Source organism: Seonamhaeicola aphaedonensis (assembly GCF_003386195.1).
GTDB classification, from domain to species: domain Bacteria; phylum Bacteroidota; class Bacteroidia; order Flavobacteriales; family Flavobacteriaceae; genus Seonamhaeicola; species Seonamhaeicola aphaedonensis.
Window position 1 is genome coordinate 115,344 of the sequence record NZ_QRDX01000006.1, and the last position, 57,671, is coordinate 173,014.

Annotated in this window: 34 protein-coding genes (2 of these 34 cut by a window edge); 12 read left to right on the forward strand and 22 right to left on the reverse strand. The window is 37.5% G+C overall.

Going from position 1 to position 57,671, the window contains the following annotated elements; genetic code table 11:
- A protein-coding gene (locus tag DFQ02_RS10795; RefSeq protein WP_116524449.1) for a SusC/RagA family TonB-linked outer membrane protein crosses the window boundary here: on the reverse strand, nt 1–779 show its beginning. It extends 2,275 nt beyond the left edge of the window; only the first 779 of its 3,054 coding nucleotides appear in the window; it begins with the start codon at nt 777–779; its stop codon lies off the left edge, out of view.
- A gap of 343 nt (nt 780–1,122) precedes the next feature.
- Between DFQ02_RS10795 and DFQ02_RS10800 the strand changes: the two genes are divergently transcribed.
- A complete protein-coding gene (locus DFQ02_RS10800; RefSeq protein WP_116524603.1) occupies nt 1,123–1,980 on the forward strand; it encodes an inositol oxygenase family protein in 858 nt (285 codons plus the stop codon).
- Nucleotides 1,981–2,008: 28 nt separating this feature from the next.
- Nucleotides 2,009–3,583 carry a solute:sodium symporter family transporter gene (locus tag DFQ02_RS10805; protein ID WP_116524450.1) on the forward strand — a complete coding sequence of 525 codons (1,575 nt, stop codon included), beginning with the start codon at nt 2,009–2,011 and terminating at the stop codon, nt 3,581–3,583.
- Between the two features lie 6 nt (nt 3,584–3,589).
- On the opposite strand, the gene DFQ02_RS10810 is transcribed toward DFQ02_RS10805, so the two are convergent.
- From DFQ02_RS10810 to DFQ02_RS10910, 21 genes are all read right to left on the reverse strand, one after another.
- Nucleotides 3,590–5,215, reverse strand: a complete 1,626-nt coding sequence (locus DFQ02_RS10810) for a UxaA family hydrolase (RefSeq protein WP_116524451.1) — start codon at nt 5,213–5,215, stop codon at nt 3,590–3,592.
- Nucleotides 5,216–5,221: 6 nt separating this feature from the next.
- Entirely contained in the window at nt 5,222–6,673 is a 1,452-nt protein-coding gene (locus DFQ02_RS10815) for a tagaturonate reductase (protein WP_116524452.1), read from the reverse strand.
- Between the two features lie 5 nt (nt 6,674–6,678).
- On the reverse strand, nt 6,679–8,073 hold the full coding sequence (gene uxaC, locus DFQ02_RS10820) for a glucuronate isomerase (RefSeq protein WP_116524453.1): 1,395 nt from the start codon (nt 8,071–8,073) through the stop codon (nt 6,679–6,681).
- Between the two features lie 50 nt (nt 8,074–8,123).
- Nucleotides 8,124–10,424 carry a GH92 family glycosyl hydrolase gene (locus tag DFQ02_RS10825; RefSeq protein WP_116524454.1) on the reverse strand — a complete coding sequence of 767 codons (2,301 nt, stop codon included), beginning with the start codon at nt 10,422–10,424 and terminating at the stop codon, nt 8,124–8,126.
- Between the two features lie 237 nt (nt 10,425–10,661).
- A complete protein-coding gene (locus DFQ02_RS10830) occupies nt 10,662–11,075 on the reverse strand; it encodes a VOC family protein (protein WP_116524455.1) in 414 nt (137 codons plus the stop codon).
- A gap of 14 nt (nt 11,076–11,089) precedes the next feature.
- Entirely contained in the window at nt 11,090–13,720 is a 2,631-nt protein-coding gene (locus DFQ02_RS10835; RefSeq protein WP_116524456.1) for a GH92 family glycosyl hydrolase, read from the reverse strand.
- A 9-nt stretch (nt 13,721–13,729) separates the two neighbouring features.
- The gene (locus tag DFQ02_RS10840) at nt 13,730–16,420 is read right to left on the reverse strand and encodes a GH92 family glycosyl hydrolase (RefSeq protein WP_116524457.1); all 2,691 of its coding nucleotides are present in this window, start codon (nt 16,418–16,420) and stop codon (nt 13,730–13,732) included.
- Nucleotides 16,421–16,435: 15 nt separating this feature from the next.
- Nucleotides 16,436–19,510, reverse strand: a complete 3,075-nt coding sequence (locus DFQ02_RS10845; RefSeq protein ID WP_116524458.1) for a GH92 family glycosyl hydrolase — start codon at nt 19,508–19,510, stop codon at nt 16,436–16,438.
- Nucleotides 19,504–20,727 carry a CaiB/BaiF CoA transferase family protein gene (locus tag DFQ02_RS10850; protein WP_116524459.1) on the reverse strand — a complete coding sequence of 408 codons (1,224 nt, stop codon included), beginning with the start codon at nt 20,725–20,727 and terminating at the stop codon, nt 19,504–19,506. Before DFQ02_RS10850 ends, DFQ02_RS10845 begins: the two co-directional genes overlap by 7 nt.
- 11 nt (nt 20,728–20,738) lie before the next feature.
- Complete coding sequence (locus DFQ02_RS10855; RefSeq protein ID WP_116524460.1) at nt 20,739–21,515, reverse strand: SDR family NAD(P)-dependent oxidoreductase; 777 nt, start codon at nt 21,513–21,515, stop codon at nt 20,739–20,741.
- 2 nt (nt 21,516–21,517) lie between these two features.
- Nucleotides 21,518–22,897: a sugar porter family MFS transporter gene (locus tag DFQ02_RS10860; protein WP_116524461.1), complete on the reverse strand. Its 1,380-nt coding sequence runs from the start codon at nt 22,895–22,897 to the stop codon at nt 21,518–21,520.
- A gap of 465 nt (nt 22,898–23,362) precedes the next feature.
- A complete protein-coding gene (locus DFQ02_RS15390) occupies nt 23,363–23,563 on the reverse strand; it encodes a glycoside hydrolase domain-containing protein (protein WP_116524462.1) in 201 nt (66 codons plus the stop codon).
- Nucleotides 23,490–23,834 carry a glycoside hydrolase domain-containing protein gene (locus tag DFQ02_RS15395; protein ID WP_116524463.1) on the reverse strand — a complete coding sequence of 115 codons (345 nt, stop codon included), beginning with the start codon at nt 23,832–23,834 and terminating at the stop codon, nt 23,490–23,492. Before DFQ02_RS15395 ends, DFQ02_RS15390 begins: the two co-directional genes overlap by 74 nt.
- 268 nt (nt 23,835–24,102) lie before the next feature.
- Nucleotides 24,103–26,241 (reverse strand): GH92 family glycosyl hydrolase, encoded by a 2,139-nt coding sequence (locus DFQ02_RS10875; RefSeq protein ID WP_317124698.1) that lies wholly within the window; start codon nt 26,239–26,241, stop codon nt 24,103–24,105.
- A gap of 208 nt (nt 26,242–26,449) precedes the next feature.
- Nucleotides 26,450–27,865: a sugar porter family MFS transporter gene (locus DFQ02_RS10880; RefSeq protein WP_116524465.1), complete on the reverse strand. Its 1,416-nt coding sequence runs from the start codon at nt 27,863–27,865 to the stop codon at nt 26,450–26,452.
- Nucleotides 27,866–27,906: 41 nt separating this feature from the next.
- A complete protein-coding gene (locus tag DFQ02_RS10885) occupies nt 27,907–28,863 on the reverse strand; it encodes a phytanoyl-CoA dioxygenase family protein (protein WP_116524466.1) in 957 nt (318 codons plus the stop codon).
- 11 nt (nt 28,864–28,874) lie between these two features.
- Entirely contained in the window at nt 28,875–29,672 is a 798-nt protein-coding gene (locus DFQ02_RS10890) for an alpha/beta hydrolase (protein WP_116524467.1), read from the reverse strand.
- Between the two features lie 4 nt (nt 29,673–29,676).
- Complete coding sequence (locus DFQ02_RS10895) at nt 29,677–30,801, reverse strand: Zn-dependent alcohol dehydrogenase (RefSeq protein WP_116524468.1); 1,125 nt, start codon at nt 30,799–30,801, stop codon at nt 29,677–29,679.
- A 102-nt stretch (nt 30,802–30,903) separates the two neighbouring features.
- Entirely contained in the window at nt 30,904–34,308 is a 3,405-nt protein-coding gene (locus tag DFQ02_RS10900) for a glycoside hydrolase family 38 N-terminal domain-containing protein (protein WP_116524469.1), read from the reverse strand.
- 153 nt (nt 34,309–34,461) lie between these two features.
- Entirely contained in the window at nt 34,462–35,481 is a 1,020-nt protein-coding gene (locus DFQ02_RS10905; RefSeq protein WP_116524470.1) for a LacI family DNA-binding transcriptional regulator, read from the reverse strand.
- 116 nt (nt 35,482–35,597) lie between these two features.
- Nucleotides 35,598–36,542 (reverse strand): 3-keto-disaccharide hydrolase, encoded by a 945-nt coding sequence (locus DFQ02_RS10910; RefSeq protein ID WP_116524471.1) that lies wholly within the window; start codon nt 36,540–36,542, stop codon nt 35,598–35,600.
- A gap of 378 nt (nt 36,543–36,920) precedes the next feature.
- Here DFQ02_RS10910 and DFQ02_RS10915 point away from each other — a divergent pair, with 378 nt between their 5' ends.
- The 10 genes from DFQ02_RS10915 to DFQ02_RS10960 all read left to right on the forward strand — a co-directional run.
- Nucleotides 36,921–40,487, forward strand: a complete 3,567-nt coding sequence (locus tag DFQ02_RS10915; protein ID WP_116524472.1) for a glycoside hydrolase family 38 N-terminal domain-containing protein — start codon at nt 36,921–36,923, stop codon at nt 40,485–40,487.
- 2 nt (nt 40,488–40,489) lie between these two features.
- Nucleotides 40,490–44,071 carry a glycoside hydrolase family 38 N-terminal domain-containing protein gene (locus DFQ02_RS10920; RefSeq protein ID WP_116524473.1) on the forward strand — a complete coding sequence of 1,194 codons (3,582 nt, stop codon included), beginning with the start codon at nt 40,490–40,492 and terminating at the stop codon, nt 44,069–44,071.
- Between the two features lie 105 nt (nt 44,072–44,176).
- The gene (locus DFQ02_RS10925) at nt 44,177–45,064 is read left to right on the forward strand and encodes an AraC family transcriptional regulator (protein ID WP_181896406.1); all 888 of its coding nucleotides are present in this window, start codon (nt 44,177–44,179) and stop codon (nt 45,062–45,064) included.
- Between the two features lie 250 nt (nt 45,065–45,314).
- Nucleotides 45,315–49,658: a glycoside hydrolase family 38 N-terminal domain-containing protein gene (locus tag DFQ02_RS10930; RefSeq protein WP_116524475.1), complete on the forward strand. Its 4,344-nt coding sequence runs from the start codon at nt 45,315–45,317 to the stop codon at nt 49,656–49,658.
- A gap of 11 nt (nt 49,659–49,669) precedes the next feature.
- A complete protein-coding gene (locus DFQ02_RS10935) occupies nt 49,670–51,844 on the forward strand; it encodes a glucosidase family protein (protein ID WP_147297761.1) in 2,175 nt (724 codons plus the stop codon).
- A gap of 23 nt (nt 51,845–51,867) precedes the next feature.
- Nucleotides 51,868–52,914: a mannonate dehydratase gene (locus tag DFQ02_RS10940; RefSeq protein ID WP_116524477.1), complete on the forward strand. Its 1,047-nt coding sequence runs from the start codon at nt 51,868–51,870 to the stop codon at nt 52,912–52,914.
- A gap of 37 nt (nt 52,915–52,951) precedes the next feature.
- The gene (locus DFQ02_RS10945) at nt 52,952–54,277 is read left to right on the forward strand and encodes a glucosidase family protein (protein ID WP_116524478.1); all 1,326 of its coding nucleotides are present in this window, start codon (nt 52,952–52,954) and stop codon (nt 54,275–54,277) included.
- A gap of 6 nt (nt 54,278–54,283) precedes the next feature.
- Nucleotides 54,284–55,714 carry a glycoside hydrolase family 125 protein gene (locus DFQ02_RS10950; RefSeq protein ID WP_116524479.1) on the forward strand — a complete coding sequence of 477 codons (1,431 nt, stop codon included), beginning with the start codon at nt 54,284–54,286 and terminating at the stop codon, nt 55,712–55,714.
- Nucleotides 55,715–55,770: 56 nt separating this feature from the next.
- Nucleotides 55,771–57,111 (forward strand): GH36-type glycosyl hydrolase domain-containing protein, encoded by a 1,341-nt coding sequence (locus DFQ02_RS10955; RefSeq protein WP_116524480.1) that lies wholly within the window; start codon nt 55,771–55,773, stop codon nt 57,109–57,111.
- Nucleotides 57,104–57,671: the 5' portion of a glycoside hydrolase family 125 protein gene (locus DFQ02_RS10960; RefSeq protein WP_116524481.1), read on the forward strand. It continues 860 nt past the right edge of the window; the window shows 568 of its 1,428 coding nt (coding positions 1–568); it begins with the start codon at nt 57,104–57,106; its stop codon lies beyond the right edge, outside the window. Before DFQ02_RS10955 ends, DFQ02_RS10960 begins: the two co-directional genes overlap by 8 nt.

Here is a 57,671-nt window from a genome sequence, read left to right on the forward strand (position 1 = left end):
ACTACACTACGCACACCAAAAGTCGCATCATAATTGAAGCGTGTTCTTCCTTCAACACCACTCTTAGTAGTTATGATTACTACACCATTAGCACCTCTTGCTCCATATATAGCAGTAGAAGATGCATCTTTTAGGATATCTATTTGCTGAATGTCTGCAGGATTTAATGCATTGATATTATCAACAAAAATTCCATCAACAACATACAAAGGCGACCCTAGATCACTTCCCGGGCTATCACTAACACCGTCGTTACCTTGATTTGTATTTCTAATAGATCCATTACCTCTAATATTAATAGACAATGGTGCACCTGGCTTATTATTAAGCGTACGTACATCAACACCTGCTAAACGTCCTTGTAAAGCCTGAGCTACATCTGTTTTTCTTTGCTCAACAACATCGTCGCTTCCTATAGACGCCACAGAACCTGTTAAGTCTTTTCGTTTAACAGCTCCATAACCAATAACAACTACCTCATCTAACTGCGCGGTATCTTCTTCCATTTGAGCATTTAATGGCGACTGCCCCGTATACGTGATTTCTAATGTTTTGAAACCTAAATAAGAAAATACGATAACGTCTCCGTTAGTAGCTTGTATTTTATAGTTACCATCAAAATCAGTTGCTACACCTGTTGTCGTTCCCTTAACTAGAACATTTACACCTGGTATAGGCACATTCAACCCATCTGTAACCACACCAGAAACAGTATCCTGAGCAAATGCTACAGACGAGACCCCTATAAAGAGGATTAATAATAGTTTAAGTCTTTTCATTGTAATTCATTTAGTTAATTCGTTAAATTTTCTGTGAAATTAGATTAATACCCTAAATTCGATATGTAAAATTGACCCAAATACATGGATTTATTGCTTAATTAAAACTTCTTCATTGCAAAATATTAACGTTTTTTTGTTAATCTGAAAGCTACAAAAATTACTACATCTACACTTGATACATTGTATAATTTTCCATGTTTTTGAATTATTTGTCCTTTCCAAAAATTGTTTAAAACTATACTTTTGAGTTAGGTTATTCCTACCGACTAGGCGAAATAAGCATAGACGATTTGCTTAACAGAAAACTGTATTCCGTTTAATTACTTTGAAATTAGAATTTATGGAAAAATCCCCCTTAAAAAATATAGAACATTGGGAAGACGATTTGTTAAAGCGTTACCCGGACCCTGAACTCCCAAAAAAGGAGAAGGAGGAGTTTAGAAATTATGAAGATTCTGAACGGGCTGAAACCGTTAGAGAGTTTTACAGACTTAATCATACCTTTCAAACCTATGATTTTGTGTGCAAAAAAGAGGCTGATTTTTTACAATTTAACCGAAAAGAAATGTCACTATGGGAAGCTGTTGACTTCCTTAACACGTTAGTGGATGATAGTGACCCAGATATAGATTTAGACCAATTACAACATTTACTGCAAACATCTGAAGCTATAAGAGCTGATGGTCACCCAGATTGGTTTGTTTTAACAGGTTTTTTACATGATGTTGGTAAAGTTTTATGTTTGTTTGATGAACCGCAATGGGCTGTGGTAGGTGATACATTTCCTGTAGGATGTAAATTCTCTGATAAAATTGTACATCCTGAGTTTTTTTCAGAAAACCCAGATTCTACAAACCCAAACTATAATACTAAATATGGAATCTACAAACCCAATTGTGGTTTAGATAACGTTAAAATGAGTTGGGGGCATGACGAATATTTATATCAAATCATGAAGGATTATTTACCAGAACCAGCATTGTATATTATAAGATATCACTCATTTTACGCGCAACACCGTGAAAACGAATACAGTCATTTGATGAACGATAAAGACCATGAAATGTTTGAATGGGTGAAGAAATTCAATCCTTACGATTTATACACAAAAGCTCCTGTAAAACCTGATGCTGAAGCCTTAAAACCTTATTACCAAGAACTTGTTAAAAAATACTTACCAGAAACACTAAAGTTTTAAAAACTAAAACTAAACCAACTAAATAATAATGTTTTATACCTATTTAGGATTTTTTGGATTTACCTTATTTGTAATAATTTATACAACATATAAACTAAGAAAAGATAAATTCACAACCTCCAAGGGTTATTTTTTAGCTGGAAAAAGTTTAACTGGCCCTATCATAGCAGGTTCTATGATACTTACCAACATTTCAACCGAACATCTAATAGGAATGAATGGGAGCTCGTATAGAAATGGTATTATCATCATAGCTTGGGAAGTCACCTCGGCCATTGCTCTGGTAATTGCGGCTATTTATTTTATCCCTAAGTTTATTAAACTTGGAATTACTACCATTCCTGAATTTTTAGAAAAACGTTTTGATGGATCCATACGCTCTATTGTTGCTTTTCTATTAATGTCTTCATTCGTGATAACCTTATTACCTATTGTATTGTATTCAGGTGCTATAAACATTGAAAGCGTATTTGATTTTTCTGCCATATTTAACGTATCAAAGAGAGAATCGCTTATTTACACCATACTAACTATTGGTGTTGTGGGTTCTATGTATGCCATTTTTGGAGGTTTAAAAGCTGTAGCCTATTCAGATTCATTAAACGGTATTGGACTAATGTTGGGAGGGCTTCTTATACCTATTATTGCTTTGTATCAAATTGGAAACGGCAATATGTTTGAGGGTTTAAGCAGCGTTTATGACTTTGCTCCTGATAAATTTGATATTATTGGAAAGCCCGATTCTGTGCTGCCTTTTTCGGTCTTGTTTACTGGATTAATGATTAATCAATTATATTTCTGGGGGATGAATCAAGCCATTATTCAACGTGCCTTTGGGGCAAAGAATTTAGTAGAAGCTCAAAAAGGACTCATTTACACAGGTGCTTTAAAACTTTTTGTTCCTGCCATTATAGTCTTACCTGGGTTAATCGCATACTACTATTTTCAAGATACGTATTATGAAAATCCAGATTTGATATACCCCATGCTCGTAAAAAAGGTATTACCATCTTACCTTTTTGGCTTTTTTGCCGCTGTAATTTTAGGAGCTGTATTAAGTACTTTTAATAGTGTACTTAACTCTGCCAGTACTATTTTTTGCTTGGACATTTACCAAAAAATCATAGACAAAAATGCTTCTGATAAAAAACTAGTGAAGTATGGCAAGATATCATCTGTTGTTCTCGCTTTAATTGCAATTGCGGTGGCTCCAATGGTTTCTTATGCCCCTGATGGTTTATACCAACTATTACAAGAACTTAATGGTATATTCTTTATACCAATTTCTTCTATCATCATTGCTGGTATTTTCTTTAAGCAAATAAACACTACTGGTGCCAAAGCTGGACTGTTCTTCGGATTTACATTTTATATTCTAACGACTTTTATACTGAATCTAGATATTCACTTTGTACATTTATGGGGTATTGAATTTGTACTCAACTTTATAATCATGTTTTTGGTTTCTAGATTGTATCCGTCTCAAAAAACACCTGAATATTATCAAGAAACTGAACTTGATGAACCTTCATGGTCTAAAGTAAAAACGTATGGAACCGTATTAGTATTTTTGACGGTATTGATTTACGTTTTACTGTCTTAAACAACTTTAAACAGACCCACCTTTACGCCAAGGAATAAAGTCGTTTTGCCCTAATAGATGTGCTTTTGCCTTTATATTCCCACTAGCCACTTCAATAATATATTCAAGTAACTCAACTCCCATATCTTCAATTGTTTTTTCACCACGAATTACTGCTCCCGTTTCAAAATCAATTATATCGGGCATTTTTTGTTTTAACTCAGTATTTGAAGCCACTTTTATAACCGGAGCTATTGGGTTTCCCGTTGGCGTACCCAATCCGGTTGTAAACAAAACTATATTTGCGCCAGACCCCACAAGGCCCGTTGTACTTTCTACATCATTACCTGGTGTACACAATAAATGAAGCCCATGTTTAGATATATATTCACCATAATCTAAAACACCTTCTATTGGGCTATTACCTCCTTTTTTACAGGCTCCTGCAGATTTCATGGCATCTGTTAATAACCCATCTTTAATATTGCCAGGAGAGGGATTCATATCAAAACCAGAACCTACATTGATGAGGCTTTGTTCAAATGCCTTCATTAAATTCAAGAATTTAACAGCATCGTCATTATTTTTGCATCTGTTTACCAATTCTTGTTCAACTCCACAGAGTTCCGGAAATTCAGCAAGAATGGCTTTTCCCTTTAAGGTCACTAAAATATCTGAAACTATACCTAATGTAGGATTAGCAGAAATACCAGAAAACCCATCTGAACCACCACACTCCAATCCTAGAGTTAACTTGGAAAGCGGTGCTGGTTTACGTGTAATATTATTAGCCTTTTTAATTTCAGCAAAGGAATCTTTTATGATAATAGACAACATATCATTCACAGTCCCCATTTGTTGTTGCTCATAAACAAGCACCGGCTTTTTTAAATTGGGAGCAATGGTATTTAAAGCATCTTTAAATATTTTGATTTGTAGGTTCTGACAACCTAAACTTAGCACGGTTGCTCCGGCTACATTTGGATTATTTACGTATCCCGCCAATAATTTTGCTAAACCCTCTGAATCCTGTCGAATACCACCACAACCACCAGAATGGGTTATAAATCTAACATCGACATTGTCAAATACATTCGACTGAGTATCATCCAATACTGTAGATGGTTCTTGACCATTAATCAAACCCCTTAACAACATTTGATGCGAACTGACTTGCTTTGGCCGAAGCTCGCTTTCAAAAATATCCTTTAAAAGCTCTATATTTCTATTTTCACAAAATACCAGAGGAAAAAACAACCATATATTTTCAGTTCCTACTTGGCCGTCTTCCCTATGATACCCCAAGAATGTTCTACTTTTCCATTTGTCAATATTCGGAGGCTCCCAGTCGATTGACCCCGTTTTTTTCACGACCTTTTCAGCCTTATGGGTAATATTGATTACCGTTAACATTTCTCCTTTTTTAATCGATAATTTAGCTGTTCCTACCAGAACACCGTACATTATAATCCTATCACCTTTTTCAAAATTTTCTAAGGCAATTTTATGTTTTCGCGGCGTATCTTTTAAAACGGTAATCGATTCACCATGAAGCGTTAAGACCTCTTTAGCCATTAAATCCACCAAAGCCACTGCCACATTATCCGAAGCATTAATTTTTAAAAGTTTTTTATGGTGTTGACTGCTACTCATTTTATATCAATAGGATTTATTAAACGACTCAAACCCTTTTTCAATACCATAACCATCTATGGTTTCTAAAGCAAGCGCAATAGCATCTTTCAATCCTTCTATTTTTGTTAAATCTTGTCCCCAAAACAACTCACTTTCCAGCACCTCTTGAGCCACTTTTCCATTGTTATTTGATTGCCAAATTTGTGATAGTTTTTGGGTTACATGCTCATCATCATTAACAGGCATTGATAAACCGAAATATTCTCCTTTGTAAAACCTTATTAAACAAGCAAAAGCAAATGTTAAACGGGTTGGAATATTTCCGTATTTATCAAAATAAGACAATAGACTTGGCAACACCCGAACTTTAAACTTTGATATCATATTCAAGGCTATACTGGATAAATTATGAACTATATATGGATTTTGAAACCTCTCGAAAGTAGCATTTGCAAATGATACCAGTTCATTTTTATCCATTTCCAAGGTATTGATAATTTCATCAAAAACTGTTTGTTTTACAAAGTTTGACGTGAAATCTACATCCATGGTTTCTTTCACTGTAGTATTTCCATAAAGTATCGATAAAGGAACCATTACTGTATGTGCCCCGTTAAGAATTCTTACCTTTCTTGTTCTAAATGGTTGCATATCTGGCACAACCTTAACCTCCAAACCTGTTTTAGAGAAGCCTAACCTTTCTTTTAATCTTTCATCACCTTCTATGACCCACAGAAAGAAGGTCTCAGCAGTAACAATTAATTTATCCGAATAGTTTAATTGCTTGTTATAATATTCTATTTCATGCTTTGGATATCCCGGAACAATCCTATCCACTAATGTATTATGAAAAGTGCATGCCTTGTCTATCCAATTTTTAAAATTCCCCTCTAAATTCCATAGGTCAACATACTTTAAAATGACAGCTTTTAAGGTGTCTGCATTATAATTAATCAACTCACATGGAATAACGGTTAGCCCTTTGGAAACATCTCCCTTATACCAGTTGTACCGTTCTAATAAAAACAAGGTCAATTTAGCAGGAAAAGAACTTGGAGGCCTCATGTCTTGAGTGTCTGATGAAATAAAACTAATACCTGCCTCCGTTGTGTTCGAAATAACAAACTCTAAAGTTTCGGTTCTTCCTAATTCTAAAAAGTCATTAAAATCTGAGTAAGGGTTTATGCCTTTTACAATGGTATCTATCAATTCTACTTCATTAACTGCTTTACCGTTTTTAAGTCCTCTCATAAACAGCGTGTACAGGCCATCTTGTTCATTCAATACTGGAATCAACCCTTTATCTATAGGTTGTACAACTGCTATACCCGCATTGAAATTAGTAAACTTATTTAGCTCACTGATAGCATATCCCACAAAAGCACGAAGAAAGTTCCCTTCACCAAACTGGACAATTTTTATAGGTTTAGGTTCATTACAACTAACATTTTTTCTGTTTAGTGATGGTTTATTCATACCTATTAAAAATTAAAGTAATCCTTAGCATTATTATAACAAATGTCCGACACCATGCCCCCAACTAAACTCATATCGTTGGGCAATTCTCCGCTCTCCATTTCCTTACCCAAAATATTACAAAGTATACGCCTAAAATATTCGTGCCTAGGAAAGGACAAAAAACTCCTGGAATCCGTCAGCATACCAACAAAACAGCTCAAGAGTCCCATATTAGAAAGCGCATTTAACTGTTTGGTCATGCCATCTTTTTGGTCTAAAAACCACCAACCAGAGCCTAATTGCACCTTCCCTTTTATACTACCGTCATTAAAATTCCCAATCATTGAAGCGAACACTTCATTATCGGCTGGGTTAAGGTTATATAAAATGGTTTTAGTTAGTTTATCATTATTATCCAGTGTGTTCAAAAATTTTGAAAGGCTTTGTGCTTGTGTATAATCCCCGATAGAATCCCAACCTGTATCAGGCCCTAACATGCTATGCATCCGCGCATTATTATTTCTTAGCGCTCCTAAATGAAATTGTTGTACCCACCCAAATGTATGATAGGTTTCTCCTAAAAATAATAAAATAGCACTTTGGAACTTAATTGCTTCCTTTTCACTGATAGCTTTGTTATCTCGCCTCTTTTTAAAAATAGTGTCAACCTCTTTTTCAGTAAAGTTTTCAAAGCTAATTTGGTTCAATCCATGGTCACTTAATTTACATCCGTTTGCATCAAAAAAGGCAATTCTATCGTGCAAAGCGCCACATAAATCTTTAAATGAATTTATTTCTTTATGAACACATTGGGATAAAATATTAATATAATCATTGTATCCTTCATTTTGAATTAGAATGCTCTTATCTGGTCTAAAAGATGTACTAACTTTCACCTCAAAATTCAAATGTTGTAATTGTTTATGATACTTTAAGTCATCTATTGGGTCTTCTGTGGTGCAGACTATTTCGGTATTAGCCATTTTAAGTAAATTTTGACAGCTAAATGACTTTGAACTAAGTTTTTCAAGCGTATCGTGATAAATACTTTCGGCTGTATTCGCATTCAATAAGTCATAAATATCGAAATATCTTGCGAGTTCCAAGTGCGTCCAATGATACAACGGATTTCTTAAAGTAAATGGTACAGTTTTGGCCCATTTAAGAAATTTATCTTTGTCTGAGGCATTGCCTGTAATATATCGTTCGTCAATCCCTAAAGTCCTCATGGCACGCCATTTATAATGGTCGCCGTGTATCCAAACCTGAGTTAAATTCCCAAAAATGGTATCCTCGGCAATATCCTTTGGCGATAAGTGATTATGATAATCTATTATGGGTTGATTTTTGGCATAATTGTGATAGAGTTCTTCTGCAAACCTATTTTGTAACAAGAAATTTTCGTGTATAAATTTCATAAGAAATAGCTTAAGTTATCTGTAATGCTTGCTTTTGAAACTGATATAGATTATTCTGCAACCATCTCAAAAACCAATTCCCCACCATTCAAAATCTCATCATGGGTAATATATTTTCTGTCTAAAACTTCACCATTTAAGGTAACGGAATGCACCATATAATTGGTATCACTCAAATTTTTGGCGGTCATGGTAAAGGTTTTTCCATTAGGAAGATTAATAGTAGCTTCCTCTATTTGTGGTGCACCCAAAATATACTCGCCACCTGTTGGATTTACGGGATAAAACCCTAACACTCCGAACATATACCAAGCAGACATTTGTCCACAATCATCATTCCCCATTAAACCATCTGGTTTAGTATCATAGTACTCATCAATTAAGGTCTTTATTATTTTATCTGTTTTATGGGGTCTGTCACTAAATTTATAGAGATACGGCACATGATGACAAGGTTCGTTTCCATGCCAATACTGTCCGTAAGTCCCATGAATATTCCAAACTAAAGTACGCACCTCTGGTTTTTCTTTGGAATAAAACATCGCATCTAGCTTATCGCCAAATGCTGCTTTACCTCCCATTATATCTACCAAACCTAGAATATCATGTAACACATGAAACTGATAATGAAATGCATTACCCTCTGTAAAATCTGAACCTTCCAACCATTCGCCTACAACTTCGGTTAGATCAACATCGGTTTTAAATTCACCCTTGGCATTTTTACCTCGCATAAAACCACTCTCTTTATCATACACATTTTTATAAAAAGTTGCCCTATTTTTTAAAAATTTGGCTTCTTTAGTTTTACCAAGCTTTTCTGCTAACAAAGCCCCAGCATAATCATCATAGGTATTCTCCAATAAACGCGATACGGTTTCCCTGCCATCATCTACACGCGATAGTTTTACATCGTAGGGAATATAACCAAAGGAATCGATAAGCTTTACATGGTTTCGGTAGTGTTCTTTGGTTAAAGATGTCCAAACGGCATCAAAAATTTCGTCATCGGTATAGCCTTTAGGCTTAATACCTTTCAAGTAAGCATCTACAACCACAGGTACCGCATGATTGCCCACCATAGTATGGGTTTCTTGCCCCCACAATTGCCATCGTGGTAAGTATTTATTCGCTTCTTTTGGATTCAAGGAATCGGCTTTCATATACTTGTAGCTGTCCAACATTGAGGTATTGATGTCGCTAACCAAATCTGGACTTAAAATAGTGTACATGGGATTGGCCGCTCGGTATGTATCCCACAACGACAAGGTTGAATAATATTTACCCGCAGTGGCCTGCTGAACTCCAGAATCTGAACTCCTAAATTTACCATCTACATCGGCAATGTTATTGGGCTGAATATATAAATGGTACAAACTGGTATAGAATGCCTCTTTTTTATCCTCATTGCCTTTAAGAGTAAACGTGCCCAAAATATCATTCCACTTTTTGTTGGTGCTTGTTCTTACGTTATCAAAACTATTCCATGTGGGTATTTGTGCTTCCAAATTCTTTTTAGCCTCTTCAATACCAACGGTTGAAACACCTATTTTCACCTCTAGCATATTACTGTCTTCCATTTCAAAATCCAAAATATATCGAGGTGCTTTTTCTTCTTTAGCCTCAGGCGATGGCAATTCGTTTTTACTAATAATCTTTTTATTGAATTTTATAACATAATACAAATCGCGATGCGCCCAAACACGTGCTTTTCGGTATCCGCTTAGTGTGTAATCGTCTTCAAATTGTTGATACGCTTCTAAAATATTAAGTGGTATCTCGTTTATATTCCAAGAAACACCGTACTGCAAATCTATAAGTAGTTTCGCATCATTTAGTTTGTTATAAGTATATCTATGATAAGCGACATGCTCTGAAGCCGTAAGCTCTACTTGTACCTTAAAATCATCTAAATACACTTTATAGTACCCGGGCGTGGCAAATTCACTTTCTTTCTTATAAGTTGATTTGTAATTGAACCTAGAATTAGAATTGATGGTATCTGTATTTAAGGGTTGTAACAAAATATCGGACATTGACGGACACCCCACGCCATTTAAATGGGTTTGGGTAAAACCGATAAGCCAAGGGTCGTTGTACTGATAGCCAGCAATATGGTCCATTTCGTAACCTTCGTAGTGGGTGTTGTAGGATTCTGGACTTGGTTGTACCATACCCAAAGGTGTAGTAGCCCCTGGAAAGGTGTGCCCTTCGTTTTGAGTGCCAATAAATGGGTTTACGTAAACAGTATAATCTTTCGGTACTTCTTTAGTTTCACATGAAAGGATAAACGTAAAAAAAATGTAAACTACACTTTTTACTACCGTATTTAGATGTATTATTTTATTCATTGATATCTTTTTATTTTGAAAGTATTCTCAATTTTTTTTACCTAATCAGAAACCTAGCGAAACAGATATATTTTGTCTAGTAAAACTATAATTTGTATTACAGTTGATGGTGCATAGATTCACCTAATTCATGGACATTCTATTCAAGACTAAACTCACAAGCCACTTGCTTAGATTAGAAACTCAAATTACACCAAAACCAATCAAACTTAATAAGGAGTATATACTCAGTCATTTTTATTCTGAAAACACTTCGCTATCATTTACAAAAGATTTAAACTCAATTGGGTTTCCGCTAAAATCAAAAACAAACATAGTCATTTGCTCTCCAACTTTTCCTTCGTAACGTTTTTGGGGTTTTATAACAAAATCAATGTTTGCTGTTTCTAATTTCTTTTGAACTGTTTTAAATTCATTTTTAGCCAACAGACACCCAAAATGAGGAATGGGTACATGCACGCCATCTACTTTTCCGCAATAGTCCAATTCTGGAAAATTATCGCTTAAATGAGCAGAAAGTTGGTTCCCGAAAAAATCGAAATCTATCCATGATTCGGTTGACCTTCCTTCTTTACACCCTAGTATTTCCACATAAAATTTTCGTGTCGATTGAATATCTTTCACCTTAAAAGCAAAATGAAATACCCGCATAATGGTCTTGAGTTTTATACTGCATCTTTACCCCATGATATATTAGGTTCTGGCCCTAATTCAAAAACCATCTCCCCTCCCTTAATTAAATCGTCATGATGCAACCAACTTTTGTGATACGGTTGTCCATTTAAAGTTACCGATTGTATATAACAGTTTTCTTTTGAATTGTTTTCTGTAGTAATTTTAAAGGCTTTTCCATGACCAATATTTATAGATACCTCATCAAAAATGGGACTGCATAGTTGATACACTGGTGTTCCTGGACAAGCGGGGTAAAATCCCATAGCTCCGAAAACATACCATGAGGAAACTTGTCCGCAATCGTCATTTCCAGGTAAACCACCCACATCATTAAAAAAGTATTTTGCCAACATATCGCGCACTACTTTCTGTGTACGCCATGGTGCGCCCACGCTGTTGTACATATATGGTGCGTGCATTGAAAATTCATCGCCCACATAATACATATCATTGGCGAAAAAATGATCAAGAAAATCGATTAGTTTTTGATGACCTCCCATAAACTCTGCCAATCCTTCAATATCGTGTGGTACTAAAAGCGTATGGTTATAATAGTAATTTTTGGTATCTTCCTCTGTACCTTGCGCCCAAACACTAATGGATTTATCAAAGGGAGAAAGCCATTCACCATCTTTCGTTTTACCACGAACCAAACCTGTTTCTTTATCCAATACATTGATATATCGTTTGGAACGTTGCATATATTCTTTATGGGCATCCTCTTTCCCTAAGGCTTTAGCCATTTGTGCGATGCAATAATCATCATACGAAAACTCCAAAGTTCTGGCTACTGGTTCTCCATAAAACCCAAAAATATCTGTTGGCACGTAGCCAATGGTATTGAAATAATCGATTCCCACACGACCTGAAAATCCTCGGTCTCCTTTTTGATTCGCATTTTTGAGCATAGACTCAAAGGCTAAATCGGTATCAAAACCTCTAATACCTTTTACGTAAGCATCTGCAACTACCGCATCAGCATGGGTACCCATCATTATGTTTCGGTACCAAGGATTTGGCCACTTGGGCATCCACCCACCCTCTTGAAACGCGTTTAACATACCGTTTATCACATCGGTTGTTTCATCGGGTTTTATGATAACCCATAGCGGATGCAAAGACCTGAAGGTATCCCACAGCGAAAGGTCTGTATACATTTGTCCGCCTTCATGTACTTGAAAATCAAACGGACTAAAATACTTCCCGTCTTCATTTAGATTTCTCGGATTCACAAAACATTTGGTAAGTGCCGTGTAAAAGATAGCTTTATCGTCTTCGCTACCTTCTACTTTAATTTTATGGAGTTCCGCCTCCCAAAGTTGTGCTTGTGCGTTCACCGCTTTATCAAAATCAAAATCTGGAAATTCGTTTTGCATATTAGCACGGGCTTGTGCTATGCTAATTAAGGAAGTAGCAACTTTAACTTTAACTTTTTCACCGTAAGATGTTGCAAAAGATACGTAAACCGCATTGCCATCAGCACCTTTTAATGCCATTTTAGAACCTAATTGAACATCCAGTGCTTTTGGTTCTGTACACCTCAAATGCATTTCGGTTGAACTGGAACCATCGTAATATTTGATTTTTAATGCGTAAGACTCACCGGCCTTCATATTCATGGCAAACGAATTTGTGCTCGTCGCTCGGTATTTCCACTCGTCAATAACCAAAGAATCATTCACATACATTCTTGTGCCATCTTTTGTAATGAGTTCAAAAAGGTGTTCTCCAGAATGCTTAGGAATAAAATTCGCTTTGTAAATGACTGAGAAGAAATCTGCCCTAACACCTTCAGCGGGTGCTTTCAACCAATCAAAATTTAACTTTTTATGGGTAGTGACAACTTCGGGCTGACCTTCAAATTTATCATTATTATAATATTCAGCCTCGAAGCCTTCTGGAACTAAATCCTCATCAACAACCTTAGGAAGCAAATCAACCTTAAAAACTTCAAAAGGCTTATCAAACTTAGCGACCCAATGGTTTCTGAAATGACCTGCTATGGTGGTGTAACCCTCTATTTCATTACGTTCGGGTATGACCTTGTAATTTCCAGGAACATATACACCGTCAAATAACACGGTGGATGCGTCCGACTGTGGAAATGTAAATTGAAAGAATGCCGTTTTAGCCGAAGCTGTAAATTCTGTTTTAATATTATAATCATCTAGCATCACCGAATAATAATGCGGTTTTGCAATTTCATTATCGTGACTAAATTTTGAAGCGCGCTCTTCAGCATCAATCTTAACTTTACCTGTTAGCGGCATGACGCACATAGGCCCCCAATCGCCTGTAACCGAACCGTTGGGGTAACGGGTACCTCTAAAACCCTGTATCTTTTCTTGGTCGTACCAATATGGCACAGGAACCGTAATAACACGCTTGGTAAACAGTGCCGTTTGTGGCGTCCAATGGGTTAGAGCCGACGGGTTTCCAACAATAGGCGATACATAACCTAAAGGCTCCTCTACCTCGGTTACCGTAATGTCGGCAATACTTGGTGCTGTTCCCACTCTGGTATTTACATAGTTTAATACTGATGGTGTTTTTTCTGTATTAGTGCAGGCGTAAAATGTTATTAAAATGAATACTATTAAGGTTTTCAAAATATTTTTCATAAACCTAATCTAATTGGTTAACGGCTTACTGATAGACACATGCCTATCCTTTAACTTAGTTCCCCACGCTTTGTTTGGTTCAGGTCCCATTTCGAATTCTAGTGTGCTACCGGCCATAATATCATCATGATGAATCCATGATTTTGTGTAGGGCTTCCCATCAAGGGTTGCCGACTGGATATACACATTTTCTTTTAAATTGTTATGTGCAATGATGGTAAATTGTTTTCCGTTGGATAATTTCAAACTAACTTTATCAAACATGGGGCTTCCAATTTGATACGTTGGGCTACCAGGACATGTGGGATAAAAGCCCATACTCCCAAAAATATACCACGACGACATTTGTCCGCAATCTTCATTACCCGGTAACCCTCCAGGACCCGAAGAAAAGTTTTCGTTGAGTAAGGTTCTAATTAGTTTTTGGGTTTTCCAAGGTGCGCCAATGTAATTATACAAATAAGGCGAGTGCATGGAATACTCATCGCCCACATAATAAAAATCGTTTTCAAAAAAATGGTCTAGGTAGGCTTCAAGAGCCTTATCGCCTCCCATAAAATTGGCGAGCCCTTGTACGTCATGTGGCGCAAAAAGTGTAATATTTCTAAAATAATTTTCCCTATCCTTATCAGAACCATACGCCCAACCACTAATAGAAGGGTCAGTAGCACTACGCCAGCTTCCATCGGCATTTCTACCTCGTACCAACTTTGTTTCTGGGTCTAAAAAGTTTTTGTAATAAAGTGAACGCTTTATGTATTCTTCGTATACTGCTTCTTTACCCATAGCTTTGGCCATTTGTGCAATACAATAATCATCGTAGGCAAACTCTAAAGTTCTAATGGCAGACTCACCGTGCTTATCAGTAGGCACATAACCTAACTTTTGGTAGTCTAAAATGCCTACACGCGCCACGTAATGACCGGTACCAGGTGTTGTGCCATTTTTTAACATGGCTTCAAAAACCTTTTCTGAGTCATAATCTCGAATGCCCTTAATGTAGGCATCGGCAACAACCGCATCGGCATGGGTACCATGCATGATATTGGAATACCCCGGACTGGGCCACTTGGGCATCCATCCACCTTCATCATATGAATTTAATAGGGCGGTAATCATTTCTGAAACCTTTTCAGGCTCAAGTAAAATTAGTAAAGGGTGCTCTGAACGAAAGGTGTCCCAAATTGAAAAATCGGTGTACATTATCCCGGGCATCACCTTGCCATTGAAAGCACTGTAGTGGTAACCATCTTCTGTGATGTTTCTTGGTAACAATAAACTACGCTGTAAGGCTGTATAGAAAATTTTCTTTTGGTCTTCTGGTCCTTCAATTTGTATTTTTTCTAAGGCCTTATTCCATGCTTCTTTAGTGGCTTGTGACGTTTTCTCAAAATCCCAATGATTAATTTCACTTTCTAAATTCTTTCTTGCTTGGGCTATGTTTATAAAAGAGGTACCTAACTTTACCTGAACTTTTTCGTCCGCTTCCGTTTTAAAAGAAACATGAACCGCCGAGGCCTCTGCCCCATTTGTAGCCATTTGCATTAATTTAGATGCATTAAAAGATGTGGGTTGCGCACAACCAAATTTTAATGTGCCTCCGCCATAATTATCATAGTATTCAATTTTTATTTTATAAGATTCCCCAGCCTTCAAATTCATACTAAAATCGTCTGTGGTTGCACCTCTATTAACCCAAGAATCAATAACTAATGTATCGTTAACATATAATCGAACACCATCATCTGAAGTTACATAAAATGTATGTTGTCCAGATTGTTTTGCAATAAGCTCTCCCGTATATCTCACAGAAAACAGATCCGCATTGATAGTACTCGCCGGGGCTCCCGACCATTCGAAATCAATGGAGGAATCTATGCGTTCTAAATTAGGTTTTCCCGAAAGTTCCATATTATTGTAGAATTCTCCCCTAAACCCATCAGGGAATAGTTGAATGGTTCTACCCAAATCTGGTTTTGCTACTAGGGCAAAATCCTCAAAAGGTTTACTAAATTTTGCAACAAAATAAGATGCAAATTCTCTGCCTGTATAGCCTTTATTACCTGCTCTCCCAGTGTTGTCGGTATAGCCTTCTATTTCATTTTTCTCTGGATTGACACGAAAATATCCGTGCGCCTCGGGATTATCAATAACAATATGAGATGCATCAGATTTTGGAAACGTAAATTGTAAAAACTTGGCTTTAGATACTGCTGTAAGTTCTGCCTTAATATCATAATCATCGAGTACTACCGAATAATAATGAGGTTGTGCTATTTCAGAGTCATGGCTAAAATTGGATGCTCGGTCCTCAGGAGTTGTCCTTAACTCGCCAACTAATGGCATTATAGTTAAAGGTCCATATTCAGACATGGAAGCCCCATTGGGATAATGCGTACTTCGGAATCCTTGTATTTTTTCATTCTCCCACCAATACGGAATATCTTTTGTTGTGGTTTGTGGGGTTATTTGAGTCATGGCAAAAGGCAAACCGACCCCAGGATATACATGGCCTTGAGGTAATTCTGCTTGACTCAAGGTCGATTTACCAGACCAAGGTTTTGTACCTATTCTGGTGTCTATATAATTTATAAAACCAGAATCGCTAGTATTGTTATTCTTCAGAGTCTTAGAACAGGAAGTTATGACAAGTACCAAGATTGAGAAAGGTGCAAACCAAAAAATATTTCTTTTAGTCATTTTTTTAAAAGTATTTTATTGTACTAATATTTCATCTATAAAAATCCAGTGATTCTTACCCGACCCAACATGCCAATTAGGAATTGATTTATTCTTAAAAGTGAATTTCACATATCGGCACAACTCTGGAGAAAAAGATATATTGGGCCTTTCAATGTATCGTTTATTTAGATTTTTAGAAGGCGTGTTGGTTTTCACTCTTCCAACTTCTCTAAATTCCCTATTATCGGAAGACACTTGTACAATAATTTCATCTGGATTAAATATCCATTGTCCTGTGTCAACAAGAAATCCCGGTCTAACTTTTTTTATCCACCGTTCACTTCCAAAATCAATTTCAACCTCCATATCCTCTTCATTTATTCCGGTCCAAAAGCCATCTCCAAAACTATTTGAACCCAATACTCCATCAATTAACTGTACGCCATTAGGGCTTCCATATCCAAGCCCTTTCTGACTTACCGCTATTTTGGGAAGTTTGGTTGTTGGGTTATACATAATTCCCTTCATATAAGTAGCTTCAAAAGTTCTACTCGCTTCTAAACCTTCTTTAAATGCCTTTGCTTTTATGGTTGTTTCATTATTGAGGATTAAGGGAGCATTATATACTTTGGAATTGATATCTGGCGCACTACCATCTAAAGTATACCTTATAATGGCACCTTCGGTATTACAATATAAATTTACTTTTTTGCTTTGCGCAAAACATAATTCTTTATCTGTTGTATATGGAATACTTACCATGCGATTTATATACAGATTGTAATCAACATCTGCTTTCATACCAACCATACCTGACAAATCGTTATCACTATTCGCCCATGTTTTATTGGGCTGGTTACCCATTTCTAATACAAGCTCTCCACCAGAAATTATTTGGTTGTATGTTATAAATGGCTTAGTGTAAACCTCTCCATTCAAGGTTGCTGATTGAATGTAAATATTTTCACTTGAATTATTATTTGCAACTACCACAAACTCCTTTCCATTCTCCAAAACAAGACCTGCCTTTTTAAACGCTGGCGACCCTATCTGATATTGATTACTACCGGGACAAACGGGATAAAACCCAAGAGAACTAAATACATACCATGCCGCCATTTGGCCTAAGTCATCATTATTATCCAAACCATCTGGGACGTCTCTGTAAAATTTCGGCATGATTTCCCGCACTAATTTTTGTGTTTTCCATGGCTCCCCTGCAAAGGTGTACAAGTAAGACATGTGGTTTGAAGGTTCGTCTCCATGTCCATATTTTCCAATAAAGCCAGAAATATCAACATGTTGCCCTCCTGAAATCTCGGTACTATCAGCAAAAACATTATCTAACCAATTGGTAAAGTTCTTTTTACCACCGTGAAGCTTCATTAAATACCCCATGTCATGAGGAACATAACTTGAATACCCCCAAATGTTTCCAGAAATGTAGTTTTTAACCAAACCCTCCCATTCGGTCATATCCATTTCTAACAGTTTTCCTGTTTCAGTTAAGGGAAGCAGATACCCTGTCTCCTTATCGAAGCTATTTCGATAACCTTTACTTCGCTTTTGAAACAATTTCTGGTCTTCTTGTTTGTGTAACTTTTTAGCTACCTCAGCAATGCACCAATCAAAGTAATTATATTCGGTGGTTTTGGAAACAGACATACCAATACTTGCTGGTACAAAATCCATTTCTATGTAATATTCCATACCATTTTCTCCGTAGGGACCACTATGCTTATCTAATTCAAAAGCGGCATCTCGCATTGCTATATATGCAGATTCAACATCAATTCCAGGCAAATCTTTTACAATAGCATCTGCCATGACCGATACGGTATTATGTCCAATCATACAAACATTGTCAAATCCAATACATTCCCATACCGGTAGGCCAACTTTGGCATCTGTATAACGCGAAGTAAGACTGTTAACAAAATCAACCACTTTTTCTTGTTCTACTAAAGCCATTAATGGGTTTTGTGCACGGTATGTATCCCATGTTGAGAAATTGCTATATTGTTCAAAATCGGAATGGTATTTTTTTCCTTCCACAATATATTCGCCCGTTACATCAGATATAAGGTTTGGAGAAATCATGGTACGGTATACGGCTGTATAGAAACTTCTTAAATCAGAAACACTTTCTGTTTCTATTGGGAATTTATTCATTTTCTCCTCCCAAATTTTTTGTGCTTCCACTAAAGCCTTATCAAAAGATTTTGTCTTCGCTTCAGCATCAAAATTGGCTTTTGCTCCTTCATAACTAACGTAAGATATAGCAACTTTAACATCCACCTGTTCTCCCGCTTCCACATCAAAACTAACAAATGCCTTTACTTTTTTATCATCGGCAGATGTTGTTGCTGGAATTATAATATCGTTTATGGCTATCCCTTTCTCCTTGAATTTTTTGGAAAACTGTGCATAAAAATAAACATTCCGAACACCGGCGGCGCCATTGGAACGTTTATAACCTTTTATTTCATTGTCAGAAATAAATTCAATTCCTGAACCATATAAATACTCACCCAATTGATGAGACGCATCTATGATGATATTGCCTTTACCAGCCTGATTATAGGTATAACGATGAAACCCTACACGAGGACTTGCAGTAAGCTCTACTTTTACATCATAATCGTCAAGGATTACAGAATAGTATCCAGCTGAAGCCTCTTCTCTGTCATGTGAAAACCGGGAACGAAAACCACTATCAGGATCTTCTTCAGTACCATCTTTAATTTTTACGCTACCCACGGTTGGCATTAACAGAAAATCACCTAAGGCTGTTAAACCTGCCCCGCTTATGTGGCTATGGGCAAAGCCTTTTAAGATTGAATCAGTATAATGATAACCTGAATTCCAATCCCAACCCTTTAGGTCGTTACTAGGACTTAGTTGAACCATACCAAACGGAGTTGTAGCGCCAGGAAAAGTGTGGGCATGAGCATCAGTGCCAATCATGGGGTCTACATATTGAATATAGCCGTTATAAGTTTCTTTTTCAGGTTTCTTAGAACACCCAATTATGCAAATACAGATGCTAATTAGTAGAAGATAAAGACTGTAGTTTTGAATTTTGAAAATCGATAATTTACCTAACATGAGTTGTCACTTTTATTAATCACTTCTGAAGAAATAATATTATCATCGGTTAACTTTTTGATGGCTTCGGAAGTATATCCTAGCGCCTCTAAAATTTCTTGGTTATGTTGACCTAACATAGGAGACGGTCGACTAATCTTTCCTGGTGTTTCACTCATTGTAAACGGAATATTAGTTACTTTAACCTTTCCTGCTTTAGGATGCTCTACCTCAACAAAGGTATTATTGTGAATGACTTGGGGGTTATGCTCCACCTCAGATTGGTCATACACCCTTGCTACCCATAAATCTAAACCTAACATAATTTCTAACCACTCATCGGTGGTTTTGGTAACGGTTATGGTTTCAATAATGCTGTGAATCTCATCGCGTTGGTTATAAAGCACTTTGGGATCGTTGTATTGCATTAGAGTGTTATCGCCCAACGCTTCTACTAATTTTGGCCAAGGACTCATGGCAATGGTCAAATACCCATCTTTTGTTTTATAGGTTCCAAAAGGTGCACCGTTTCCAGGGTGGCCAATGCCCGATTCAGGACGTTCAAATTTGGTACCCAAATTTTGAATGGCGAAAAAATCCTGCATTTGAAATGCGATGGCCGATGATAATAAATTGGTCTTTATTTCTTGCCCCTTTCCTGTACGCTCTCTGTAAAATAAAGCTGATAGAATGGCATACACTGAATTGAGTCCGTTTACTTGGTCGCATAACGCAGTTCCTAATGCTACTGGTCCGTAAGACGCTTTTCCGCTAGTCATGATGGCACCACTAACAGCCTGCACCAACAAATCTTGTCCAGGTCGGGACAGGTAAGGCCCATCGGCCCCCCAACCACTTGCAGAACAGTAAATGATTTTAGGGTTTATTTTTTTTAAATCGTCATAGCTATAGCCCAAACGTTTCATGACACCGGGGCGAAAGTTCTCAACCACCACATCGGTTTCCTTAGCAAGTTTATAAATTATCGCTTTGCCCTCTTCAGATTTAATGTCGATAGCCAAGGAGCGTTTGTTCCTGTTCCATGCCATAAAACAAGGCGACTCATCGCCTGCTATCCATTTGTTGAAGAAGGTCATACCTCTGTAAATATCTCCGGTGCCGTTGCGTTCCACTTTGATGACATCGGCACCTAAATCCCCCATCATTTGGGTGGCGTAAGGCCCTTGTAGTAATTGAGAAAAATCTAAAACCTTTACACCTTCTAGGGCTTGTTGCATTTCATATGTGTTTAATTTTCAAAATATCGAGGCAAAGTAGTTAAGCCCCCATCTATAATTATATCCTGTCCTGTTATAAATTGCGCCTCATCGGATGCTAGGAAAACGGCTGTCATAGCCACTTCTTCGGGTAGCCCTAATCTTAGCATCGCCGCTTGATTAATGCTACCTTTTAAAAAGCCCTCACCTTCGATTTCAACACGTTTTTGATTCATTGAGGTAAGAATTGCACCCGGCGAGATGGTATTGAAGCGTACGTTTTCCGACCCAAATTGTCCTGCTAATTGATTGTGCATCGAAAGAATGCCTCCTTTGGCCGCCGCATAGGCTGTCCAATTATCCCAGCTCCTATGTGCTTGGGTTGAAGATAAGGTAATGATGCTTCCGGATTTAGCTTTTACCATATAAGGCAATACGGCTTTTATACCTCGAAAAACACCTTTCAGGTTGATGTTCATGAGCATATCCCAATCGCTTTCTGGCATATCGCGAACATCTCCAGGTATGGCTACGGCCGCATTGTTAACCAAAACATCAATTTTCTGGAATTTATCAATGGTTGCTTTTACCAACTGCTCTATAGCTTCAGTATTACCTACATCGCATTGATGGCTTACAACAGAACCTCCTTTCGCTTCAATAGTTTGAGCTTCATTTTCGGATTTCAACCCATCAATATCGCACATGACCACATTTGCACCTTCCTTAGCAAAAGCTTTACTAATAGCCAAACCTATACCGTCTGCAGCTCCTGTAACAATGGCGACTTTATTTTCTAAACGACTCATTTTTATTTTTTTCTGGTTAACCAAAAATTTTCAATTTCTTCAAGGGATTTACCTTTGGTTTCAGGCAAAACTTTAACTGCTAACCATAAAGCGGGTATCATACAAAGTGCAAAAAACCAGAAAGTGCCATGAGGTTTTAAATTCTCTAAAAACCACGGAGTCATTTGCCCAACAAATGTGGTACCCAGCCAAACAGCCATAGTGGCTATAGACATAGCTGTTCCACGAATTTTTAGTGGATAAATTTCGGATAGCAACACCCATAAAACAGGTCCAAATGAAAAAGCAAAACAAGCAATAAAGGTCAAAATAAAGGTCATTAATAAATAAGTGTTATCTGTGTTCATGTAAAACAATACGCCCACAATTAGTAAGGATGTCATGATACCGATGATACCATAAATCAATAACGGTTTTCTTCCCAAATTATCAATCTTCCAAAGAGCTATGAAAGTAAATAGTACATTTACAATACCAATAATAACTTGTCCTCCCAAAGCTTCACCCAATTGCAAACCACCTTCTTCTAGTATTTTAGGACCATAATAAATAATAGCATTAATGCCACTAATTTGACTTAATAATGCTAATGCGATACCAATGACCATAGCCAGTTTAAACGGTCCCTTAAATACATCCTTGATGCCCATAGATGGCTTTGAAAGCACGTCTTCAACATTTTCTATTTCACTTTGCGCAGTTTCTTTTGATAAAAATCGCATCAAAATAGTTTCAGCTTCAGCTTGTCTTCCCTTCATGATGAGCCAACGCGGACTTTTTGGTATGGCTAAAAGTAGCAAGAGAAAAATAAGTGCAGGAATAGTTTCACTACCTAACATGGCACGCCAAACTTCGGCAACAAAAATTTTATGAAGCATACCTGAAGATTCAGATACTGTATTTAAAGTTGATACGTGTAGCAAATAAGCATTTGAGAAATAAGCCACTAAAATCCCCAAGGTAATGGCTAATTGGTAAAGTGCCACTAACTTACCTCTATTTTTTGCAGGTGCAATTTCAGAGATGTAAAGTGGCGATAACATGGAAGCCATACCCACTCCTATACCACCTATAAGCCTATAAACAACTAGTCCGTTGAAACTTCCAGACACTGCACAACCAATAGCTGAGAGCGCGAAAAATATACCCGATAGAATGAGTATTTTCTTTCTTCCATAGATGTCACTTAAAAATCCGGCGAACAACACACCTAATATAGTTCCAATAAGTGCTGAACTCACATACCAGCCCTCCATGACGGTGCTTAACCCAAATTGGGCCTTAACCAAGCCTACTGTTCCAGAAATAACGGCTGTATCATAGCCAAATAAAAATCCGCCAAGTGCGGCAACTAAAGCAAGTAATGTAACATTGTTTTTCATCCTTAGGTATCTTTAAATTTCATAATACATGACAAATATTTCAATATCATGAAAATTTTTAAAATTTAACTAAGATAAAAACTTGTAATAGCTACTTAGTGTTTTTTAGACGAATGACAAATATAAAACCACAAATAACTGTGGGTTATAGAAAAGATTATATTATTGAATTAAAATCATAATTTTATATGAGCTCATTAAAATTATGATTTTGTTAGCATACTTATTGTATTTAAATTTTTCTGTCCTCAACGGCTAATCTCCACTCCTTATTCGGCTCCTGCCCCATTTCAAATTCAAGGGTACTACCGCTCATAATATCCTTATGGTGAATCGATGCCTTGGTATAAGGTTGTCGTTTAAAGTAGCTGACTGGGTGTACATATTTTTCTTTGAATTGTTATGTACAATTACAGTAAAGGTTTTCCGTTTGACAACTTTAAAGCAACTTTATCGAGTACAGGACTACAAATCTGGTAAGTCAGGTATGGGGCTCACAGGATATAAGTCCATGGCTCCAAACACATACCACGAAGAAAGTTGTCCGCTATATTCATTGCCTGGTAATCCTCCCAAACCGCTTGTAAAGTTTTCAGCCAGCAGTTCTCTGATAATCTTTTGAGTTTTCCACGGTGGTCCCAGGTAATTGTACAAATAAGGGGGCATGCATCGACCATTCGTCACCCATGGGAAAGAAATTGTCGAGGAATTCTATGAACGCATCATCACCACCCATAAAGTTTACCAAGCCCTGAACATCGTGTGGAGCAAACAGCATAATGTTGTGGTAGTAAATGTTGCGCTGCTTTTCATCGTGACCAGTCCAACCACTAATGGCAAAGTCTTTGGGATCTCTCCATGTACCATCGGCATTTCTTCCACGCACCAGTTTTGTCTCCGGGTCAAGTACATTTTTATAACGCATAGCCCTTTCCATAAACTGAGAATTACTTTTGCTTTAACCAAATATTATATTCTTTTCCATTGTACGGTATCTCCTTTAATTTGGCTTAACTAAAACCTTGATGATTGAAAGGCTTAATCGACAACTGATCTGTACCTATATCCACTTCAAAAGTTCCGAACACAATGGTCTCCTATCTGGACCTGCAGAAATCTCAAGAGGCATGGATAATCGATCCTGCTCCGTTCTGATTTTTGCTGTTTAAATATACCTGATAATTAATATATTACCTTCCACCGAATTATTTGACTCCCCACTTTTTATTGATTTTAGCCGATGTTTTGTATTCCAGAGTTGCCCCTGAACGAATATCGTCAAAATCAATCCATGTGGAGGCATGTTTTTTTCCATTTAGTTTTAAATCTACAGGGTAAATTTTATCGCTTGATCCACCTCGTATATTAACGGTTCCACCGGGCAGTTCCATCGTTATGTTTTCGAACTGTGGCGCACTTAGTGTAAATCCAGCCACGCCGGGAATCATCGGATAAAACCCTATTGAGGCAAAAACATACCACGACCCCATGGCTCCTGCATCGTCATTGCCCGGCAAACCACTTGGTTCGTTGCTGAATATTTCGCTAAAAATGCGATGAACGGTTTGAGAAGATTTATAAGGCGCATTAGTCCAATTGTAAATCCATGGAATTTGAAAGCCGGGTTCGTTACCCGCAGCGTACCAGTCGTCGTGATACGAGGCGTCGAGCCTAACAAAAAGGGTATCCAAGCGTTTCTCCGCAAAATCTTTTCCACCAATGGTATCGATTAATGCATTCAGGTTAAAAGGCACCATCCACATGTAATCTTTATAGGTAGCTTCGCGCCAGTCATGCGTGATATCTTTCCAACTTCCATCAAAATTACGGGAGTTTAGCCAGTTTATTTCCGGATTATAAATCGAATTCCAGATCTGTGCCCTATTCATAAAAAACTGAGCATCCGTTTCATTCCCAATAGCCTGTTTTGCAAACTGACCGATGGCATAATCGGCACTGGCATATTCAAGCAGAATGGAAGCCGGAGCCACCCCTTTTTCATATTCTTTCAGGAACGGACGAATTTCAACCTGCTGGGAATGCAAATGAGGAATTGTGGCACCCCGCCTCATATGCCTATAGGCCGATTCGACATCAAAGTCATTTGCCCCAAAAGCATATGAATTCGATAACAGTATAGCTGTAGGGTCTCCCTGCATAATGCCCGTTTCGAGGTTGGCCAGTATCCAGCGCCCGAAACCACCGCTCTGGTCGGCAAAATCAACAAGGGTTTGTATCATATCGCTGCTCTTTTCAGGAAACAACATAGCCACCAATTGCGCCTGGGTGCGATAGCTGTCCCAAACACTATAGGTACTGTAATGATCGCCGCTGCTGGTTTTATGCACCTGGTAATCGGCTCCCATGTATTCGCCGTTTACATCGCTAACAATATTTGGGTGAATTAGGGCATGGTAAAAGTGGGTATAGAACTGCACCACCCGATCGGTATTTTCCGACTCCACTTTTATTTTACCCAGATACTCGTTCCAAACCTGTTCTGCATAAGCTTTGTATTCATCAAAATTCGTATGGGTTTTACTCGCTTTAAGGTTTTGCTTGGCATTTTCAATTGACACATAAGAAATGGCAATTCGGTAATTAACTTCCTTGTTCGTTTGGGTATCGAAATAGAATATGGCTCCAGCATTTCTTCCAAATGCACGATCTGCGTTATTTAAGATTTTATCCTGCATCCAAAAACCGGTTTCGCTTGCCTGCACATCAAACTCAGCGGCAAAATATACACGGTAATTATTAATGTTTATGCCACAAAACTCACCCCCTTCGGCAAAGCCCTCACAGGTTTTTGCTGAGGTAATTTTCACCATTGAGTTTTCTACAAAAGTTGAGTTCACACCCGAACCTATGATCACTGTCCCTGTATTTTCATGGTCGGGAAACAGAAACCTGGCTATACCCGAACGCTCGTTAACGGTAAATTCACCTACAGAGCCATCTTGCATAGTAACCGAAAGGTAGCCGGCATAAGCTTCATTTATCGTTTTGTAAGGTGGCAGAGAATCCATGCTGTTTGGAGATACGCTAATTTTACCAGAAATGGGAACTACCGGAAAATTACCTTTTTGTGCACAGCCCCCACCACTAATCTGGTTAATGGCAAAACCACGCTGAGGAGCGAAAAAACTAGGAGTAAACTGCACCATTCCAAAAGGGTAGCTTGCTCCGACATAGGTAAACCCACAATGCATGTAACCTTCGCCTTGGGTACCAATTTCTGGGTTAACCAATTTTGCATAATTTTGAGCATTTAGGCTGATCACAACCGTTATTAAAAAACTAAAAAAGAAAACGACCTTCATCATAACTACTATTTTTATAATCCTATTTCTGTTATTTTATTGATTTCTGTTATTTTATTGAAAATGAATAACGACAACTTCCCGAACCTATTTGTCGGGTTGTAGTTGGTTGTTTCATTTTCTGTTTCATCTACCTCAGCAGAACAAGCAAACAACAAGGTTACTCCCAAATGGAAAACTTACCGTTTTAAATCGTTCTTAAATAAATTCTGCGATTCTCTGTTTGTTTTTATTCGTCTTTCTGCCATACTGATTCAATATCCTCTAAAGACATCCCCTTGGTTTCTGGTATTTTTTTCAGGATAAAGGGCACTGGGATACAACATATAGCAAAGACAAAGAAGGTCCATGACGCGCCTAGTGTTTCCAGCATCCACGGAACCACCTGACCGATTACGGCCGTACCAATCCATAGTGAAAAGGTTGCCAATGACATGGCTCTTCCCCTGACGTTAGTCGGATAAATTTCGGATAGCAACACCCATACCACTGGACCAAAGCCAATAGAGAATGAAGCACAGAAAACAAGTATGAAAATAAGAACCAGAGACCCGCTTGTAAGATTAAAGAGAAAAAGAATACCAATAGTGGTCAGCGAAAGAGCCATACCGCTTACACCTGCCAATAGCAGTTTTTTACGTCCAAAACTGTCGATTTTCCAAATCGTGAAAATAGTGGCCACTACGTTGATAAACCCGATAAATACCTGACCTCCCAAAGCTTCACTCAATTTTAAGCCAGCCTCTTCTAAAATTCTGGGACCATAATAAATAATGGCATTGATACCCGTAAACTGAGATAAAATAGCCAGCAGTATTCCTACAAACATGGCCACCCTGATACCTGGATGAAACAATATATTCCATGTGCCTTTTTCCTCTTTTGCAATCGCTGATTTAATGGATCGTATGTCTTCATCCGCAATCACATTGCCCTCAATCCTTTCTAAAATTATCTTCGCCTCCTGGTTTCTGTCCTTAGAAGACAGCCATCTTGGGCTTTCAGGGATAAAAAACAACGTCAGGAAAAACAAGATAGCTGGTATAGACTCCAAGCCAAACATGGATCGCCAGACTTCCTCTACGAATATCTCGTGCAAAAAACCTTGTTGAATGTCAGTGCTATCACCAAGATCCAATAGCCATGCATTGGTAAAATACGCACTCAAGATTCCTACAGCTATGGCCAATTGATAGAGGGCTACCATTCTTCCTCTTAAATGGGCTGGCGAAACTTCAGAGATGTATAAAGGCGACAAGATTGATGCAATTCCGACACCAATACCACCTAAAATTCTATAAAATACCAGTTCACTGTGAGTCTCGGGTATCATACATCCTAGGGCAGAAAGACTAAATAAAAACCCGGATAGAATCAAGGTCTTTTTTCGCCCAATACGGTCAGAGAGCTCACCGGCTACTAAAACCCCTCCAATACAGCCAACCAACGCTGAGCTCACAAACCACCCTTCCATGATTGCGTCAAGCTCAAACTGGGCCTTGACAAGACCGATAGTTCCCGATACTACAGCAGTATCATAGCCGAACAGAAACCCTCCTACTGAGGCAGTCACTGCAATGAAAACCAAAAATGAATTTCCGGCTTTCTGTTCAGCCTGTTTTTTTGAGAAAAAGTTATTTACCATGGGATGAAGTTTATTTTCCTGGCGCCTTAGAAGTTTCGTAGCTAAACACTGGCCATTGGTATAGCTTGCAACATGTCACCTAACTCTTTTGTAGAATCAAATAATATCGGGAAGCATTTATCATCTAAGGGGTCACCAGTTTTTCCTAAGGGAGGAAAGTTTTGGAGTGCTTCTTTCCTTTCATAATCATCAACGTTTGAAAGGGTTTTGGTACCCATTGTATTCAAAACGATCGCTCTGCGTGAGCGCTCGGAGAGGTTGGCATATGACCCATGCATCATTAAGGGGTGGTGGAAACTGCAGTACCCTTTAGGCAGTTCATTGACAAACTTATTATCAAAGCTTGCCTTCTGATCTTCGTTCAATACCTCACGCACAGCATCCATGTCACCCGTAAGTCCTGTTATCGGCAACAATCCCCATTTATGGCTACCAGGAACATAATACATACATCCATTATCCGCATTTGCATCGTCCAATCCCAACCAACAGGTCAAATGGTTCATCGGCTTTGTAAAAGTCCAATAGGAAAAATCCTGATGCCACGCTACAACACCACCATGCTTTGCGGGCTTGCAGAATAATTGATCATGAAAAACCTTAAAGTCACCTCCCATCAATTGGTAAACAGCCATGCGATACGCAGGAGACCACCACAAATCATGGAAACCCGGTGTAACTCTCCATCCGCCAATGGCGTGAAAAAGGACTTTTGTTGGGTCTTCAGCTTCATTACTCTCATAATGGTAAAAAAGCTTTCTCTCTTCATCGGATACCGATTGAAGTTTTTCGAGTTCTTCATTTAAGATGTCAACTTGCGTTTCTGTAAGTACTTTTATACCTGAAAGGAACCCGTTTTCCTCATAGAACTTAATCTGTTCTTCAGATAGAACGTATTGTTGCCAATCTTCTGGGGTCTGTGGTTGCTTAATAAAATCTGATATAGGGCTACTATATTCTGAAAGATCACTTGTTTGAATTTCATCTGGCAATTTCATAAGATGAATATTTATTGATTATTAAAAAAATTGATACTTCGAAAGACATGCTTAGCCCAGTAGGACCATTCATGGCCACCTGGGAATTCTTCATATAAGTGTGGTATGTTATTTTCTTGCAGTTGTTGGTGTAGTTCTCTATTTGCAGGGAGTAGTGTATCATCCAAGCCACAATCGAAACGGAAGGGACCATAATTGCCTTTATTGGCTCGTAATGTTTCCAAAACCGAATGCTCTATTACACTTTCCTGCTTCATCAAGGTGACGTCCTCTTCAATGAACATCTTCATTTGATCGAGGTGCGTGATGGAGGATAATCCCGAAAAAGCTTTGAAAACACTTCCGTATTTTGCCCCCAACCTTAGTGCCCCAAAACCGCCCATAGATAAACCTGATATAAATATGTCTGATTTGGTACTGACCTGCGGGATCATTTCATGAGTAGCGGCTATCACATCTTCTACTATCCATTTTTCAAAATCGAATCCACTATGGGGCAGGTACCCGCTCCCGTCCCCCCACAGCCCATCAGATGGCATGACCAATACCATGGGTTTGATTTCACCATTTTTGATCCAACTATCCATTTTTTGGTGAATCCCGGCGTTATATAGCCATGCACTATGGCTACCGTATACCCCATGAAGAAGCATAACAACAGGTAAATCTTTTAGTGACCTGTCTTCGGGAACATAAACAGATATGTCACCACGACCTTTCAGGTTTTCACTCTTTACAGTAATCAACCTGAGGTTGCCTTGCTCAAAAGCAGGATCTGAAATGAATATGGTCCTAAACTTTGTACTCATATACTTATTGATCAAATATAATTACACCTTTAGCATTTCTACCTGCCAGCATATCCTCAAAAGCTTTTGGCAAATCCTCGAATTTATATTTACGTGTCACCATTTCATCAAGCATTAAATCTCCCTTTTTATAGAGATTTAATAAGATTGGATAATCTATTTGAGGTCGACATCTTCCATAAAGGGGATTGATGTATATTTTGTCCCACTGAAACAGATTCATATCAATGCTTATCTTATCTTCTATTCCACTCACCTGTACCGCAGTTCCGGCATTTCGGATCATCGCCAAAGGTGCTGCACCCAGTTCCGGAATGGCTGTACATTCAAAAGCATAATCAGCCCCTCTTCCATCAGTCATTTCCTTTACTTCTTCTGCTGCATGTAACAGGTTTGTATCGTTTTTATCGGCTACAATAGTGTGTGTGGCTCCAAAACGCTTTGCCATTTCAAGGCGTAAAGGATTAATGTCGATGGCAATAATCTTTTCAGCACCCGATATCCTAGCTCCTTGAATGACGCTTAAGCCAACTCCTCCGGTTCCCAGCACAGCAACCGATGAACCGGCCTTAACCTGCGCTGTATTCACCACTGACCCATAACCAGTCATTACTCCACAACCGATAATGGCAGCCGATGCAAAAGAGATTGGTGTATCGAATTTCACAACTGCATTTTCCTTTACCATAGCATGTGTAGAGATGGTTCCGAGGTTGAAAGAGCGTTGAATTCCTTTTCCTTTGTACAAGGTGCTTTCGAGCCTGGCGTGACCTTGAGATATAGCGCCACCACTAGTTTGATTACCAACTGTTACCGGCGAGTTATTTTCACAGATATTCTGGTTCATTTCCTGGCACTGAAAACATTTGCCACAAGGGATAGCCCAATTAAGTACAACCTTGTCGCCAACCTTCACAGTAGTAACTTCATTGCCTACTGCTTCAACTATTCCTGCACCTTCATGCCCCATAACTAAGGGGGTATTCCAGTTTAATGAATCATAATCAGTATGGCAAATACCTGCCGCCATCATTTTAACCAATACTTCGTCTTTTTGGGGTTGGCTTACCTCTATGTTTTCGATCGAAAAATTGCCCTTACCATCTGTTATTGCGGCTCTACCTAACATTCTAATTCGTTTTTTGTATTCATAACAATATCCTATATGTTCTGATCAATGAAAGGAGCTGGTCTTTTGGTTTGATAATAGACCAGTCCATACCCGATAAGCTTACTTTTCCGTCTCCAACAAGATGAACCTTGTTTCCCAGTGCTCAATGAGCAGGGGTGAAGTGATCTGATCCAATTTTTCCCCTAAAGCATTCGCATTGTACACAGCCTTAATAGTTGGGTTTTCTAGCAACTTATGGACATCCAGAATAGCATGATCTCCTTCTGTTTCCCTTAAGTGAAGTACCACACCGTTACTATGAAATGCAGGCCTGGAGCTTACCAACAAAAGATTCTTAGGCGTATTTAGCTCCACGAATGTTTTTGATTCGGCATCCACATTTGCATCTTGCCTTCCAGCGTTGGTTCTGGTAACCAACGGAACTCTATTACCCCAGCCAAACTGAGTAGAAAATGCATTTGATTTGTCTCTCGTAGATGTAAACTGATACTTCCAATCCAATTCACCAAACTGACTGGCTTTAAAGTTGGTTGTCCAATAGTTGTTGAGTACCCATGAATATATATGGGCATTGTCCAAGTCCAATTTATAGTAATAGCGTCCTGTATTGATACCTCCAAAATGAACCAAGGGGATATCACTGCTATTGAAGGCAATCTGCGCATCGTCGGATTTGACCGCTACAAAGTTTTGAATCGTGTTCCAATCGGAAGAAGAACCGGCAAGCTGGTCTACACCCGGCCTAACGATACCTCCTTGTGCCTCGAAGACCAATTCTCCATTATTATCGTTTGCGAATGGGAAGGCAATAAACACACCTTCAGGATTGGTATTTTCATTCTTTCGCATGTTATACAGCAATTCCACTTCTTTCTTTTGGTTATAAAGACGGATTTCAATGTTCAACCCTGATGGGCCTGCACATTCGGGTATATCAGCATGACACTTTATACTGGTCCAGATTTCTCCTTCTTCAATTCCCGTTATTTCAAAATTTTGAAGTTCAACCAACCGTTTATTTAATGGTCGGTAAACCGTATCGCGAATCATCCCGGTAAGTCGCTCAAGTGAACTGCGTGTTTCCAGCAATTCATAGATAAAACTTCCCAGCTTGTGAGGACTGTTCTGATCTACCAACTCCATTTTCAACTCTTTGTCAAAAATGCTGGTAATACCGTTCTTTGATTCATCAATGCCGACTTTATAGTATTGGTTTTCAACTGTATTTGAGATCTCCAGTGATGTTTTATCAGCATGACTTTCATCATTGGAGGGTAGTATTCGGTAAGTGGCATAGCCCATAGCAGGCACATCTTCTACCCAAAGCGCCCAGCGACTACCTTCCCATCTTCTACTTATTAATTGTGATGGAATTTTATTCCCTTTGCTATCTACAATAATATACCCACCATCGAGTGGCAATAAATCATAGTCTATAAATGCCTCGGCTACTCCGGTTCGTTTCCAGTTTAGCGTGTTAAAAACGGTAACTGAAGGCATTTTAGGAACGTCCACATAAGGTTGAACTAAACCGATAGCTTTTTCGCGCAATAGGTTTGCCTGCTGATTCGCCATCCATACATAGGAGGATTTCTGACTCCACTGATCCATTGAGTTTTTTGATTCAGGATCACGAATACTTTCTGACGCACCAAATGTATGTTCTCCGTAGAGCAATAGATTGTCATAGCAGTTGAGTACCTCGTTATTAATTTGCTCCGATATTTTTCCTCCTGAGGCCTTTGCCATGGAGAGTATCCCCATAGTTGCCAACATTTCAGCATGTGTATTTCGCGATACTTTAGTTTCTTTCATGGAAGATCCAAAGCCATCCGTCCACCAATCCGGCCATGCCTGCCTTTTTGTTTCAATCTTATCTGGGTGATTTTCCTCCATATACACCATAAATTCACTAGCCAATGAAGACCGAAGTTTAGGCCATTCGTATTTTTCATTCCATTCTTTGATAATATCACAGGCCTTGGTAGATGGTGGCGAGTTGTCAGTCATGTAGCCCGAAAACTGGAAAGCGATTTTATTGAAGGGGTACTCTTTTTCCTCCATCTGTGTCAGGTATTTTGATAAGTTGCTTCTGAACACATCTAATTCCCCTGACGTCAAACTCAAAGCATTTCCATGCATATAATGCTCACTCCGGTAGGCAAGCATTTTTTTACCCGAAGGTGACTCCCACCAAAACGAAGTAGGTTTGTTAAATGGCAAACGCGCACGATGCGCATGCACGCCCATGGTTAGGTATTTTACACCAGTATTTTCATACATATCAGGCATGCACCATCCAATTCCATTCACATCATTCTGCATAGCTGTAGTTACATCAATGCCCTGATCTTTAAAATCCTTAAGCGCCTGAAGCTGAATAGCCAAAGCTGTTTCATCTACGATTTCAGCAAAATTCAAAAACATCCCGGCAACCTCTATTCTGCCTTCTTTGATACGCTTAAGCAATCGGTCAACCTGCTGCTGAGGACGACTGTTGATATACTCCCTTACTGTCCAAGACACTTCACATGTCCAGCGAAACTGAGCGTCTTTAGGGTAATGATCTGTTTGATCACAAAAATCTAATGCATCATCGATGTATCTTAAATGCTCCGCTAAGATCTCTGATTGTTGACGTGTATAGCCTATGTCCGTATGACTGTGTTGAATCAAATAGACTGTCCATTCATTCACGGGTTTCAGCGCAACATCGAGTGACTTTGTATCCTTCCCGATCGTAATACCTGCTGTTACCGTTTTATCAGCAGTTACTTTTGGTATATCAAAGTCTATTTCATTTAATCCGGTTTGTAGATTTATTTCTTTTCTTTCCTGTCCTACCCAAACCTCTGCTTTTTGAGTCTCTGCAAGATGTACAATATCGAATCTCAGGGTATTGAAGAGTTTGTTGTTTTGCCGCTTAACCGTTTTCAATTGTGAAATAGAGATATCCTTGCTAAGCTTAATTTTATAGGTCATATACCATGCAGCGCTATTATTATCTACCCCATCAATTTTCACATTTACAGGCTCACCTAATTTGACGATCTTTTTAGGTACTGTTAAAACAGCATAACCCATTTCGTCCCCATTATTATCAACCATTGATTTAAAGAAGCTTAAGGTAATGTCCTTTGTTCCATGGACTACTCTGGCTTCATCACTCGAATGAGTAGGATTAGCAAATGTTAAGACCTCCTCGCTGTTAACCCATAGTTTAAATTGCTGTGGGTCTGGAGTTACATCTATTCCATATACCCAGATGAAAGAGACCGTTTTAGATTTAAGTGATGTTGGAATTTCATCAGTTTGCCACTCCATTTTCCCAACATCTTTATGAGCTCTGGTTAAATAACACTCATTATTGTATGAATAGGGCGATGGGTACGCAAAATTTACTCCATCCACATCCTTATCGTAGCCGTTTATGTAATTTTGGGCTTGAATGCTTCCTGCAAGCACGAGCAGGATCACCATTAATAAAAAATTTAGTTGTTTCATTTTTTTATAATTGTTTTAATAATCACCTCTATAGGCCTAACTTAATTTTAGTAATACTTATTTATTTGTTGCTCCATAAATCTGGGACTTAGAGAAATTTAAATTTCATCAAAACTATTGCTCAAACCTTTGAGCATTTAGCAAAATTTAAATTTAATGACTCCCACATGATTCTCTTACAATTAACTCAGTATTAAAGTAAAACTCCTCTTTTTTCATATTTATATCTTTCATGTTTTCCAATAATATATCTACAGCTTTTTCTCCTATTTCTTCAACAGGAAAGTCAATTGCAGTAAGAGGTACCTTAAATAGATCAAAATCATTTTTATGACCATAACTAACAACCGCCATATCTGTTGGAACTTTAATATTCATTTTATTTAAAGCCCTAATTCCATCTGCTGCTAAGAACTGTGTAGAAAAAATTAAACCTTCAACACCAATAGATTTTGAGAGCATAATTTTTATAATTCTTTCCATATCATTATCAGTATGATTATACTCCAATTGTTGAATAAAGCCTTTTTTAACTTCACACCCATTTCGTTTCATAGTTTCTTCATAGCTATTCAATCGTTCATTGAGCGTTAATAAATCCATATTAAGCGAAACAAATCCTATTTTTTTTCTACCCATATTAATTAAATGCTCTACCAGCATGGTAATACCTCCTATATTATTTAAACCCACAAAATTGGTTGAAATATCAGGGTACTTTCTGTCTATGAGTACCATAGGGAATTTATTTTGAGTAAGCCGCAAAATGTCCTTTTCATTTTTTTGACTTGATGCTATTATTAAACCATCTACATTACGATCCAGCATTGATTGTATACTTTTCTCTTCTCTTTCTTTATCCTCACCTGTACTACTAAAAACAACTTCATAACCTGATTGCATTGCTTTTTTTTCTATGCTCCTTGTAATTCTTGCAAAAAAGAAATCTGCAATATTAGGTAAAACAAAACCTATCATATTACTTTTACCCACAATGAGACTTCTAGCTAGTGGATTAGGCTTATAATTGTGTGCTTTAGCATACTCCTCAATCATTTGCTGAGTGTTTATACTAATTCTTTTTTCATCACCCCTTCCGTTTAGCACATAGGAAATTGTAGATTTTGAAACCTTTAGCGCTGTTGATATTTCTTGTAATGATATTGTTTTCATTTTTTCAAAATAGGCACAAACGTTTGAGCAAATCAGTCGAAACTAAAAGTTTTTTTTTTGCCTTAACTTATTTTTTAGACAAACAACATTGTTTAAACCCTCAACAGCTTTAAAAGTTAATCATTTCTAATTATTAATGGTGTTACAACAATGTTTCTATATTCTACAGGAGTATGGTCACCTTGAAGCATAAATGGTCCTGGCTCTAACTCGTTACTATTAATTGCTCCTCCTGTAATAGCTGGAATTCTCTGATCATTAATAATTATTTTACCATTAGCCTTGACAGTTACTCTCCTTCCTATTAATGTAATATCATAACGTTGCCATTCACTAGGTTCTAAAGCGACCATTTCATTAGGCTCTAAAAAACCAAAAATACTACCAAATTGATCATTTGCTGGAATCTTTCCCTTACTATCGGCAATTTGCACCTCGTATCTTCCTCTCAAGTATACGCCACTATTTCCATGTTTGGGATACCTAAACTCTATGTGTAACTTGAAATCCATAAATTCTTGAATAGAAATAAGGTTTGACCCTAGTTTTGGGCTTTTCAAAACTCCAGATTCAACAATCCATTGATTCACCCCCATGGGTTTCCATCCGTTTAAATCTTTACCGTTAAAAAGCACAATAGGTTTACCCCAAACGGGATTCTTTACATATGGCAGTTCAGGCGCCCTAATTCCTGATAATTTACAAAGCTTACCATCTGGATAATAAATTTCGCCTTCTAGTTTGTCTTCACTAATATTACCTTTTACCATGAGAATATCTTCTTCCATCGCCCAAGGTAAAGAAAAGCTAAAGAAATTATCATTGACATCAATTTTTGAAATAGGCCTAGGGTACCCTCCTATATGCAAAAATGAGCCTACCATAAAACTGTTCCAAGTCTTTATCTCTAGCCAAGAGGCATAATTATTATCCTTTTCGTGAATTGTTAAATTCCATCTACCTTCAATTGACTTTGCATTTTCTTGAGCAATTATCGAAATTGGAATTACAAATAACCATATAATGGTCAATTTAAATTTGATAGTTAAATTGACTTTCATTAATTTAAATTTATGAATTAATTATTTTTTGATTTTTATCTAATTAAGATAAAAAAAAAGATATTATTTTACAATGTAGTACTAACTAGCCACAAGAAATGTAATCATCATCTTTAACGGTAATAATGAAATTACACCATCATTTAACTAATTTTAAATTTAGATAAAAGGATTCTTTATGATTAATTTATTTCGACAAACAACTCTTTAAATAACCCGAATAACTTCACTCAATTTTTTTTATCTAAATCCATATACGATTCATTGCTTTTTTGCTTTTTTTCTATATATTTGAAAAACTAAACCGATTTAGTTAAACGTTGTATTTGAAAACTAAACCGATTTAGCACAATGTGAACTTAAAAAAAATAAGAATTTATGAGATTTATCTTCATTATTTTTCTCAGTCTAACCTTTAGCGTCAATGCTAATCATTTTGATAACAATCCTTCTCTTTCTTTCCATGAAGGCAACAGCAATAGTCATATTCAAGAGCTTAACACTAATTATAAACTCTATAATATTTGTAAAAATGATTTTGAAGGCTATTACAAGCCTTTAAGTGGCAGGCATTTTTCTGCTTATGGCTGTATACAAGAAGGACTCTACAATTCGCTTTTTACAAGGTCTAACAGTAACGATGAACCTATCGCATTTCTTACCAGTAAAGTACCTGTAGATTATAACAAAGAAACAGCTACTTTTTTCATGATAAGCAACCTATCCTTGAAGCATAGAGACCATTTTAATGTCCGTGTTAACAATGAATTTCTTCTCACATTTAAGGCTAACAAGAATGGTGTTTTAGAAGTAACCAATAATGTACCCAAAAGCCAAATTGAATTCGTATTAGTGAAACGTGATGGCAATGGTGACGGTTATGGAGCCATGAGACTAACAGTACCCACTTCTTTTTTGAAGAAGGGCGAATCTGCAAAAATTAGTATAGAGGGTCACAGGAAAAATGATAATGCTTGGGCTATGATTTTTATGGCTAATGATGCTGTAGAGCATATTACCAAATTAGTTCTTAATGGGGCGTCTTTTGATATTAAAGAAAAAGATGGTCTACTTTTTGTAGACGCCCCAACACATTTTGCTGGAAAAAAAGTATATCTAACCAGTGATGGTATTAAAAGTCAACCCAAGATATTTGAAGCCATTGGTGAACTTGCAAAAACTTCCTTTAAAATTCCAGCTCCTAAAACCAGTTTTTCAATTACTTATGGAGATGAAAGCATGACTATAGAATTTGAAAATAATGATGGTACCATCACAACAACCGATATTCAGGGGTCCTATCTTTTACACCATAATTGCAACTATAAAAATGAGTGGCGAGCTACTTTAACAAAACTCTACAGACCAGAGTTTTACGATACATATGACAACTTTTTTGATAAAACCTACGAAAACGGGCAAGTATCCATCATGAACTCCAGCCACCAAGATATTGCTTGGGTAGACAGGCCAGAAGTGTGTATTATCTTAAGAGACACCATGCTGTTAACACCTGTTATAAGAGATGCATTTATTAGAGATGATTATGGGTTTGATATAGAAGATGGTCTGATGCTAAGAGAATACTTAAACCGAAATCCAGATTCAAAAGACAAAATAACCACGCTTTTAAATAAGCAACTTATATCGGTTGGAGCCTCATACAACTGCCCGTATGAAGATATGTACGATGCCGAAGACCAAGTGCGCCAATTATATCTAGGTAAAAAATGGGTAAAAAAGACATTTGGTGGTTACGATTCTAAAGTGTATTGGAATGTTGATGTACCAGGAAAAACCTTGCAATTACCACAAATACTGAAAAAAGCGGGTGTAGACTATATGGTTATTAGCCGTCATGCACGTGGTATGTTTCACTGGGCAAGTCCTGATGGTAGTTCTGTTTTTGCCTATTCTCCCGGACATTACGGTGTTGATGAAACCATGCTAAGACGCGGAGAACTAAAAGACAAAATAAAATACGGTGCAGAACAAATTATGTTCTGGGAACAAAACTTTGATACAGATAAAGTACAAACTCCACTACTCTCTAGCCAAGACATGTTACCCGCTATTGATTATTCTGACTATATCGAGGCTTGGAATTCATTTGAATCGATAAAAAACGAGGACGGCGAAACTCAAGACATCCATTTACCACCAATGGAATTAATGACGGTTGATGAGTACATGCCACTTGCCGAGAAACACGCCACCAAAGTAGATACTATTATTGGAGAACGCCCCAATGTATGGGTATATATCCATGGCGCAGGCCACCATGAAGCCTTAACCGCTAGTAGGGAAGGCTCAAAATTATTACCAGGCGCAGAAAAATTCCTAGCTATTGCCAATAAATTAGACCCTGCTAAAATGCCTTATCCTTTTGAAGAATTTGATGAAGCGTGGCAAGCCAAAATATATCCGGACCATGGTTGGGGTGGTCATGATGGCAACGTCACTGACAACCTGTTTAAGGCTAATTTGGTGAAATCTAGAGTTATGGGGCAAAAGCTTTTAGATAGGGGTATTCATTTCATTGCTTCCAAAATAAAGAAAAACGAAAAGTTAGGTATGCCCTTGGTTTTATTCAATAGTTTGTCATGGGATAGAATGGATCCTGTAACAACTAAAGTTCAATTTATAAAAGGTTCCTTTTTTAATGTTGGTGTAGTCACTTCAAAAAAAGAGCAAATTCATTCTCAAATAAGCAACCCAGAATATTATTCAGATGGCAGTCTTAAAAGTGCAGACATCACTTTTATAGCTACTGTACCATCGATAGGCTATGCTACATATTACCTTCAGAATAACGTTAATTCAAAAGGCACTACTAAAATTACCAGCAATACAAACCAATACGAAAACTCTTTTTACAAAATTGATTTTGAAGACGGTGGTATTGCACAGGTTTATGATAAAGAATTAAAAAAGAATCTTTTTAAAAATGACACGTTTAAAGCAGGAGAAATATTTACTATGGAATCTGTTGGTACCGGAGCTGGCGAGTTCTCGGATGTGCAACAACCCACCATGAAAGATTTTGACCATGTGAGCAAACACAATCCAAAATGGGAAGTTTTAGAAAATGGTCCTATATATACAAAGTATAGAGTAGAGCAACAAATAAAACATGCCATTGTAAGACAAGACATTACCTTGTACCACAATTTAAAACGCATCTATTTTAATAACAGTTTAAGAAATTGGGATGGTAAATTGTACCGGGAATTTAGAACCGCATTCCCCATCAATATGGATAACCCAGAGGTAGCTCATGAAGTCCCTTTTGGAAAGGTAAGGGTTGGGATAGACGAAATTGAAACAGCCGGAGATTTTTACACACCCCTTTGTAAAAATGTTCGCCCTAGAGGTATTATAGACTGGATTTCGGCTACTGACGATGACATGACCGTAACCTTAAGCTCCTCTGTTTCAACAGCCGATTGGAAAGACCCCACTGGGCAAACCGACACCACAATTTTACAGAATTTATTGTTGGCAAGTAGAAGGTCTTGCCATTGGGAGGGTAACGAATATTCACAGGGAGGCGACCATTTTTATCATAATGTATTAACTTCTACAATTAAGGGTAGTGTTGAAGGCCAGAAAGTAGCCAAACAAGAAAATGAACCCATTCAAGTGGTTGTAAACCCCATTACAACATCGAAGCCCTATTTATCTGAGAACTTGAGTTTCTTTTCCATAGATTCTGATAACATCATCATTACCACCATTAAAAACGCAGAAGATACGGATGATGTTATTGCCCGCATGTACAATTTGAAAGATAGCAAAGAAACCGTAAACATAGCTTCTTACTTTGATATTGAGGGGTATAAACATACCAATATCATAGAGGAGGATGCAAAACCTACAATCCCAAATTTAGAAATCGGCAAATACGCCATCGAAACCTTTAGTCTAGAAATTAAAAAAGAATAAAAATGACGCTTAAGAATCAAAAAGTAATGCAATATCTGTTTTTAAAATTAAGCATTGTACTGGTAACATGCTTATCCTATGCTAACACATTACCAAACATAACATATCATGGTGGCGGTACAAGTATAAGTCACATTCAAGAGCTAAACACCAATTACCACTTACATCAAATATGCAAAGATGATATTGAAGGCTACAAAGAAATGCTTTCTGGCTCAGAATTTTTCCTATATCCTTCGCTCAGAGAAGATATGAATGTTTCCATGATTGCAAGGGCTACAACTGGCAAAATGGGCTTTGAATTTCTAACAGGCGAAGTACCTAAAAACTATAATAAGGATATAGTTAACTTCTTTTTTCTAAGCGACATCGACTTTAATTTAAGAGAATCCTTTGATGTTTTTGTAAACGACCAACACTTGCTCACCTTCAATTCTAACAAAAATGGTACCTTGTCTGTTACCGAAAATCCGGGTAATGGTAATGCTGAATACATTTTGGTTAGGCGTGATGCCAATGGGGATGGTCTCGGGGCTTTTAGGCTATCGGTCCCTACTTACAAAATCACAAAAGGAGAAAGTGCCAAAATTAAAGTGATAGGTCGCAAAAAAAATTCTAATTGTTGGTTTATGATTTTTAAAGGAACCGATGTAGTTGAGCGCATCAACAAATCGGTTACAGAAGAAATGGCCTTTAGCATCAAACAGAAAGATAATATGCTGTATGTAGATGCGCCTGCTCATTTTGCTGGTAAATCCATTCAATTAATTTCTGATGGAAAAAAGAGTCAACTAAAAACTTTTAAAGGCCAAGGAGAACTAGCAAAAGCATCTTTTGAAATTAGCGCCCCCAAACATAATTTTGAGGTCATTTACAACAATGAAACTATAAACATAACTTTTGAAAAAGGTGATGGCTCTGGCATGAAAACCGACATCGTTGGTCCTTTTATATATCATCATATGACCAACTATAACCCCTACTGGACTGCCTCTTTAGCCAAACTTTACAAGCCTGAATTCTTTGATACTTACGATGATTTTTTCGATAAGAAGTATGAAACTGGACTAGTATCCATAATGAATTCAAGCCACCAAGATATTGCTTGGGTAGACAGACCAGCGGTATGCATTATTTTAAGAGACACCCTACTTCTGGCTCCAGTACTTAAAGACGCATTTATTCGCGACGATTATGGTTTTGATATTGAAGATGGCTTAATGTTACGCGAATACATAGACCGCCACCCGGGATCTGAAGCTCAAATTACAGAATTATTAAATAGAAAATTGGTATCTGTTGGCGCCACTTATAACTGTCCTTATGAAGACATGTACGACGCCGAAGACCAAGTACGCCAATTGTACCTGGGTAAAAAATGGGTAAAAAAGACCTTTGGTGGTTACGACTCCAAAGTGTACTGGAATGTAGACGTACCAGGAAAAACGCTGCAGTACCCTCAAATACTTAAAAAAGCAGGTGTAGATTATATGGTTATTAGCAGACATGCTAAAGGCTTGTTCCATTGGGCAAGTCCTGATGGCAGTTCGGTGTTTACCTACTCCCCTGGCCACTACGGAAACGATTTACTATACCTCTCAAGAGATATGAACAGCAAAATGAAATACGGCGCGGAGCAAATATTGTGGTGGGAAAACAGTTTTGAAGACGGTAAAATACACACCCCGCTTTTGTCTAGCCAAGACATGTTGCCAGCCATTGATTATTCAGACTACATTGATACATGGAACACTTTTGAAAAAGTAAAAGATAGTGACAGAAAAGAGATTGAAGTGAATTTACCTAAAATGGAACTCATGACGGTTGACGAATACTTGCCTTTAGCCGAAAAACATGCCACAAAAGTAGATACTATTATGGGCGAGCGCCCCAATGTATGGGTTTATATTCACGGGCCTGGGCATCATGATGCCCTTACTGCAAGTAGAGAGGGTTCCAAATTACTGCCAGCAGCAGAAAAATTTCTATCCATCGCCAATAAACTAGACCCTGTTAAAGCGCCTTATCCGTTTGGAGCTTTTGATGAAGCTTGGCAAGCCAAGATTTATCCAGACCACGGCTGGGGTGGACATGATGGCGACGTTACCGATAATTTGTTTAAAGAAAATCTGGTGAAATCCAGAACCATGGGACAAAACCTTTTAAATGAAGGTTTAGATCTCATTGCTTCTAAAATCAAGAAAAATGAAAGAATAGGAGTACCTATTGTGCTTTTTAATAGTTTATCTTGGGAACGTACAGACCCAGTAACCACCAGCCTGCAATTTCCAAAGGGTTTTAAAAACGGTATCACTATAGTAAATAAAGACAAAAAAGAAATACCATCGCAAATTACCAATGCCAAATATCACGATGATGGAAGTCTAAAAAGTGCTGATGTTACTTTTATCGCTGAAAATATTCCATCGATAGGTTACGCCACGTATTATGTGCAAAACAAAAAAACAACCTTTGCCAACAATACCGATGCAACAAAAAGTGCTTACGAAAACCCTTATTATCGCATCAACTTTGAAAAAGGTGGTATGACCTCCGTTTTCGATAAAGAATTGAACAAAGAACTGTTCGATAATAGCGTATTTAAAACAGGCGATGTATTCACGATGCAGTCTATTGGTAATGGCGCGGGAGAGTTTGGAGATGTACAGCAACCCACTATGGTGGATTATGACCAAGTGAGTATACACAATACCGATTGGGAAGTTTTAGAAAACGGCCCTGTATATACCAAATATAGAGTAGAGCAACAAATAAAACACGCCATTGTTAGGCAAGACATCACATTGTACCACAACTTAAAACGCGTGTATTTTAACACCAGTTTACGCAATTGGTCTGGGGAACTCTATAGAGAGTTTAGAACCGCTTTCCCTGTGAACATGGACAATCCTGAAATAGCCCATGAGGTGCCTTTTGGTACTGTAAAAGTTGGCAAAGATGAAATAGAAACCGCTGGAGAACGCTATACCCCATTGTGTAAAGATGTGCACCCAAGAGCTATCATCGATTGGATTTCGGCTACTGATAATGAAGTTTCTATTACATTAAGTTCCTCTGTGGCTGCTGCCGACTGGATAGACCCAACTGGAAAAACCGATAGCAATATTTTACAACACGTATTATTAGCAAGCAGAACATCATGTCATTGGGAAGGTAATGAATATTCACAGGGTGGAAACCACGATTTTCATAATGTGCTCACCTCAACTAAAGCAGGTAGTGTGTTAGGGCAAAAAATAGCGAAACAAAAAAACGAGCCTATTCAAGTGGTGGTGAATCCGATAACCGCATCAAAACCTTATTTATCTGAAAAATTAAGTTTCTTCTCTATTGATGCTGAAAATATCATTATCACAACCATTAAAAAGGCAGAAGATTCTGAAGATTTTATAGCTAGAATGTATAATGTGGAGGGTAGTACAGAAACCGTAAATGTATCATCTTATTTTGATATTAAATCGTACCATCATACCAATATTATTGAAGAAAACCCTGTACCCATTGCACCTCAATTAGAAATTGGCAAGTATGCGATAGAAACTTATAGTTTAAAAACAGATTAATAACCCTTAGTATTTTCCAAGAACAAAGTCGGCTATCTCATTTTTAGGATGGCCGGCTTTATTTTATGTCAGTTATTTTTAACTTTAACTGAATTTAATTACGAAATGAAAGCATCCTTCTATAAAATCCTGTTCGATGAGGAAACTCCATTTAGGTGCACCTATATAGACCAAGCTGATTTTGATATGCCTTGGCATTTTCATCCTGAGTTAGAATTAACATTAATCTTAGAAAGTGAAGGTGTTCGCTACATTGGTGACCATACCTCCAGATATAAAGCTGGCGATTTAGTTTTAATTGGCTCTAATTTACCACATAGGTGGGTAAATGATAGTTCAAAGCCTTCTTTAGAGCATAAAGATTTGGATAGAAGCATACGGATTACGCTTCAATTTCCGCCAGACCTCATGCTCACTATGTTCAAAAAAGCCCAAGAACTACAACCACTCTTACAGCTGTTTGAATTGGCAGAAAGAGGTATTACATTTTCACCTAAAACCAGTGCAAAAATTAAACCCCTTTTTTTAGATATTAATGATAAAAATGGACTAAGAAAATGGATATCGGTATTCAATTTACTCTTTGAATTAACCGAAGCTAAAGATTTCAAACTCCTAGCAAGCCCTGGTTATTTACCACAATTAACAAGCAAAGACCATGGCCTTTTAAACAAGATTTTTAGTTACATTGAAACTAATTTTAAAGACAAAATCACCTTACAGGAAATCGCAGATATAGCCTGTTTAACAAGACCTTCCTTCTGCCGATTATTCAAACAAAAAACAGGAAAAACATTTTTTGACTTCTTAAACGAATACCGTATTAATTATGCAAAACGTCTCCTTCTAGAAACTAAAAGAGAGTCTATAAATACGATTGCGCTACATGCTGGCTTTCCTACCATTCAACACTTCAATAAAAAGTTTAAAGCATTAAACAACGGACTTACGCCAAGGCAATTTTTAAAAGTAAATACACAGGTAAATAAATAAACCAAAAAACTATAAAGTTAATATTGACTCATTATTAGCAATTTTTATATCACAATGATATCAATATTACACTTAATTTTACATGGAATAACATTTATTATTCAGATTATTAAAAACCACTAAACTATTGCTTCCCATAAATTAAGACTTTTGAATGCCCTTTTGGTTCATTCATCTGCTTTATTAAAAAGTGATATGTTTTGTCTGGGTTTTTAAATCAACAATACCAGTATTCACATTTTAAAAAATTATGAGAAATTTTATAATCCTAGTAGCTTTAATTTGTGGCCTTTCATTAAGTGCTCAAAACTCAAAAATTGAAATCACAGATGTAAAACCCACGCCATTCTTTCCTAAAGTTAAAAATGGACAAGTTCTAAGACAATTAGTAAAACTTAGTATTGAAAACAAATCAACAGAAACCCCAATAAAGTTAAAAGTTGAGATGGGGGGCTTAGAAACCTATTATCAAGATTTAGGTACTTTGGCAAAAGGTAGCTCGGTACATGATATTATAATTGCCGATGTGAGCGAAGCAACTAAAGTTATCCTAGAACTTTCAAATAGTAGAGGCCAAATGGTAGCACAAAAAACGCTTACGTGGCTTCCTCAAAAAAAATGGAAGGTCTATTATGCGGCCGTTTCCCATCAGGATTTAGGTTTTATAACCTACTATCAAAACATTAGAAAAGCCGTACGTGAAGCAGGCATTGATACAGCACTAGACTTTTGCAGACAAACCGATGATTGGGATGAAAACAACCAATTTAGATGGAACATAGAAACCAGTGAACCACTAATTCGTTGGATTTCTAAGCAGACACCCGAAAGGATTAAAGAATTTGAACTAAGGGTGAACGAAGGGAGAATAGGCTTTTCTGCCAACCATAACACCATATCTTCACAAATGGTGGGTTATGAAATGTTGGCACGTAGCTTCTACACCCCAAACCGCTATGTTATTGATAAATTGAACGTTGAACCTTCAAAACTTGCCCTTATAAATGATGTTACAGGAATAACCCGCTCTTGGCCATTATACTTAAAAGAATCAGATATATCATATTTCATGCATGGGAGTAACCACCCAAATTGTCTATATGACATGTTTGACAAACCAGCCTTTAAGTGGATAAGTCCAGATGGTGATACCGATAATGTCCCCATTTGTAGATCAGACTCTTACTACTCGCCCAACAAAGTAGCTACTTGGGATATGGAAGGTGTATCATATCTTATCAATCGGCATGTGGATTTAGATTGGCAGTACGACTGTATTTTGGCATACGATAGTCATGATTTCTCTGTGCCAACCTTAGAAAATGCCACCAACATAAAAGCATGGAATGCTAAATATGAATACCCAAAATTTAGATGCTCGCTCGTTAGTTCTTATTTCGAAGATTTAGAATCTCAAATAAACGAGGGAGCGACAATAGAGGAAACCTCCAAAGATGCGCCAGATAGCTGGAACGACCAAGAAATTATAGATGCAGACCTTTTAGCCAAGGCAAGACGAGCTAACTACGAAATACCTACTACAGAAAAAATAGCAACCATGGCGATGAATACCAGTGGCGGCTACCCAGAAAAGGATATTTTTCAGGCTTATAACCGTATTATTATGTATCATGAACACACCAATGGATGCTATGACGGAGGTAATCATAAATACTATGAAACCGAAAATGCCATGCATGAGACGTTGGTTGACGAGGCTATTGCATACAACGAAAATGCACTTCAAACATCGCTTAAAAAATTGGGTTCTGAAATAAAAACCAAATCAGACGCCATTGTTATTTATAATAGCTTAAACTGGAAACGAAACGATGTGGTTTACCTTAACAAGGATGAAATTCCATTTAAGTACTTTAACATTATCGACCCAGATACCAATAAGCCTATAAAAGTTCAAGAATTGACCAACGGTAAATTGGTGTTTTATGCCAAGGATATTCCAGCCATGGGTTATAAAACTTTTGCTCTTAAAGAAGTTAAAAAGCCAACTTTCAACACCTCGATATTTAGTGGTAGATCTTCGTTAGAAAATGATTTTTACAAGATATCCGTGGATACCAAAAAAAACTTGATATCGGATGTTATAGACAAAGAATTAAACAAAAATATTGTTGATAAAAATGCTCCCTACGCTCTGGGTGAATACATTCATTACGATCATTTTAGTAGAGACTGGAAGAAAGCAACCTTTACAGACATTAAAGTATATGAAGGAGACATGATGGACGAAATCCATATAATTCAAGACGCCTACCTTACCGATAAGGTAGAGCTTATTGTTTACGTACACCATAACCAAAAGAAACTTGATTTTGATTTGGAAGTCAATAAATTATCTAATGGAGAAGCTTTAATTTCCGGTTGGAACAGATACTTGAAAGAAGCTTCATTTTGTGCAATACCTGTAAAAGTGCCTATTTATCAGCACCATCATGAGTTAGCGGGCGGGGTAACCCAACCAGGAAACAAAGACCTACAATTCGAATCGGCAGAGTCGTCATTTTATGCCATACAACATTTTGCCGATGCTTCCAACGAAGATTTCGGGGTAACCCTATCAACAATAGAAACTAATTTGGTAAACTACGGTCACCCAAGGCCCGTTTATTGGAACAACGATGGGCGCCGACCAAAAGAGGATATTGTAAAGCCAGAAAACAGTAACATGTTCCTGTTTTTAATGAATAATTTCTTTCAGACCAACGTACAAGTAGACCAACCTGGGTTAAAAAAATATACGTTTTCTATAAACAGTCATAAGGGCAATTGGCAAGAAGGCAACGCACCCACTTTTGGTTGGGAAAGTTCTCACCCTTTAGTATCACAGTACATTCAAAAAAACAAAGAAGCCAACCTTCCTAGTGAGCGAACATTCTTAACCACGGACAAGGACAATGTAGTCTGTACAACCTTAAAAAAAGCAGAAGCTAACGGGGATGGTTTTATTGTTAGATTTTTTGAAATGGAAGGCAAAACCACCAAGGTAAAAGCAACATTCAATTTAAATCAAAACATTAGTAAAGCTTATATTTTGAACCTTATTGAAAAAGACAAAACTGAAATAAATGTAACCAATAATGAAGTTGAGTTTGAAATAAACGGTCACGGTGTTAAAACACTTCGCCTTTTAAATGATTCCAACCTTTCCCACTTAAGTTTAATGGTAAACGCTGAAGCCCTTTCTAATGAAGAAGTTAAAATATCTTGGCAACCAAAAGGAAATATTGATAACCTAAGCCATTATAACGTTTTTAGAAGCTTAGAGGCCTCTTGCGAGCCAAATGCTTTAAATTTTATTGGAACAAGCGAGACTAATGTATATATAGACAAAACCGAACTGAACTATGGTGGCTGGGGGGATAATCGAGTAGAACCTAATACAACTTATTATTACAGGGTTCAGCCCATTGACAAAGCAAACAATCGTGGTAATACCCCTGGGGTTGTAACGTGTAAAACACCCGATAGTGATGCGATGGATTCTAAACCCAATAAAGTCCTTGGTGTTTATAATGTACACGTATCACCTTTGGCACAAGAAGATTATATCAACTTATGGTTTTACACCAATTTAGAAAAAGATGTCGATAAATATAGGATTCATAGAAGCGAAGAACCAAACTTCGTACCAAATAGAGAAAACCTTATTCATGAACTTATACCTTCAAAAGATTCTATTACCTTCCATAAAACTTATAGCACTGCGGAACTGAACCGACAAATGTACGCCGACAAAACAGTAAAAGTTAATAAGCCTTATTATTACAAAGTAGCTGCTGTAGATAACAACAATAATGTTGGGCCCTATTCAGATGCATCTTATGCTTACATGAAACATGTGCCTATTAATATTTCTCACGAATTTGTGGGAAGTAAAACCTTTGAAACCTTTAGACCTAAAACCATCGTTACTATTACCAGTGAAGCATCTGGTTTTGATATGTATTATTACACAGAAGGTAGAAAAATCACAAGCGAACCGAAAAAATATACGGGGCCTTTCGAAATTACAGAAAGAAGTATCATCAACGTAAAAGCCTATAAGGCAAATACAAAAGACTTGGTTTACAGCTACAGAAGGTTTGTTGATGTTAACCAAAACATGAGTCAATCGGATTATAATGATTATTTCAATTCCTTAAAAGCAACCGATGGTAGCTACTACAGTGGTTGGGTTTCCAAACAATACGGAGGTGGCACCAAAGAACAACCCAAAGATGTTTGGCTAGGCTTTAATTTAGACGACGATAGCATTGTTGGAGGTATGACAATGATAGCAGATAGAGGTGAAATTTTCCCAATTCACGATCAATTCCGTCTCTATGCAAGAAACGGAGAAGAATTAACTGAAATTAATTTTGAATCTCTTCCAGACAAGGACATTAGAAACACCTTTCATGTTACGTTTAACCAACCCATTTCTGCCGACGGTATCATGATTTTATTCGAAAAAGATAAATTACCTACAATAAATAATGACGAACAAGATGGTTTGATAAGGTTAAACGAAGTAACCATACTAGATGACAAAAAGAAATCGATTAGAGTAACCGACTTATTACCAATAGAGTAAAAACATATAATATGAAAATTAAATTAGTAGTCTTTAGCGTCTTAACAATTACCGTGCAATCTGTCTTTGGGCAAATAAAACACACCCCTGCAGACCCTGAATATTATGCCATGGATAGGGAAGATATGACTTTTGATGATCAGCAAGTCCTGTTAGTAAACTATCGTGGTTTTATATCACCACGTCAATACAGTGTCACCCAATTTACCAATGTGTGGTTCTTGCCAATTGAATCTACCCGATATCATTTCAATTTGAACTTTTTCGATAAAGGCACTGGCCGTATTATTGAAGATGACGTACCTGTAAAATGGAAATCATGGATTGATGATGGCAAGAGTTATGACCCACTAGGGTCTAATTTCCGTCCCAATTCACCATCCATCATGGTAACCCAAGATGAAACATGGCAACCCAACCAATATGTTAGAACTGCTACGTTCCACAAGAAGTATAACCAAACCTGGGTAAGTTTTTCAGCAAAAAGTTGGACCAATGTGTCTTTTGAAGACGATGAAGTTTTTATCAAACTTCAATTAACCAATCGTAATTCCAAAGCTTTAAACATGACCATCATGCCCAATCAGGTGGCGGAGCACATGGTGTGTCATTTTAAACAGGGTGATACAAAATCGAAGCAAATTGATGCCTTTACCATAGGTAGTGACATGGCACATGCCCGTGTTTCTTCTTCCATAAAGGAAACTACCGACAAAGGGTTTGAGATTAGTATTGCTGCCGGAGAAACCACCACCTATTATTTTGCGGTTAAGTTTTACGAACCTCAAAATGGCGCTCCAGAGGTGTATCAGGCCGACATTAAAGAACGTATGGAACAAGCAGATAAAAAGACGCGTGATATGCTAGCTTGGGCTTACAAACAAATGCCAGTTTTAACCAGTTCTAATAAGCAGCTTCAAGAGTATTATTATCGCTGTCTATTATCGGTAATGATGAGTCGTTACGAAAACCCGAATTATATAACCGATGTATTTTGGGCTGTGGGCACCTGGCCATATACTATTAGTTGGGATAACTCATACGCGTCCGATGTGTTGGCCATGTTAGAGCCAGAAAGCTTAAAAGGTGCTATCATAACCGATTTTGAGCAAGTACAACTCAAAAAAACCTATGTAGGATGGAACGGAGCACATTGGGAAATACTCTACATTCAAGAACCTTTTGCGCTTCAAATTATGATTGAAGCCTATTTACGCCATACAAACGATTACACCATTTTTGATGAAAAGGCCGCTGGTAAAACCGTATGGGAATGGATGCAAGCTTGGGTAGACGAATTACAGAACAACTACACCAATAACTTAGGATTGATTGATGTTGGCTACAATACCGAAAAAATAATCGAAATCCGAACCGATGGTTATAATCATGCGGTACCCATTACCAATACACTTACCATCGATTTGTTATACACTATGGCCGATTGGGCGAAGAAAAGAAAGGAAAGCAAATTGGAAAAGAAATTCTTTAAAGATGCAGAAAAACTAAAATCTTTAGTTGATGAGTACATGTGGAATGAAGAATTGGGCTGGTTTGACAACTACTATCCAGACGGCACCAAAGGTACTATTTGGACTTACCACCTTTTCGATTTATTAGGTACCGATTATTTACCCTCGCACCAAGCCTATAAATTAGTTAGCCATCTGCAAGAAGGCGAGTTTTTAGGAAAATATGGGGTGTATTCCATAGCTAGACGAGATAGCGTGCATTGGGATTTAATTGACTCCGACTGGGGTGGCGGTGGCCAATATGCAGGAATGCCAGGACGAATTTCGAGAAACCTATACCAAAAAGGATTTGCAGGAAAAGGATGGGATGTATTAAAACGTAATATCCGCTATATAGACCATTTTCCATATTTACCGCAAAACCCACGTATTGATGCTCCTGAGGCAGACCGTTCATCAATGCCCTTACAAATTGCGGCCGGAGCTGGAATGGAAGCCATTATTTTTGGAACTTTTGGTATAAACATTCAAGAAAACAGTTTATCCATAAAACCCTATAACCATGAGGATATTGGTACAGCTTTGCTAGAAAATGTACAATGGAACAATGACAGTTACAGCATTCAACTAGAAAGAAAAACATTTTCAATTTACAAAAATGGCCAACTGGAAACTACCAAGTTCTATGGCGAAACCTATTCAATAAAAAAATAATACGCGTAGCGTTTAACACAATTATGGAACGACTTTTAAAAACGGGGCAATGGAAAGATTTACCCATGCGCCCAGGATTCGGATCCTTTATGCACCCAACCGAAGATAAATTAATGCTTATAAAACAGTTGGGCGTAGATGAAATTATCCTGAATATGTACAGGAACAATCTTATCGACACCAATTTTGACAGTCTGCCCCTTCCAGGAGACCACCAATGGGAATATAAAGACCTTCTCATGTTACGTAAAACCGTTGAAAATGCAGGCATCCGGTTTTTAGCCTTGGAAAACATGCCGTTTTCCTTCTATGATAAAATAATGATGGGGCAACCAGGTAGAGAAGAACAGTTAAAACACGTACAAGAAACCATTGCCAATATGGGTGCCGCTGGCATACCAGTATTAGGTTATGGATGGACTCCAACTGGGGTTTGGCGTTCCTCTACCACCTACCCTATTCGTGGTGGCGCACAATCCATGAGTATCGACCTTGATGATTTTAAAAGAGCACCACTGTCTCACGGACGTGTATTTTCAGAAGATGAAATGTGGGATTACTACCAATACTTTCTTGAGGGCGTTTTACCCGTAGCCGAAGAAGCTGGGGTAACTCTAGCACTACATCCCAACGACCCACCCGTACCTTCCTTAGCGGGCGTGCCACAGCTTTTTAGAAGTTTTGAGGCCTATAAAAAAGGAATGTCTATGGTAGAAAGTGAAAACCATGGTTTACAATATTGTTTGGGTAATTTTTCAGCCATGGGCGAAAACCTAGACGAGGTTACAGAATATTTTGCAAAACAAGATAAGCTAGTGTATGTACATTTTCAAACCATATCAAACTCATTAGTAAATAACACCAAATTGAATGAAGTATTTGTAGATATGCCCGGATACTACGACCCCGTAGCGATGCTTAAAAAATTAAAAGACGTTGGGTATAAAGGCATGATTATGCCGGGGCATGTACCCAAAATAATTGGCGATGTTTCTTGGGAAGAACGCGGTAGAGCGTTTACTATTGGTTACATCAAAGGAATCATTGCTTCTTTAAACCATGACAACTAAAATGTTTTAAGACAAATTAAACCACACAATTTTTATCATGAAGAAATTTTCAACCATAGCTATAGTTTTTCTCTTGATTTTATCATGTTCCAAGTCCAAAAATGAAACTAAACAAGACAAAGACCCAAGGCTTGAATTAGCTGAGACTATTCTAGCAGATAAACGCCTAGATAAAGTATTGGCTATGGCAGAACAAACCTTGCAACCAAAAGATGGCAACTTTAATGCAGGCAGTAATTATCCAGAAACATGGATACGTGATTTTTCCACATTTGTTGAAGTTGCCCTTGAGGTAAATTCAAAAGAAATGATTAAAGAAAGAATCTTATTATTTTTTGATTTCCAAGGTACAGATGGCAATATTGTTGATGGCTATACAGATATAGCTACAGAGGCTGGATATGATTATATTTTTTCGGAAACAGCACCTAAATACAAGGCGCATAAGAATACTGTTGAAACCGACCAAGAATCATCTTTAATATTGGCCATAGCAAGATATATCAATGCTACTGGCGATAAAGATATACTAAACCTTAGCAAAAACGGAAAAACAGTTCTGGAGCGTTGCGAAATGGCTCTTATGTTTTTAAAAGAACACATGTATTCTGAAAAATACAATCTGCTTTTTGGTGCTACCACGGTAGATTGGACAGATGTGCAACCAGAAAGCCCGTGGGGTGTTTTTATTACCAAAGACACACATTGGTGTGTGGATGTGTACGACAATGCCATTTATGTAATTGCTATTAACGAATTTTTGCAATGGGTAAAAGATGACACAGAAAAATACAACTTCTGGAATACAGAAAAAGCATCAATAAAAGCTAACGTTAGAAAGCATCTTTGGGATGAAAAGCTCCAAAAATTTGTACCGCATAGATACCTTAAAGATTCTCCTTTTACTGGATTTGATGAAGATGAAATTTTCTATTTGGGAGGCACTGTTTACGGTATTATGGCAGGTTTCTTAACAGAGGAAGAAATAGAAATTAGTTACAAGAAAATGCTAGCCATTAAAAATCTTACGGGAGCAATGACAGTAGCCGTTATAAATTACCCACCATATCCTAAAGGTAGTTTTTTAAACCCAGGTGTAGACCCTTATGTGTATGTAAATTCGGCCGATTGGACCTGGTGGGGAGGTAGAACCATCGAGGCTATGATAAAAACAGGACATCTAGAATTAGCCTATCAGGAAATAAGTCCGTTTTTAGATAGAGTAATTAAAAACGATGGATTTTACGAATGGTATTCTGCCATAGACCACCAACCACATGGCTCTAATACGTTTCTAGGTGCCGCAGGTGCCTTAGGTAAAGCAATTAAATTAATGAAAGAAGAAATTTCAATTAAACAATGATAAACCATGGACCGGAGAGAATTTTCAAAAAAAGCAGGCTTAGCCACTGGCGGGGCATTAATTATAAACCCAGCTTATGCCATGTTTAACCAAAAAGACAAAGCTTTTGTAAGTAAGCGCCCCCCGGTTAATAAAAGATTATTTACCAGTGAAGCCGTTGAAAAAGTTATTGTGGATGTTAAAAAACAATTAAAAGACCCTAAAACGGCATGGCTTTTCGAAAACTGTTTCCCAAACACCTTAGATACGACTGTTTACTATAAAGAAAAAGATGGCAAACCGTTTACCTACATTATTACAGGAGATATTGATGCCATGTGGCTACGAGACTGTGTTTGCCAAGTATGGCCTTACATGCCCTATCTCAATGAAGATGAAAAATTAAAACGGATGATTGCGGGCTTAATCAATCAAACAGTAAAATCTGTTATTTGGGATCCTTACGCATGTTGTTTTTATGATGATTTTGAGCGGGTTAGCTCTTGGTCTACAGAAAAATACCCAGTAAAGCCAGGTGTACACCACCAAAAATGGGAGATCAATTCATTGTTATTTGTCATCAGGCTATGTGATGCCTATTACAAAATAACCAAAGACACAACACCTTTTGATGATGTATGGGAAGAGGCCATGCTAACTATAGTAAAGACCTTAAAAGAGCAACAGCGATTTCATGGTCCGGGGCCTTATAAACATGCCAGAAACTATGGGGATAACTACGAATATTTTGTAAATCATGGTTATGGTCGCCCAACCAGAAAAAACGGTATGATACATGCCACCCATCGTCAAGATGACCCATGTATTTTACCACTTTATGTACCAGATAACCTTATGGCTATTGTAGAGTTAGAAAATCTAGCTAATATGTTCCGTACTTTCAAAAACAATGAAGAAGGCGCTAGGTCCTGCGAAGTTATGAGAAAACAAATCATGGCTGGTGTAGAAAAAGATGCTATCATTGAACATGAAATATTTGGAAAAATATTTGCATTTGAAGTAGACGGTTACGGAGGCAGAATTCTTGAAGAAGAATCTACCGTTCCCAACTTAATGAACTTGCCCTATATAGGCTATTGCGATATTGATTATCCTATTTATAAAAACACCAGAAAATGGCTTTTAAGTGAATGGAACCCACAATATATTAAAGGAGAATGGACGGAAGGTATCGGTAGTACGCACTATCCACAACCGCCTCAAAGAATTTGGCCATTAAGTACAATTTCAAGAGCATTAACCACCGAGGATGACGATGAAATTAAATTCTGTCTGAATCAGCTAAGAAATACCGATGCAGGAACAGGATTTATCCATGAATCGTATGTAGTTGACAAACCTGAGGAATATACAAGATCATGGTTTGCCTGGGTAAACTCCTTTTATGGAGAGATGATTCTAAAGCTTTTAAAAGAAAAACCTCACTTGTTAACATAAACTGTTACAATAAAGACAAACTATAAAAAATCTAAAAAACAACTAAACTTTTTATTATGAATAAACTTATTCGAGTAATTCTAGTGTTTTTAGCACTGTACTCTTGTACCAATTCTATAAAAGAAACTGAAAAACAAGATAATTCTAAAATACAATTAGCAGAGACTATTCTGGCAGACAAACGTTTAGATTCTGTTCTGGCAAAGGCAAAACAAACCTTAAAACCTGAGGATGGAAGATTTCAAGCCGGACATGCCTACAAGGAAACTTGGATTAGAGACTTTGCAACTTTTATTGAAGTAGCCTTAGAAGTTAATTCACCTGAATTAATTAAAGAAAGAATGTTACTATTCTTTGATTTTCAGGGAGATGATGGCAATATCATTGATGGCTACACAGAGGTTTCAACCGTTGGCGGGTATGATTATAGGCTATCTAAAACAGCACCCGATTTTAAGGGTCACAAAAACACAGTAGAAACAGACCAAGAATCTTCTTTGATTTTAGCCATAGGCAGATATATTAAAGCAACAGGCGATAATGAGATTTTAAATAAAGTCATCAATGGCAAGACCGTGCTTGAACGTTGTGAAATGGCATTGAATTTTTTGAAAACAAAAATGTACTCTGAAAAATATGGTTTAATAATTGGAGCTACTACTATAGACTGGACAGATGTACAACCAGAGAGTGATTGGGGAGTTTACACCACAGAAGACACACACTGGTGTGTAGATGTTTACGATAACGCTATTTATGTACTTGCACTCAATGAATACCTTGAATGGATAAAAGACGATAAGGAAAAATATGATTTATGGCGTGCTGAAAAAGAATCCATAAAAACCAATGTAAGAAAACATCTTTGGGATGAACAAAGAAAGAAAATTATACCGCACAGATATCTGGAAGACTCTCCTTTTAGTGGATTTGATGAAGACGAAATATACTATCTGGGCGGAACCGTCTATGCTATAATGGCTGGTTTTTTAACTGAAGAAGAGATAGCACTAAGTTATCGTAAAATGCTTGCCATCAAAGAATTGTCAGGCGCCATGACTATCGCTGTAATTAACTGGCCTCCTTACCCTCTAGGTAGTTTTTATAAAGGAGCTGGAACAGTTCCCTACAACTACGTTAATTGTGCAGATTGGACCTGGTGGGGTGGTCGCACCATTGAGGCGATGATTGAAACTGGACACCTAGAATTGGCTTATCAAGAAATAAGTCCGTTTCTAGACCGAGTAATTAAGAATGATGGATTTTACGAATGGTACTCCGTAATAGACCATAAGCACTACGGTAACCATCTATTTCTGGGAGCCGCAGGCGCATTAGGAAAGGCTATTAATTTAATGAAAGTCGAGGCTTTACAAATCAAAGAAAACAATGAATAGAAGAATCTTTGCAAAGCAAACAGCACTGGGCACTATGGGACTCGCATTAAGTTCGCAATTTGCTCTTTCGCAAACATCCCTTAAGAATTTTGTATCCAAAAGGCCACCAAAGCAAGAACGGCTATTTACTAGCGAATCTATAGAGCAAGTCATAAAAAAGGTAAAAAAACAATTAAAAGACCCCGAACTGGCATGGTTGTTCGAAAACTGTTTTCCAAATACGCTAGATACAACTGTTTTTTATAAAGAAGAAAACGGCAGACCTTTAACCCACATTATAACAGGCGACATTAATGCCATGTGGCTCAGAGATTCTACATGCCAAGTATGGCCATATATACCATATACCAAAAAAGATAAAAAGCTTAAAAAGATGGTTGCTGGGTTAATCAACTGGCAAGCAGATTGTGTTTTAGTAGACCCTTATGCAAATGCATTTAAAAAAGACATATCTGAAAAAACCCATTGGATTAATGACATAACAGACATGAAGGATGAACTGCATGAACGAAAATGGGAGATAAATTCCTTGCTGTTTGTAATTCGTTTGGCCTACGAAT

Bases quoted from the DNA above. Each gene is read 5' to 3' on its own strand.
- DFQ02_RS10800 (WP_116524603.1), top strand. From the start codon at position 1,123: ATGGAAAAATCCCCCTTAAAAAATATAGAACATTGGGAAGACGATTTG.
- DFQ02_RS10815 (WP_116524452.1), bottom strand. From the start codon at position 6,673: ATGAATAAACCATCACTAAACAGAAAAAATGTTAGTTGTAATGAACCT.
- DFQ02_RS10845 (WP_116524458.1), bottom strand. From the start codon at position 19,510: ATGTTAGGTAAATTATCGATTTTCAAAATTCAAAACTACAGTCTTTAT.
- DFQ02_RS10950 (WP_116524479.1), top strand. From the start codon at position 54,284: ATGGACCGGAGAGAATTTTCAAAAAAAGCAGGCTTAGCCACTGGCGGG.
- DFQ02_RS10840 (WP_116524457.1), bottom strand. From the start codon at position 16,420: ATGACTAAAAGAAATATTTTTTGGTTTGCACCTTTCTCAATCTTGGTA.
- uxaC (WP_116524453.1), bottom strand. From the start codon at position 8,073: ATGAAATTTATACACGAAAATTTCTTGTTACAAAATAGGTTTGCAGAA.
- DFQ02_RS10850 (WP_116524459.1), bottom strand. From the start codon at position 20,727: ATGCAACAAGCCCTAGAAGGTGTAAAGGTTTTAGATTTTTCTCAATTA.
- DFQ02_RS10905 (WP_116524470.1), bottom strand. From the start codon at position 35,481: ATGAAAACAATATCATTACAAGAAATATCAACAGCGCTAAAGGTTTCA.
- DFQ02_RS10830 (WP_116524455.1), bottom strand. From the start codon at position 11,075: ATGCGGGTATTTCATTTTGCTTTTAAGGTGAAAGATATTCAATCGACA.
- DFQ02_RS10920 (WP_116524473.1), top strand. From the start codon at position 40,490: ATGACGCTTAAGAATCAAAAAGTAATGCAATATCTGTTTTTAAAATTA.
- DFQ02_RS10885 (WP_116524466.1), bottom strand. From the start codon at position 28,863: ATGAAATTGCCAGATGAAATTCAAACAAGTGATCTTTCAGAATATAGT.
- DFQ02_RS10910 (WP_116524471.1), bottom strand. From the start codon at position 36,542: ATGAAAGTCAATTTAACTATCAAATTTAAATTGACCATTATATGGTTA.
- DFQ02_RS10860 (WP_116524461.1), bottom strand. From the start codon at position 22,897: ATGAAAAACAATGTTACATTACTTGCTTTAGTTGCCGCACTTGGCGGA.
- DFQ02_RS10930 (WP_116524475.1), top strand. From the start codon at position 45,315: ATGAGAAATTTTATAATCCTAGTAGCTTTAATTTGTGGCCTTTCATTA.
- DFQ02_RS10880 (WP_116524465.1), bottom strand. From the start codon at position 27,865: ATGGTAAATAACTTTTTCTCAAAAAAACAGGCTGAACAGAAAGCCGGA.
- DFQ02_RS10835 (WP_116524456.1), bottom strand. From the start codon at position 13,720: ATGAAAAATATTTTGAAAACCTTAATAGTATTCATTTTAATAACATTT.
- DFQ02_RS10805 (WP_116524450.1), top strand. From the start codon at position 2,009: ATGTTTTATACCTATTTAGGATTTTTTGGATTTACCTTATTTGTAATA.
- DFQ02_RS10925 (WP_181896406.1), top strand. From the start codon at position 44,177: ATGAAAGCATCCTTCTATAAAATCCTGTTCGATGAGGAAACTCCATTT.
- DFQ02_RS10825 (WP_116524454.1), bottom strand. From the start codon at position 10,424: ATGAATAAAATAATACATCTAAATACGGTAGTAAAAAGTGTAGTTTAC.
- DFQ02_RS10915 (WP_116524472.1), top strand. From the start codon at position 36,921: ATGAGATTTATCTTCATTATTTTTCTCAGTCTAACCTTTAGCGTCAAT.
- DFQ02_RS10810 (WP_116524451.1), bottom strand. From the start codon at position 5,215: ATGAGTAGCAGTCAACACCATAAAAAACTTTTAAAAATTAATGCTTCG.
- DFQ02_RS10890 (WP_116524467.1), bottom strand. From the start codon at position 29,672: ATGAGTACAAAGTTTAGGACCATATTCATTTCAGATCCTGCTTTTGAG.
- DFQ02_RS10900 (WP_116524469.1), bottom strand. From the start codon at position 34,308: ATGAAACAACTAAATTTTTTATTAATGGTGATCCTGCTCGTGCTTGCA.
- DFQ02_RS10955 (WP_116524480.1), top strand. From the start codon at position 55,771: ATGAATAAACTTATTCGAGTAATTCTAGTGTTTTTAGCACTGTACTCT.
- DFQ02_RS10945 (WP_116524478.1), top strand. From the start codon at position 52,952: ATGAAGAAATTTTCAACCATAGCTATAGTTTTTCTCTTGATTTTATCA.
- DFQ02_RS15395 (WP_116524463.1), bottom strand. From the start codon at position 23,834: ATGGAAAGGGCTATGCGTTATAAAAATGTACTTGACCCGGAGACAAAA.
- DFQ02_RS10855 (WP_116524460.1), bottom strand. From the start codon at position 21,515: ATGAGTCGTTTAGAAAATAAAGTCGCCATTGTTACAGGAGCTGCAGAC.
- DFQ02_RS10895 (WP_116524468.1), bottom strand. From the start codon at position 30,801: ATGTTAGGTAGAGCCGCAATAACAGATGGTAAGGGCAATTTTTCGATC.
- DFQ02_RS15390 (WP_116524462.1), bottom strand. From the start codon at position 23,563: ATGCCCCCTTATTTGTACAATTACCTGGGACCACCGTGGAAAACTCAA.
- DFQ02_RS10935 (WP_147297761.1), top strand. From the start codon at position 49,670: ATGAAAATTAAATTAGTAGTCTTTAGCGTCTTAACAATTACCGTGCAA.
- DFQ02_RS10940 (WP_116524477.1), top strand. From the start codon at position 51,868: ATGGAACGACTTTTAAAAACGGGGCAATGGAAAGATTTACCCATGCGC.